Origin of the sequence: Halomonas lysinitropha, assembly GCF_902500215.1 — a bacterium.
GTDB lineage: Bacteria > Pseudomonadota > Gammaproteobacteria > Pseudomonadales > Halomonadaceae > Halomonas > Halomonas lysinitropha.
Map to the genome: position 1 here is coordinate 1 of NZ_CABVOU010000022.1, position 56,527 is coordinate 56,527.

Genomic DNA, 56,527 nt, shown 5'->3' on the forward strand with positions numbered 1-56,527 from the left:
TGAGGCGAATAGCCCGCTATTTAACGAATCAGATCGAATGAAGTTGGCCGAAAGACCGGCTTTCGCAGTAGATCAGCGTTAAGTCCGACAGGCTCCTAGAAGCCATCGATGCCGGCTTCACCCAGTTGCCGCGCCAGCGCCTGCACAAAAGGATCCCCGAAGAAGTCGACCTGTGCCGCGGCGCGAACGGGTCCCACCCCAGGCAGCGCCGCCCAGTCGCGGTGGTCATATTGGCTCAGGGTCGCCCAGTCCGCCGGCAGGGTGGCCTCGACACCTGGCGGCACACCCAGCGCCTGAAGCCAGCGGGGAAACGCTGCCGCTCGCGCCGTCTCGAAAGCGGCCACCAGGTCGCCGGCTCGAATTTCGCCGATGCCGTGGGCGCGGCGCAACGCCCGTTCGTCCAGGGCCAGCCAGTCGAGCAGGCCAGTGACCAGTCCCGCCTCGACCAGGGCCTGCCAGGTGCCAGGCCCCACGCCGGGCAGGTCGAGCCCGTTCGGCCCACCCAGCCAGACGAGACGCTCGAGAAACTGCGCCTCACAGCCCGGTCGCAGTCGGAGGCAGCTCAGGGCGTGGTAGTCCGCCGCATCGGGCGGAGCGATTGCCGGGCGCTCGACGGCTCGCCAGGCCACCCCTTCCAGCCGGGGAATCGTCAGGCCGGCCAGGGCGATCACTATCTGGTCACCGGGGCGGATATCGAACTCGTGCCAGCGGGCCAGCGACCCCAGGCCCACCCGGCGGATCGTCCGGCCTTCCAGTTCCACGGGGTGCAGGTGCAGCAGCGGGGTAATGCGTCCGGTACGGCCGATGCGGAACTCGACGCCACGCACCTCGGTGAGCGCTTCCCTGGGCGGATGCTTCCAGGCCGCCGCCCATGTCGGCGGCTCGGCCCGCCACGCCTGTAAGGGCGGGCGATTACCCTGGCGCAGCACCACGCCATCGGTGGCAAAGGGCAGCGGGCCGCGGTACCAGCGCTCCCGCCACCGCGCCACCTCCTCCAGGCGCTCTACCGGTTGTGTCAAGGCGACGGTCTCGCCGAACCCCAGGCGTCCAAGCGCCTCGAGTCGGTCGCGCATCGTCGCCGGGCCACCCGGCCAGTCCCACACGAAGAGACCGATGCGGCCTGCTGCGTCGTCTTCCAGCACATCGCGAGCCATCAGCCCGGCCACCTCGCTGCGTGCCCCGGCCGTGCCCGCCTCGGCCTGGACATGATCCGTCAGTCGCCGATGGAGCTCACCCTGCAGGATGGCATCAATCGCCTCCGGCAGCCGCGCGGGGACCGACGGTATGCGGCGTGCGGCTGCTGTCCAGTCCTGGCCATGATGACCGTCCCCGCGGCTGATCGCTCTCGTCAGGCGCCCCTGCTCATAGACCAGAGTCACCGCTACGCCGTCCACCTTGGGCTGCACCCAGACATCGTCACGGCGCACCAGCCAGCGGCGCACTGCGGCCTGGTCGGCAAGCTTGGCGAGCCCGGTCTGAACCACGGGATGGCGAACCGGGCCGGCCGGACGAGCGTCCTCGGGCGTGCCGCCCGCAAGCGCCGCGGGAAAGCAACGCTGCCAGGCGAAGAGGCGCTCACGGGCCTGGTCATAGACGTCATCGGAGACCCGCGACTCGCCCCGACGGTAATAGGCATCGTCCCAGCCAGCCAGTCGCTCGGCCAGGGCGGTGATCTCGCGCTCGGCACGTTCGCCGGACCAGTCGGGACAAGCCACGGCAAGGGAGGGGGTCAGTGCGATGGAGGCGGCCAGCAGCCAACTGGCCAGATAGCGGGACATCAGGGCAGCTCCCACCCAGGGACTCCCCTGACCATAGCAGCAGGCCCCGCATGGCGCTGCCAGCGGGGCCTGTCATTGCCTGTAGGCGATTTCCTACAAGCCGGCGGCCTGGCGAAGCGCGTGGGCGCGGTCGGTCCTCTCCCAGGGGAAGGCCGTGAAGGTTTCGGTATGTTCCTCGCCCCGGGTGTCGGTCCAGGTATAGGAGGTTTCGAAGGGCTCACGACCGAAGTGACCATAGGCCGCGGTCAGCTGATACATGGGATGCAGCAGGTCAAGCATGCGGGTGATGGCATTGGGCCGCAGATCGAAGTGCTCGCGCACCAGTTCGATGATTCGCGCGTCGTTCACCCGACCGGTACCGAAGGTGTTGATGGAAACCGACGTCGGCTCGGCCACGCCGATGGCGTAGGAGACCTGGATCTCGCACTTGTCGGCGAGACCGGCAGCGACCAGGTTCTTGGCCACGTAGCGGCCGGCATAAGCCGCGCTGCGATCGACCTTGGAGGGGTCCTTGCCGGAAAAGGCCCCCCCACCATGACGGGCCGTGCCGCCGTAGGTGTCGACGATGATCTTGCGCCCGGTCAGGCCGCAGTCACCCACGGGGCCGCCGATCACGAACTTGCCGGTGGGGTTGATATGGTACTTGGTGGTCGCGGTCAGCCACTCGGCGGGGATTACCTGCTCGATGATCTCGCTGCGCACCATCCTGCGCAGCTCCTCCTGATCGATCTCCGGGTCATGCTGGGTGGAGAGGACGATGGCATCCACAGCGCACGGCTTGCCGTGTTCATCATAACGGAAGGTGATCTGGCTCTTGGCGTCGGGACGCAGCCAGGGCAGCAGGCCGTGCTTGCGCAGTTCGGCCTGACGCTCCACCAGCCGATGGGCGTAATGGATCGGCGCCGGCATGTAGGAGTCGGTCTCGTTGGTGGCGTAGCCGAACATCAGGCCCTGATCACCGGCGCCCTGATCTTCGGGCTTGCTGCGATCGACGCCCTGGGCGATATCCACGCTCTGCTTGCCGATCAGGTTGAGCACACCGCAGGTCTCGCCGTCGAAGCCGACGTCAGAGGAGACGTAGCCGATGCCGGTGATCACCTCGCGCACCAGCGCCTCGAGGTCGACCCAGGCCGAGGTGGTGATCTCGCCGGCAACGATGGCCACGCCGGTCTTGACCAGGGTCTCGCAAGCCACCCGGGCGTGCTTGTCACGGGCGATGATGGCGTCGAGCACCGCATCGGAGATCTGGTCGGCGATCTTGTCCGGATGCCCTTCGGACACGGACTCGGAGGTGAACAGGGAGTATTCGCTCATGGCGTCCTCGGCCCTCTCTCTATCAGCAATAGGCAGTCGCGAAGTCTACACGCTGCGGCCCCCCCGGGCATCCACGATTTGATGCAGGGCCGCAAGTCGGCGACAATAGCGGCCCTGATTCGACCACGCCGCCCGTCCCGCGGCGTCACCCAGCCAGAAGTCACGTCCGGCCACGTCCCCCTGGCCCGTCCGTGTCGTTGCCACCATTCTGCCGCAGGCGAGGAGCACACCATGCCGTCACGTTTCGAACTGGCCAACGCTATACGCGCCCTGTCCATGGACGCCGTCCAGAAGGCCAACTCCGGCCATCCCGGTGCGCCCATGGGCATGGCCGACATCGCCGAGGTGCTGTGGAACGACTACCTCGTCCACAACCCGGCCGATCCGCACTGGCCCGATCGTGACCGCTTCGTGCTCTCCAACGGCCACGGCTCCATGCTGCTCTATTCGCTGCTGCACTTGACCGGCTACGAGCTCAGTCTCGAGGAGCTGCAGAACTTCCGCCAGCTACATTCGAAGACTGCCGGCCACCCCGAGTTCGGCTACGCACCGGGCATCGAGACCACTACCGGCCCGCTAGGCCAGGGGCTGGCCAACGCCGTGGGCATGGCCCTGGCCGAGCGCACCCTGGCGGCCCAGTTCAACCGCCCCGGTCATACCGTCGTCGACCATCACACCTGGTGCTTCGTCGGCGACGGCTGCCTGATGGAAGGCATCTCTCACGAAGTCGCCTCGCTGGCCGGCACCCAGCAGCTCGGCAAGCTGATCACCTTCTACGATGACAACGGCATCTCCATCGACGGTGAGGTCGAGGGCTGGTTCACCGACGACACCGCCAAGCGCTTCGAGGCCTACGGCTGGCACGTGGTGCCCAACGTCGACGGTCACAAGCCGGAGGAGATCAAGGCCGCCATCGAGCTGGCCCGCAGCCACGACGACCGTCCGAGCCTGATCATCTGCAAGACCATCATCGGCTTCGGCGCGCCCAACAAGCAGGGCAAGGAGGAGTGCCATGGCGCCGCGCTCGGCGAGGAGGAAGTCGCCGCCGCCCGCAAGCGGCTCGACTGGCCGCATGCCCCCTTTAACGTGCCCGAGGAGATCTACCAGGGCTGGGACGCCACCGAGGCCGGTCAGGCTCGCCAGGATGCCTGGCAGGAGCGCCTGGCGCGCTATGCCGAGGCCTACCCGGAACTGGCCCAGGAACTCCAGCGTCGACTCAAGGGCAACCTGCCGACCAGCATCACCAGCGAAGCGATGATCGAGGCCGCCCAGGCCAAGGGCGACAGCGTCGCCAGCCGCAAGGCATCGCTGGCCTGCCTCGACGAGCTGGGTCCGCAGATGCCCGAGCTGCTCGGCGGCAGTGCCGACCTGGCCCCCTCCAACCTCACCTTCTGGAAGGGCGCCCAGGCGATCAGCCCCGCCACGCCGGAGGGCAACTACCTGCATTACGGCGTGCGCGAGTTCGGCATGGGCGCCATTATGAACGGTATCGGACTGCACGGCGGCTTCGTGCCCTACGGCGCCACCTTCCTGATCTTCATGGAGTACATGCGCAACAGCGTGCGCATGGCATCGCTGATGGGCCAGCAGGCCATCTACGTCTTCACCCACGACTCCATCGGCCTGGGCGAGGACGGACCCACGCACCAGCCCATCGAGCAGCTGACCACCCTGCGCTCCACGCCGAACCTGGCCACCTGGCGCCCCTGCGACAGCGTGGAGACCGCCGCCGCCTGGGATGCCGCCATCAAGCGCCGTTCCGGCCCCACTGCCCTGGTCTTCTCCCGCCAGAGCCTGCCGCACCAGGCGCGCAGCCAGCAGCAGCTGGCCGATATCCATCGCGGTGGCTATGTACTGAAAGAGAGTGCCGCCAAGGAGAGCAAGGGTACGCCGGAGCTGATCCTGATCGCCACCGGCTCCGAGGTCGGCCTGGCCATGGATGCCGCCGTGCAGCTCGAGGAGCAGGGGCGCACGGTGCGCGTGGTCTCCATGCCCTCCACCGACCTCTTCGACCGCCAGGACGCCGAGTACCGCGAGAGCGTACTGCCACGCGCGGTGACCAAACGGCTCGCCATCGAGGCCGGCCATCGCGACTTCTGGTACAAGTACGTCGGGCTGAACGGTGCCATCGTCGGCATGACCACCTTCGGTGAGTCCGCCCCGGCCGGCGACCTGTTCAAGCACTTCGGCTTTACCGTGGACAAGGTGGTCGCCGAGGCTTCGGCCCTGCTGAGCTAGGTTCACAAGGCAAACCCTCGTCCAACGCAAGCGGGCCCCGCAAATGCGGGCCCCGCTTGCGTTGCCAACCATGATCCGTTCAGGCGAGGGTCACCTCCGGCGAGAGGTAGACGTCCTGAATGGCGTTGAGCAGCTCGACACCTTCGGCCGTGGGCTTCTGGAACGCCTTGCGCCCCGAGATCAGCCCCATGCCACCGGCACGCTTGTTGATCACCGCCGTGCGTACCGCCTCGGCGAGGTCGGAAGCACCCTTGGAGCCGCCGCCCGAGTTGATCAGCCCGGCGCGCCCCAGGTAGCAGTTAGCTACCTGGTAGCGTGCCAGGTCGATGGGGTTATCCGAGGTCAGCTCGTCGTAGACCCTGGCATGGGTGTGGCCGAAGCCGATGTCACGATAGCCGCCATTGGTCTCGGGCAGTTTCTGCTTGACGATGTCGGCCTTGAGCGTGGCTGCCAGATGGTTGGCCTGGCCGGTCAGGTCGGCGGCCACATGGTAGTCGGTGCCGTCCTGCTTGAAGTCCGGGTTGCGCAGATAGGCCCAGAGTACCGTGACCATGCCCAGCTCATGGGCGCGCTCGAAGGCCTCGCTGATCTCCATGATCTGGCGACGACTCTCGTGGGAGCCGAAGTAGATGGTCGCCCCCACCGCCGCGCAGCCCATCTCGAAGGCCTGCTCGACCTGGGCAAACAGCGTCTGGTCATAGATCGCAGGGTAACTCAACGTCTCGTTATGGTTGAGCTTGAGAATCATGGGGATCCGGTGAGCATAGCGGCGCGCCACGGCAGCCAGCCCCCCGAGAGTGGAGGCCACGGCATTGCAGCCCCCCTCGATGGCCAGCTCGACGATGTTGGCCGGGTCAAAGTAGCGGGGGTTCGGCGCAAACGACGCCCCCGCCGAGTGCTCGATGCCCTGGTCCACCGGCAGGATGCTGAGGTAGCCGGTGCCGGCCAGGCGACCGTGGTCGAACAGCGCCTGCATGTTGCGCAGCACGTTCGGGCGGCGGTCACTCTGGGCCATCACCCGGTCGACGAAATCCGCGCCGGGCGGATGGATCGTGTCGACGGGTACGCCTCGGCAGACGTGACCCAGCAGGGTGTCGGCCTCGCTGCCCAGCAGTTTGGTGATATCGCTCATGTCGCTCCTCTCCTTGGTACCGATCAACGCACTGAACCCAGCATAGGGAAAAACCGTACCGAGAGGACGGGGCACATGCAATGCAGGCGCCTACCCGCACCGGGCAGGCGCCTGTGGGTCAGCGTCCGCTCAGGCCGCCTTGACTTCGATGCGCCGCCGGCGGTGGGTCTCCTTGCGGGGCAGCACCAGCTCTACCACGCCCTTGTCGATGCGCGCCTGAATGGCCTCGGCATCGATCTCGTGGCTGAGGGTAAAGCGCCGCGCATAGCGCTGGGCACGAACCTCAGCATAGATCGCGGCCAGCCCATCGGGCATATCGAGTCGTAACTCGCCTTCCAGGCTCAGCACGTTGTTGTCCACCTCGATGTGCAGCGATTCGCGGGTGACGCCGGGCATGTCGGCAATAAGATGCAACGCGCTACCGTCCTCGAAGATATCCACCGGCGGTAGCAGGGTCTCCATCTCCCGCTCGCGGTCGTCCGGCGCCTGGAGAGCATCGTGTCGGGTTACATCGTTCATGTCACTCACCTCCTCGGAAGTACTCGAACACACGACCTGTCTCATGCCGCCTGGATCTCGATGCGCCGCGGCTTGAGCTCCTCACGCTTGGGCAGCACCACCTCGCACACCCCGTCGCGGAAGCGTGCCTCGGCCCGCTCGACATCCAGGCCATCCGGCAGCGCCAGCGTGCGGCTGAATTCGCCATGGAAGCGCTCGCGACGGAAGTCGGTACGCGCTGCCTCGGGCGCAGCCGCGACCTCACGTCTGCCCGACACGGTGAGCACGTTATCCTGGAGGCTGACTTCCAGGTCCTCGGCCGACAGGCCGGCGGCGAACACATAGACCCGCACCGCATCGTCGGTGCGCCCCACATTGATCATCGGGAAGCTGCCGTGGGGCACCGAGCGGATATCCGCAGCACCGGCCTCGGGCAGCATCTCGTCCATCAGTTGCCGGAACCAGTCCCGACCCTGGGTCCGGCCGGTATCGAAACGCCTGAGATCTCCGAACATCACGAACACCTCCTACGCTGATTGACCTTATGAGATGGCCGGGAGATCGCAACGCGCGGCTGACATCGCCCCGGCAATCTGCACAATAGGAGCGCTTCGACGTTTTTCAAGGGGTCTGCGTGCCCCGCCACTCTGCTCACGAAAATGCTTCCAATAAGGACTTTCCATGCCGGCATTGCGCGGCTTTCTCTGGCTGCTGGGCTTCCTGCTGATCGGCGAGATCCTGGTCACGCTCACCGGTCTGCCCGTTTCCGCCGGGGTGGTCGGCATGCTGCTGCTGACGGCCTGGCTGCTGCTCCACGGCGGCGGCTTCGGCGACATCGCCAGCGCCGCACAGCCGTTGATCGCCATGCTGGCAATGCTGATCATGCCGGGCGTAGTGGGTGTCTTCTTCCTCATCGACGAACTCGCCGGCCAGTGGGCGGCGATCCTCGCGGCGCTGGTCGGCGGCACCCTGCTCAGCGTGCTGACCACCCTGTGGCTGATGCGCCGGCTGATGGGAGAGGCGCACCCCGACCCCGCGGATCCCGGCCATGAATGAGCTGCTCGACCACCTGCTGGCCACCCCTATCCTGGCCATCGCCCTGACCCTGGCGGCCAATGTCGCCGGTATTCGGCTGCTCAAGGCCGTTGGCACTCCCGCCTGGTGTCCTCCGGTCCTGGTGGCCTCGCTGCTGCTGGCCGGCGTACTGGCCCTGCTCTCCATCGATTACGCGGACTATCGCCGGGGAGCGGCCTGGCTGATGCTACTGCTGGGCCCCGCCACGGTGGCGCTGGGGTTGCCACTGCACGAGCAGATGCCGCAGATCCGAGCGCTGTGGCGGCCACTGCTGGCCTGTCTGCCGCTGGCAGCACTACTCGCCGCCGCCTATGCAGTGGGCATCGCCTGGCTGCTCGGCGCCCCGCCGGAGACACTCGCCTCGCTGGCCGCCAAGTCGGTCACGGCTCCCATCGCCATCGGCATCACCGAGCAGATCGGCGGTTCGGTTTCCCTGATGATGGGCGGACTGCTGATCACCGGTGTGGCGGCGATCGGCTTCGTCGGCCTGGGTGCACGCCTGCTGGGCATCCATGACGAACGCATCATCGGCTTCGCGCTGGGTCTCAACGGCCACGCCCTGGGCACGGTACACGCCTTCGAGATTGGCCCCGTCGCCGGCGCCTTCGCCTCGCTGGGCATGAGCCTGACCGGCATCGTCAGCGCCCTGCTGCTGCCGCTCGCCTGGCGACTGGTAGGGGCGTAGAGCAGACGCTCGGGGCACAGATGCGCTAGAATTGCCGCCTTGCGCTTCTTGAGCTCGGAGTCTCTGTTACCCCCATGGCCCTTCGCATCGCCATCAACGGTTACGGCCGCATCGGCCAGTGCGTGCTGCGCGCGCTCGTCGAGGCAGAGGCGTCACGCCAGCTCGCGGCCGGTGAGCCGCCCCTGGAGATCGTGGCGATCAACGAGCTCTCGGACCTCGCCACCATCGCCTACCTGACCCGCTACGACACCACTCATGGCCGCTTTCCCGGCAGCGTGGAGATAGCCGGCGATCAGCTGATCGTCAACGGCCGGGACATCCGGGTACTCTGCGAACCCGACCCCACGAAGCTGCCCTGGGCCGAGCTCGGCATCGACCTGGTGCTGGAGTGCTCCGGCAGCTTTCGCGATCGCGCCACCGCCGGGCGTCATCTCGCCTCCGGCGCCGGTCGGCTGCTGTTCTCCCAACCCGCGGAGAGCGACGTGGACGCCACCATCGTCAGCGGCGTCAACGACCATACCCTGGCCGCCCACCACCGCATCGTCTCCGCTGCGTCCTGCACCACCAACTGCCTGGTGCCGGTGCTTACCGTGCTCGACGAGGCGCTTCAGATCGAGCACGGCGTGACCACCACCATTCATTCGGCAATGAACGACCAGCCGGTGATCGACGCCTACCATCAGACCGACCTGCGCCTGACCCGCTCGGCAATGCACTCCATCGTGCCGGTGGACACCGGGCTGGCACGCGGCATCAACCGCCTGATGCCCCATCTGGCCGGGCGCTTCGAGTGCCTGCACGTGAGGGTACCGACCATCAACGTCTCGACCATGGACCTGTCGATCTGCGTGCGCCACGACACCTCGGCTGAAGACGTCAATGCGCTGCTGCGCGAGGCCAGCCGCGGCCGACTCTCAGGACTTCTAGGCTATACCGAAGAGCCGGTGGCCTCGATCGACTTCAACCACGATCCACGCTCGGGTATCGTGGATGCCACCCAGACCCGGGTGGCCGGTGGCCGCCTGGTCAAACTGCTGTGCTGGTTCGACAACGAGTGGGGCTTCGCCAACCGAATGCTCGATGTCGCCCGGCACCTGGCCGCCCTGCCCCCGGCACCGCTCGACACCCCCGAAAGATAACGCCGCCTTCCGCTTTCCCAGACGAGGAACCTGCTTCCATGAACGTGCACAAGATGACCGACCTCGACCTCAGCGGCCAGCGAGTGCTGATCCGTGAGGACCTGAACGTGCCCGTCAAGCACGGCCAGGTAACCAGTGACGCTCGCCTGCGGGCCAGCCTGCCGACCATCCAGTCTGCTCTGGAAGCCGGCGCCCGGGTGATGTTGATGAGCCACCTGGGCCGTCCTACCGAAGGTGAACCGGCCGAGGAGTTCTCCCTGGCGCCGGTGGCTGAACACCTCGGCGAGCTTCTGGGTCGCCCGGTCCGCCTGGTCCGCGACTACCTCGATGGCGCCGTCGACCTCGCCGACGGCGAGGTCGTGCTGCTCGAGAACGTGCGCTTCAATCGCGGCGAGAAGAAGGACGACGAGGCGCTGTCCCAGCAGTACGCTGCCCTCTGCGACGTCTTCGTGATGGATGCCTTCGGCACCGCCCACCGCGCCCAGGCCTCCACCCACGGCGTGGCGCGCTGCGCCCCCACCGCCTGTGCCGGCCCACTGCTGGCCGCCGAGCTCGACGCCCTGGAGAAGGCCCTCGCCACCCCGGCACGTCCCATGGTCGCCATCGTCGGCGGCTCCAAGGTCTCCACCAAGCTCGAGGTGCTCAATGCCCTCTCCGAGAAGTGCGACCAGCTGATCGTCGGCGGCGGCATCGCCAATACCTTCATCGCCGCAGCCGGTTATAACGTGGGCAAGTCGCTGCATGAGGCCGACCTCGTCGATCAGGCCAAGGCGCTGATGGACAGGGTCGAGATTCCGCTGCCCTCTGATGTGGTGGTGGCCACCGAGTTCTCCGAGTCCGCCGAAGCCGTGGTCAAGCCGGTAGACCAAGTAACGGACGACGAGATGATCCTCGATATCGGCCCGGAAACCGCCGGTCGCCTGGGGGGCCTGCTCAAGAATGCCGGCACCATCCTGTGGAACGGCCCGGTGGGCGTGTTCGAGATCGACCAGTTCGGCAAGGGCACCGAGGCATTGTCGCTGGCCATCGCCGAGAGCAACGGCTTCTCCATCGCCGGCGGTGGCGACACCCTGGCCGCCATCGACAAGTACGCCATCGAGGAGCGCGTCTCCTACATCTCCACCGGTGGCGGCGCCTTCCTGGAATACGTGGAAGGCAAGACCCTGCCGGCGGTGAAAGCCCTGGAAGACGCCGCCGCTCGCTGAGGCACCCGCATCCTCATATCCACTATCCGGCGTGGCCGCCACGGCTGCGCCGTCATGACGTCCCATACAGAACAGGTGAATCCATGGCTCTGATCAGCATGCGCCAGCTGCTGGACCACGCCGCCGAGCATGGCTACGGCGTGCCGGCCTTCAACGTCAACAACCTCGAGCAGATGCGCGCCATCATGGAGGCCGCCGACGAGACCGACTCGCCGGTAATCGTTCAGGCGTCCGCCGGAGCCCGCAAGTATGCCGGCGCGCCCTTCCTGCGCCACCTGATCCTGGCCGCCGTGGAAGAGTTCCCGCACATCCCCGTGGTCATGCACCAGGACCACGGCACCAGCCCCGCCGTCTGCCAGCGTTCCATCCAGCTCGGCTTCTCCTCGGTGATGATGGATGGCTCGCTGGGCGAGGATGGCAAGACCCCGATGGACTACGACTACAACGTCGACGTTACTCGCCGCACCGTGGAGATGGCCCATGCCTGTGGCGTCTCGGTGGAGGGCGAGCTGGGCTGCCTGGGCAGCCTGGAGACCGGCATGGCCGGTGAGGAGGACGGCATCGGCGCCGAGGGCAAGCTGGGCCACGACCAGCTGCTCACTGACCCGGAAGAGGCCGCCGATTTCGTCAAGGCCACCGGCGTGGACGCTCTGGCCATTGCCATCGGTACCAGCCACGGCGCCTACAAGTTCACCAAGCCACCCACCGGCGACACCCTCTCTATCCAGCGCATCAAGGAGATCCATGCCCGCATCCCGGAGACCCACCTGGTGATGCACGGCTCCTCTTCGGTGCCCCAGGAGTGGCTGGCGGTGATCAACGAGTTCGGTGGCGCCATCCCCGAGACCTACGGCGTGCCCGTGGAGGAGATCGTCGAGGGCATCCGCCACGGCGTGCGCAAGGTCAACGTCGACACCGACCTGCGCCTGGCCTCCACCGGCGCGGTGCGCCGCTTCCTGGCCGAGAACCCCGCCGAGTTCGATCCGCGCAAGTTCCTCAAGGCCTCCACGGCGGCCATGAAGGAAATCTGCAAGGCGCGTTACGAGGCCTTCGGTACCGCCGGCAACGCAAGCAAGATCACGCCCATCAACCTGGAAGAGATGTTCCTGCGCTACGAGCGCGGCGAGCTCGATCCCCGGGTCAAGTGATCACGACGCGTTGAGCCCCAGGGGCGGCCGCGGGCCGCCTCTCTCGTGTCCGGCGCATGCCTCCCTCAGCGGATCCGGCCGACCACGTCAAGGCCCTCGGCACTCGGCCTGACCACGACGATCTCACCGGACCCGACGCCACCGCCCACCAGAGCAGTGATATTGACCTGATGGGTGACCAGCACCATTGCGCCCTCTCGATCCCAGCCGCGAATCAGGGCGCGAACGGCCCGGGTGCGGTCATCGGCCAGGCCGCGATCGCGAAAGAAGGAGTCCAGCGACGGGGTCGGTACCACCTCGCCGAGCCCAAGCAACCGGGCGGTCTCCAGGCAGCGGCACCAGCGGCTGGAACGCACCCCCGCCACCTCGATGCCCCGCTCACGGAAGCGTTCACCGATCCGTCGTGCCTGCTCACGCCCATCCGCGGAGAGGTTGCGCTGGGTCTCGCACGCCTCGAGACGAAAGCCCGAGGGATCACCGATGCCGGGCGCCAGGGCATGACGCATCAGCGCCACATGCCCACCATCTAACAGCGCCTGCCAGGCCGCGGCCTCACCTTCCGACTCGGCGGCCATGAGCTGACCGGCGAGGAGCATCGACCACAGACAGAGACACCACCCAGCGATGCGGCGACGCCCCCCGAGACTCGGTCCACCCTCGCCAGCAGGTCGGTAGCCCCCGCGCTTGGCGAGAAACACGTCTGGCATCATCTTCATACCTCCATCGAATCGTGGACTGACAACCCGGGAAGGCCACTCGTCGTCGGGTCCACCGCCATCCCTGCCAAGGCGGGGCATAACGGGCTACGCTGGTCGCGATACTGCCAGCCTCCAGGATTCCCCATGGACCGCACACCGATCTTGGCACGCCCGGAGACAAGGGACATCAACGCCAGAGAAGAGAAGAAGACCTCATGATCCCGTTGCTGGGCGAACTGTCCCTCGGCATGGCCTTGCTGCTGTTCGGTGGCTGCACTCTCGTGATCGCCGTTACGGGGACCCGCCTGACCGGTATCGTCGATGACCTCGCCGACCGTACCGGGCTGGGGGAAGCGATCGCCGGCGCGGTGCTGCTGGGCATGTCCACCTCGCTGTCAGGCATGGTGGTGTCGGTCTCGGCGGCGTTCGCCGATCGCCCGACCCTGGCCATGAGCAACGCCCTGGGCGGCATCGCCGTGCAGACGCTGTTCCTGACTGTCGCCGACCTCCTCCACCGGCGCGCCAACCTGGAGCACGCCGCCGCCTCCCTGGGCAACCTGATGCAGGCCGGCCTGCTGCTGTGCCTGTTGTCGCTGGTGCTGGTGGGACGCTTCGCCCCGGAGTGGACCCTTTGGCAGGTGCACCCCGTGACGCCGCTGCTGCTGATCGTCTACCTGTTCGGCTTGCGCCTCGTGGATCGCAGCCGCGACAACCCCATGTGGCACCCCGCCCAGACCCGGGAAACCCAGCCCGACGTGCCCGACGACCGGGCCATGGGGAGCTCGGCAGCACGGCTTTGGCTCTCCTTCGTGGCCCTGGCGGCCATGCTCGGTGTAAGCGGATGGCTGCTGGAGCGCTGTGCTGCAGTGATCGCCGAGCAGACCGTCCTGGGGCAGTCGGTGGTGGGGGCACTGATGACGGCGGTGGTGACGTCGCTGCCGGAGCTGGTCACCTCGGTGGCAGCGGTGCGGCGCGGCGCCCTGACCCTCGCCGTGGCCGGCATCATCGGCGGCAACGCCTTCGACACCCTGTTCGTCGCGGCCTCGGATATCGCCTATCGAGGCGGCTCTATCTATCACGCCATACCCGATACGGTCGCGCTGTGGGTCGCCCTGTCGCTGCTGATGACAGGCATCCTGCTGGTCGGCATGCTCCACCGACAGCGCCAGGGGCCAGCTCATATTGGCTTCGAGAGCGTCGGCATCATCGCTTGCTATCTGGTCGGGGTTTTCGCTCTGGTGCTGGCGCCCTGAGACTAGGGCTATTGCGAGTACCCTGCCCCGGAGGCGTCGGAGTTTGCCCGATGGACCGATCGCAATTAGGATGGGAACGATCCCATGACAACGGCGCTATCATGCCCCGCCCCCCACACCAGCGCACCACCATCATCGAGGTCGCCCGACAGGCCGGCGCTTCCAAGACCAGCGTCTCCCGCTACTTCAGTGGCGAACGCGAGCGGCTCTCCCCCGATCTTCAGGGCCGCGTCGCCGAGGCCGCCCGTCGCCTGGGCTACCGCCCCAATCGGATGGCCAGCGGCCTCAAGGGAGGGCGTTCGCGGCTGATCGGGATGCTGGTGGCGGACATCCGCAACCCCTTCTCGGTGGCGGTGATGCACGGTGTCGAACAGGCCTGCCGCGAGCGTGGCCTGTCACTGATGGTCTGCAACACCGACAATGACCCGGCCCAGGAGCGCGAGCACCTCGCCCTGCTCGCCTCCTACCGGGTCGAGGGCCTGGTGATCAACGCCGTCGGCAGTCCGGACCGCGAGCTGCAGGCGCTGGTCGACCAGGGCACGCCCCTGGTGCTGCTCGAGCGTGAACTGGGCGAGGTGGAGGCCGAAGTGGTGGGCCTCGACAACGCCCGGGCCCTCGACCTGGCCCTGGACCATCTCCAGACCAGGGGGTATGGCGAACTGCTCTACCTGAGCGAGCCCCCGGAGCAGGCCAGCCCCCGCCAGGCACGCCTGATGCGCTTCCTCCAGGGGATCGCGGCACGCGACCTGGTCGGCGAAGTCCATTGCCGTCCCCTCGGCGAGCGCGAGGCCCTGCACCGCGCCATCGGCGACTTCCTGGCCGGCCCCGGCACGGCACCCCGGGCGCTGCTGTGCGCCAACGGCAACGCCACCCTGGCGGCCACCCGGGCCCTGCAGGAACTCGGCGCTCGCCTGGGCGAGACCGGGCTACTGGGCATCGACGAACTCGACTGGTGCGCGCTGGTCGGCCCCGGCATCACCACCCTGGCCCAACCCACCGAGGCGATCGGTCGCGCCGCGGTGGAGTGCCTGATGCGTCGCCGCGAGGCCGGTGAATGCACGACGCCATCACGCCGGGTGCAGTTCCAGGCCAGCCTGATCTCGCGCGGTTCGACCCGCCGCTGATCCACCCCCCTCAGGAGTCCCCATGGTCGTTCCCTCCCGCTTCCAAATGGCACCGTTCCCATCGTTATTGTCCGGCGCGGCGGATGCTCCCGCCGCCCTTATCGCCACCTCCGCCTATGGCCAGGACCTCATCGCCGAGCTCGGCCAGGCCGCAGTACTACCGTGGCTCGCCGCGGCCGGGGCCGACGGCGTGGAGATCCGCCGCGAACTGCTGCCGGTAGGCTTCGCGGACTTCAGCGGCCTGGGCCGGGCCTGCGCCGAGCAGGGCCTGGCGGTCATCTACTCCGCCCCCGAGGGGCTCTGGCAGGCCGGCCGGCTCGCGGAGGACCTTGACGAACGCCTGGGCGAGGCCGCCGGCCTGGGCGCGCTAGCGATCAAGGTCTCCCTGGGTCACTACCCCGTCGGGAACCGAACCGACTGGGTGGCGCTGCGCGAGCGCCTCACGGCCGCACCGCCGCTATTGGTAGAGAACGACCAGACCCTCGAAGGCGGTACCCAGGAGCCCCTGGCCGCCTGCCTGGAGGATGCCGCGGCGGCGGGCTGCCCGCTGGGCATGACCTTCGACATCGGCAACTGGCACTGGACCGGCAGTGACCCACTGGCCGCGGCGCGGCGCCTGGGCCCCTTCGTGCGCTATCTACACTGCAAGGGAGTCGTGCGCCATGGAGGACGCCTCAAGGCCAGCGTGCCCGATGACGAGGAGCTCTCTGCCTGGCGGGAGTTGCTGGACCACCTGCCGGCCCAGCTCCCGCGCGCCATCGAATATCCCCTGCAGGGCCAGGATTTGGCGGCCCTGACCGCCGACGAACTGGCGCGACTGCGCCGCCTCTGACACCCCGACCACGACACAGGAGACTGCCATGAACCCAGCTTCCGCCCCTCCCGAGATCCTCGCCTTCGGCGAGGCCATGACGATGTTCGTCGCCGAGGATCCCGGCGAGCTGGCTGGCGTCGAGCACTTCCAGCGCCGCATCGCCGGCGCCGACACCAATGTGGCCATCGGCCTGGCCCGCCTGGGCTTCCATGTAGGCTGGCTGAGCCGGGTCGGCGACGATAGCTTCGGCACCTTCATTCGCCGCGCCCTGGAGGCCGAGGGACTGGACTGCCGCCACCTGGGCACCGACCCCGAGCATCCCACCGGCCTGGTGTTCAAGGAGCTTGCGCAGGACGGTGCCGATCCCCGCGTGGAATACGTCCGCCGCGGCAGTGCCGCCAGCCACCTCGCGCCGACCGACGCCGACGGCGTCGACTTCTCGGCGCTGCGCCACCTGCATGCCACCGGCATCCCCCCGGCGCTCTCGGCGAGTTCCCGAGAGCTCGCCGAGACCATGCTCGTACGAGCCCGGGACGCTGGCGCCAGCCTCTCCTTCGACCCCAACCTGCGCCCCAGCCTGTGGAACAGCGAGGCCGAGATGCGCGATACCCTCAACGCCCTGGCGGCACGCACTGACTGGGTGCTGCCCGGCCTGGCCGAGGGCCGCCTGCTGACCGGCCGCGACAACCCCGAGGCGATCGCCGACTTCTATCTGGAGCGCGGCGCCCGGGCGGTAATCATCAAGCTGGGCCCCCAGGGCAGCTACTATCGGGGTAGCCTGGGGGGCGAGCAGATCGATTTCACCGTCCCCGGCGTACCGGTGGCCGAGGTCGTCGACACCGTGGGCGCCGGCGACGGCTTCGCGGTGGGCGTGATCAGCGCCCTGCTCGACGGCCTCCCGCCCCGTGAGGCACTGCAGCGCGGCAACCTGATCGGCGCCCTGGCAGTGCAGGTGCGCGGCGACATGGAAGGCCTACCCGACCGCGAACGCCTCGAACGACTGGCATCCACCCCGCAATAAGGAGTCCGACATGAAAAAGCGCATCTTGTCCTACGGCCGCCTGAGCGAGGCCCAATTGGCCCAGCTGTCCCGCGAGTTCGAGGTCCAGCAGTTTCACGGCCTCGCCTCGGCAGACGACCCCGAGTTCCGCGCCGCGCTGCCCGAGGCCCACGGCCTGATCGGCTCCAGCGTGGCAATCCCCGCCAAGCTGCTGGACGAGGCCCCCCACCTGGAGGCCATCGCCAGCATCTCGGTGGGCTATGACAACTACCCGGTGGAGGCACTGACCCGGCACGGCATCCTGCTCTGCAACACTCCGGACGTCCTCACCGAGACCACCGCCGACACCGGCTTCGCGCTGATCATGGCCACTGCCCGCCGGGTCGTGGAGCTGGCCGACCTCGTCAGGCGCGGCGACTGGCAGAAGAGCATCAGCCCTGAGCACTTCGGCAGCGACGTACACGGCAAGACCCTCGGCCTGGTGGGCTTCGGTCGCATCGGCGCCGCCGTGGCCCGGCGGGGCGCCCTGGGCTTCGGCATGCGAGTGCGCTACGCCATGGCCTCGCCCAAGCCGAGCCTGGAAGCGGAGCTGGGTGCCGAGCGTCGCGAGCTCGGCGAGCTGCTCGACGAGTCCGACTTCGTGTGCGTCACCGTGCCCCTCTCCGAGGCCACCCGCCACCTGATCGGCGCCAATGAGCTTGCGCGAATGAAGCCCTCGGCCATCCTGGTCAACATCGCCCGTGGTCCAGTGGTGGACGAGGCGGCACTGATCAAGGCGCTGGAGATGGGGCACATCCGCGCCGCCGGCCTCGACGTCTACGAGCAGGAACCCTTGTCGGTGGAGTCACCGCTACCGCACATGACCAACGTGGTAGCCCTGCCGCACATTGGCTCGGCGACCCATGAAACCCGCGACGCCATGGCCCAGCGAGCGGTGGATAACCTCATCCTGGCGCTCTCCGGGGAACATCCCGTCAGCCTGGTCAACGAGGATGCCTGGGCGACGCGCCACGACGCTTGATGGGGCGGTCTTAGACTAAAGACGATTGGTCGAAGCCCCTTGTCTCAGCTAGTTTTTAGACCAATCCAAAAACGCCATATCGGAGACGCCATGCGCCAGGATGCCTCGCCCCGCCAGGGCCAGCGCGACACCGCCAGCGTGACCCTGCAGGACATCGCCGCCCACGCAGGCGTGTCCCGCTCCACGGTGTCTCTGGTGCTGCGCGAGAGCCCGCTGGTGGCCGAGCGCACGCGGCTGAAGGTGCAGCGTTCGATCAAGGCCCTGGGCTACGTCTACAACCGCGGCGCAGCCGCCCTGCGCGGCAGCCGAACCTCGACCCTGGGGGTAGTGGTCTACGACATCGCCAACCCCTTCTTTGGCGCCATGGTGGCCGGCATCGACGCCGCCCTGAACCGCGAGGGCTACGTCTCCTTCCTGGCCAACAGCGAGGACTCGCCGGCACGTCAGCAACGCTTCCTGGAGCGCATGCGCGAACACCGTGTCGACGGCATCCTGCTGTGCCCCGCGGAGGGCACCGACCCGACACTGATCGACACCCTCGACGGCTGGGGCATGCCCTGCGTGCAGGTGCTGCGCCACGTGGGCGAGCCACCCTTCGACTATGCCGGCGCCGACTTCCACCAGGGGGTCTGCCAGGCCATGGACCACCTGGTGGCCCTCGGCCACCGGCGCATCGCTTTTCTCGGCGGCCACAGCGAGCACTCGGCGACCCGCGAGCGCTGGCAGGGTTACCGGGAATCGCTGGAGCGCCATCGGCTCACCTACCAGCGCCTGCTGCGCTCCACGGTGACCCGCCGAGATGGCGTCGCCATGATCCAGCAGCTGATGGCCGAGTCACCGGCGCCCAGTGCCGTGGTCTGCCACAACGATCTGGTGGCCTTTGGCGCCATGCTCGGCCTGAAGCACCTGGGACGGGTGCCAGGCGTCGACTGCGCGGTGATCGGCACCGACGACGTCGAAGAGGCCACCCTGGGTGACCCGGCGCTGACCAGTGTCGCTACTCACCCCCATGCCATCGGCGAGGAGGCCGCGCGCCTGGCGCTGCGGCGCATCGCCACTCCGGAGGGCGCAAGGGAGCAGGTCGTGCTGGCGCCCCGGCTGCAGGTTCGCGACTCCTGCGGGGCCACCAGGCCCCCGTCAGGCGCGACAGAACTCAACCCTGCTGCCGGGGAGCACGCCTAGCGTCCTGCCCCACGCCAGCCACTTACCGCCGCCTCGAGCGGCGACAACAACAAGGTGTCATCATGACTCAACAATGGATCGATCCAAAAACCATTCTCCACAGCCCCCGTGCCCTGCTCGGCACCGCCCTGCTGGCTGCCAGCCTGGGGGTTGCCGGCACCGCCCAGGCCGTGGACCTGCGCTTCGGCCACGGCGGCACCGAAGACACCGCCTACCACCTGGGGGCCGAGCGCTTCAAGGAGCTGCTCGCCGAGGCCAGCGACGGCGAGATCGGCGTGGAGATTCTGGGCAACTCGGTGCTCGGCCACGAGACCGAAATGTTCGAACAGCAGATGGCCGGCGCCCTGGACGTGTCGATCATCAATCCCGGCCTGATTACCGATTTCTCGCCCACCGCCAACGTCTTCTCGATCCCCTTCCTGTACCGCGATGAGGACCACTGGCGCCAGGTGCTCGACGGCGAGGTGGGCCGCGCGATCGCCGATCAGATCACGGCAGAGACCGACGTGCGCGTGCTGGCTTTCTACGGTGGCGGCAAGCGTCAGGTCGTCAGCACCGAGCCGTTGGAAAGCCTCGACGATCTCGAAGGCTTGAAGATCCGCACCAACCCCACCCGGCCGCTGATCACCGCCTGGGAGGCACTGGGCGCCGACCCCACCGTCATGGAGTGGAGCGAGATCTATACCGGCCTGCAACTGGGTGCCATCGACGGCCTGCTCAATGAGGCGGAGTGGATCCACCGCATGCGTTTCCATGAAGTCGCGCCGCATATCGGCCTTTCCGAGCACGACATCACGGTACGACTGCTGACACTCTCCCAGTCGACCTGGGACCGCCTCGACGAGGCCCAGCAAGGACAGGTCATGGAGGCCGCCGCGGAGTCTGCCAGCTACGCTCGTCAGGTGCAGCTCGAACAGGACGCCGAGGCGCTCGACCTGCTGGTCGAAGAGGGCGCCACCCTTCACGAGATGGACCGCGAGACCATGATGGAGACCGTCGCGGGACCGCTCGAGAGCGTGATCGACGACATGGGTCTGACCGAGTACCACCAGATGATCGTCAACGCGGAATAACCCACCCGGCGCCCGCCCGCCGGGGCGGGCGCCTCGCTTGCCACAGGTAATCGTCATGTCCCGACTGCTCGCTGGCCTGGCACAGCTCAACCGGGTCCTGGAGCGTGTGCTTCACTGGATCCTGCTGTCGCTGGTGCTGGGCTTCGTCCTGCTGGTCATCTACCAGGTGATCAGCCGAAACCTGGCCTTCATGCCGAGCCTCTACTGGACCGAGGAGTTCAGCCGCTTCGCCTTCCAATGGATGGTCATGCTGGGTGCCGCAGTGGGGGTGCTCCACGCCGACCACTTCGTGCTCGAGGCCTTCCCTCGCGGTTCATGGGCCGATCTCGCCACCCGGGTGATCCGCGACCTGGCTTGTCTGGCCATCGGCATCATCTTCGTCTTCCACGGCCACGAGTTCGCCCTCTCCGGGCTGCGCCGCAACGCCACCGCCTCGGGGCTATCAATGATCTACGTCTACTCCGCCTTCATGGTCAGCGGGGCGTTCATCCTGCTGTTCAGTGTACAGCGCCTGCTGCATACCCTGCTCCACGGCCTGGACGACATGGAAGCGGCGCTCAACACTCCAAGCGAGATCGAGGCGCTGGAGGTCAGCGCGTCTGGCCACAGCGTGGAAGGGCTCGAGCCGCCCCCCGGGAGTAGCGGACAATCCGAACGGGGAGGGCCACGCCCATGATGCCCGCCGACTGGATATTCCTGCTGCCCTGGCTGCTATTCGGCCTGCTCGCCCTGCTCATCGTGGTGGGGGTGCCCATCGCCATGGCGCTGATCCTCACCTCCTTCAGCCTGATCCTGCTCGACCCGCGGCTGACCACCTGGGTAATGTTCCAGCGCATGTACAACGGCATGGACTCCTTCGTGCTGCTGGCCGTCCCGCTCTTCCTGCTGGCCGGCAACCTGATGAACGCCGCGCGCATCACCGATCGCCTGATCACGATGTGCATGCTGCTGGTCGGCCACCTCAAGGGCGCCCTGGCCCATGTCAACGTCATGGTGAGCATGCTGTTCGCCGGCGTCTCGGGTTCTTCCACCGCCGACAGCGCCGGCGTCGGCACGGTGCTGATCCCCGCCATGAAGCGCGAAGGCTACCCGACGCACTTCGCCGTGGCGGTCACCGCCGCCTCGTCGGTGATGGGCATCATCATCCCGCCCTCGATCAACATGATCGTATGGGGCGCCCTGACCAACACCTCCATCGCCGGCCTCTTTCTGGGCGGCATCCTGCCCGGGATCATGATCGGCGTCGCTCAGCTGGCGCTCAACCTGGGCTATGTGCGCCGCTACAACGTCCCTGTCAGGAAGCGCGCCTCGTTCAGGGAAGTGCTGCGCTCGGGCAAGGACGGCCTGATGGCCGCGGGCATTCCGGTGGTGATCATCGGCGGCATCACGCTGGGCATCGTTACCCCCACCGAGGCGGCAATGATCGCCGTGCTCTACGCCCTGGCCCTGGGTTTTCTGGTCTATCGCGAGCTGACCTTCCGCGATGTCCTGGACTCCTCCACGGCGACCGTTCGGCTCTGCTCGCTGTCGCTGTTCAGCCTGGTGGGAGCGGCGATCTTCGGCTACCTGATCAGCTTCTACCAGATACCCCCCAAGCTGATGGCCGGCGTCAACATCACCGACCCCATCACGTTACTGCTGATCATGACCGCCGTGATGCTGGTGATCGGCACCTTCATGGATTCGCTGCCGGCCATGGCGATCATGGCACCCATCTTCATGCCGCTGGCCATGCAGGCAGGCATCCACCCGGTGCAGTTCGGGGTGATCGGCGTAATGGCGCTGGGCCTGGGGCTCATCACGCCGCCCTACGGGCTGTGCCTGATGATCTCGGCCAAGATCGGCGGCATCCCGCTGCTCAAGGCGCTGGGCACCACCCTGCTCTACCTGGCGGTGATGCTTGCGGTGATCCTGCTGCTGATCGTCTACCCCCAGCTGATCCTGGCGATTCCCCGCGCCCTGGTGCCGGACTTCGTCTGACCCACCCCGGCGGGTGCATCGGCATCCGCCGAATATTTTCATGGCCTGGGCCGATGACCCTTCGAATCATGAGTGCTGCGACGACGCCATAGCCTCTCTTCGAGCCATGCGAACACGTACCCGCGCGGCTCATCGACTCCCGTTACGACATACCGAAGCGTATAGGGATTATGGAGTGTCGCCTGCAGCAACGGCTCCACCCGATGTACGCTGCAGAAGAGGAGCTCGTCGCCGACTTCGAGCGGAAAATTCTCATCCGGCAACATGATTGGCTGCCCTGCCCGGCGCACGGCAAGCGCTTCGCATGGGAGCCCTTCCGGGAACGAGCGCGCATCGCGGCACAGCGCACCCAGCACCACCTCCCCTCCGGCACCAAGGTACTCGGTCACCGCCGGCGCTTCGTCGGGAACCAGCCTTACCGACCACAGATGCGGGGGTTCCTCGCCTACGGCTGTCTGCAGACGAGTCACCAGCTCTTCCGTCCGGGCCCGGTCACGTTGCGCGAGCCACTCGATCAGTTCCTGGATGAGCGGCGAGATCAGCAGTTTCAGGATGCGGCGCGCCGTGGTCAGGCTGTGCTGGAGGACCAGGTCGGCCCGAGCGGCATCGAACGCAACCTGATTCTCGTGACTGTTCTGGCGCACGATGCGGAACGCATCCGGATTGAGCTCGGTAACCGATAACAGCGTACTGAGATTGTCGGCATCACGGTTCGTGGCGGCAACGATCCCGGCCACGTCGTCGATCCCCGCGGTCACCAAGGCCGAATGATCGGCGTGAGCACGGACCATGACCGCCCCTTCTTCGGCCATTTCGGGGTCCACTTCCGGATCGATAATCCGTAAGCCGACGCCATGGGCCTTGAGGCAGCGTTCGATCCAATGTCCCATGCGTCCGTACCCGCTCAGAATCCAGTCGCCCCGCGGCACCGTTACCGGGACCCCGAGTTCGACGCCATGTGCGCCCACCAACCACGCATTAAGGTTGTGCAGTTCAGGGCGTGCGATCGCCCAGTAGACGAGTTGGGCGAAGATCTCGAACGGGTCGATGACCCTTACATTGTCCAACGCCCGCAGACTCGCCTCGTGGCGAGCCGAGGTCGAACGGCAGATGACCCGGAGCCGGGGATTCAGATGCCGTGCCATCACCGCGATCTTCAGATTGACGTCGTCGTCGTTCGTCAGCGCGATGACCGCGCGGCAGGCATCATGACCCACGCCCGCGGCGAGAAGGTGTTTCGGCGCGCTGGCATCCGCATGGAGCCCCGGCATTGACACCGTGTAATCGCGCACACCCAGTGCCTTGATGCGCTCGGGGTCGAAATCGAGTATCACCGCACGCATTTGATGGTCGCTCAGGCCACGGGCAAGCAGACTACCGGTATCGCCGAAACCGCAGAGGATGATGAAAGGTTCCACGTTGCCCTCGACCTTGCGGGCGAACCGGAACCGGTCCATGGCCTGGATGAAATGCGGGTGCTGGAGCAGGCTGATCAGGGACCCGAGCGCGTAGAACCACGCGAAAACACCGGTATAGAGGCAGAAGACCGTCCACAGGCGTTGCTCGTCACTGAAACCGTTCGGCAGTTCACCGAAACCGGTCGTGGTGGCCGTGTAAGTGAAGAAATAGAACGCATGGAAGAGATTCATGTAGGTCGTCTCGCCATCGACGACCTGGCCTGGCATCAAGGCCATACCGATGATGCCGATCGAATAGACGGCCAGCAGGGCGAACAGCGGCCGGCGCATGTAGCGCAGGACGATCATCGCCACCCGGTCGAGATCGGAGGTCTGCGTCACGCCTTCAACCCTCCCTCTGCCTGTTGCGGATCGCGGTTGCCATGCTGAACCGAGCCGCGCACCTTGCTAGCGCCGCGAAAGCAGCGTATCGCCGACCAGAATCACTGTCGCGATGATATTCGCGACCAGCGCTCCCGTTGCGATCGAGACGATATCGGCCATTCCTGCAGGACCCGGCCCGCCACCGCCAGCGGGTTCCGCGACGATCCAGACGACGCGCGCCGTGATCAGCAGGAGGCCGGCAACCAGTCCAGACGCCAACAGCAACGCACCGGTCTGGGAGCGATCCCCCAATTTCAGGCCGATGGCGACCAGGTTGACGATGATGGCGAACGTGAGAATCCAGAGATTGTGATGTGCGGCCGTCTCGAGACCACCCGCGACGAACGCGACATTGAGACTAAGGGTGAGGATGATGAAAAAACCGAATACGACACGTTCGAAATTCATGGACCTGCTCCTGGCCGGGGCGCGCCGTCAGTATAAGCATGAGCCTGCGGTGACAGCGAACGCCACCCCATGCCGGACTCGCTCGGCGACCGACCTCTCGACATTCAAGAACAGTGTTCAAAAAATAGGGAAACTGGGCTTTAATATTGGGCAGGAAGACTCGATCTCTGTAACAATGAGTTTATAACATTTTGATTAAACGTGAGGCCCGGCGATGGCACGTCCCCTCTGCCTGCTCTTCGATTGCGACGGCACCCTGGTCGACAGCGAGCCACTGCTCGCCGACGAGATGTCGTCCAGCCTCACTGATGCTGGCCTGCCCTTCCAGGCCAGCGACTACATGGGGGAGTTCCGCGGGGCCCGCTTTCGTCATATCGTGGCCGAGCTGGAGCGTCGCCACGGCAGCGTGGACCCCGAGCAGCTCGATCCTCTCGAATGCCGCATGCGCGCCAACCTCAACCAGCGCCTGGCCACCGAGCTCGTCCCCATCGATGGCGCCACCGAGGCCCTGGCCGCTCTCGCCGGCCATGCCATGGGGGTGGTTTCCAATGGTCCGGAGAACAAGATTCGCACCTCACTCGTGGCCACAGGGCTCGCCGAGGTGTTCGGTAATCGCCTGTTCAGCGCCTACACGGCCAACTGCTGGAAGCCTGACCCCTGCTTGTTCCATCATGCTGCCAACCGGATGGGCTTTGCCCCCGAGGAGTGCGTGGTCATCGACGATGCCCTGGTGGGCGTCAGGGGCGCCCTGGCCGCCGGCATGACGGTAATCCACCTCAACCGCTTCCCTGATGTCGAGGAGACGCCTGAGGGGGCCATCATGATCAGCAACATGTTCCAGTTGCCCACGGTGATCGGCCACCTGGAACGTGCTCGCGCCCTGGCCGCCCACGCCTGATCCCCCCCTCTATCGCCGCTTCACACCCCCTGAACGGCTGCCATGGATGCAGGTTGCCCATGGCGCGATTATCATCGTTCGAACACTCTCGAACGCGAGGAGGCCGACATGGCATCCCTGAAGGAGCAGCTCGGCGGCCTGGTCTACTCCACCGAACATGGCAACACCTGTCCGGACTGCCGCCGCCCCCTGGCCGAGTGCGAGTGTGCCGAACAGGTCGAACAGGCCCGCCTGGCTGAACTGGACGGCATCGTGCGCATTCGCCGCGAAACCAGCGGCCGCAAGGGCAAGGGGGTCACCACCATCGAGGGGATTCCGGTACCCGCTAACGAGTTAAAGGCCCTGGCCAAGGCCCTCAAGAAGCGCTGTGGTACCGGCGGGGCGGTCAAGGAGGGCGTCGTCGAGATTCAGGGCGACCACCGTGAAATGCTCAAGGGCGAGCTCGAGAAGCGCGGCTTCCGCGTCAGGCTGGCCGGCGGCTGACGCCTCGGGACGAACCGCTTTCCAGCATCTCGCACAGGGATTCCAGGACCTCAGCCGGGGCCTGCACCTTCAGTGCATAGAACTCGTCGGCGCGGGTACGTCCCAGGTTGAGACAGGCAATGGGCTGGCCTTGGCGAGCCGCCTCTCGGGCGAAGCGAAAGCCGGAAAAGACCATCAGCGAGGAGCCCACTATCAGCAGGGCATCGCTCTCGGCCAGCAGGCCGTAGGCAGCCTCCACCGTGGTGCGCGGCACGCTATCGCCGAAGAAGACCACGTCGGGTTTCCAGATGCCATCACCGCAGCGCGTGCAGTCGGGAACCCGGAAGCCCGAGAAGTCGGCCTCCAGATCGGCGTCGCCGTCCGGGCCCGCCCGGGCACCGGCTTCAAGCCAGTGCGGGTTGCGGTCAGCCAACTCAGCATGCAGATCGTAGCGCATACGACGCGCACCACAGCCCATGCAGCGCACCCTATCGGCACGGCCATGCAGGTCGATTACTCGCCGTGAGCCGGCCCGCTGGTGCAGGCCATCGACGTTCTGGGTGATCACGCCGTTGACATGGCCCCGGGATTCGAGACGGGCCAGGGCCGCGTGAGCCGCATTGGGCCTGGCCTGCTGCAGGGTTTGGAAACCCACCAGGGCACGTGCCCAGTAGCGCTGGCGTGCCGCATGGCTGGCCATGAAAAGCTGGTGCTGCATGGGTGGCGGGCGCTTCCAGTCGCCGCGGTCGTCACGATAGTCGGGGATGCCGCTGGCGGTACTGACGCCGGCGCCGGTGATCACCGCCAGGCGCGGGTACCGCGCGACAAAGGCCGCGAGCGCCTCGAGATTACCGACGTTACCACTCAGAACCTGATCCACACTCGTACCCTCATCTCCCACTCCTCACGCCGAAAGAGCATGGCCCTGCAAGGGGGAGCTTGTCTAGAATGGACGCTCCCCCTCAGGGCAAGGAATCCCGATGGCCTGGCTGGAATACCTGCTCCCGCTGATCTTCCTGTTTCCGCTGGCGGCCACTGCGGTGATCGTGGTGGCGCTGCGCAACCTGCACGACGCGCGGGTGCGCTCGCCCTTCGACGCCCACCCGCTGCGCGAGCCCGGACAGGCCCTGCGCGACCGCCTCGACCGCGCCTTCGCCGGCCTTTTCCTCGACGGCGCCCTGGGTCCCATCGTCACCATGGCGCCGCTGGTCTACGGCATGGGCCGCATGCTCTTTTCCAGCGAGCAGAACTGGATCGAATGGGCGCTCTACGGGGCGCTCTGCACCCTGCTGGCGCTGGCATTCTGCTTTCTGCTGATCCGCGACTTTCAACGCATTCGCCGGCTCAAGCTGGGCCTGGCCTGCGAACTCGCCGTGGGGCAGGAACTCGAGCGGCTGATTCGTCCCGAGGCGCACCCCTACTTTGTCTTCCACGACGTCCCCGGCGACGGCTATACCATCGACCATGTGGCCGTCACTCCCCACGGCATCTTCGTGGTCGAGACCCGCGCCCGTACGCCCGCCATCACCCCCGGCGGCCGGGAGGTCAACCTGGTCGCCGTGGAGGCCGACCGCCTGTGTTTTCCAGGCTGGAACGAGCACCGGCCGCTGCACAAGACCCGCCAGGCAACTCACTGGCTGAGAAGGTGGCTCGAGCAACAGATCGGGGGGCCGGTACCGGTCAAGGGCGTACTGGCCCTGCCGGGCTGGGAAATCGACATCAGCCAGGCACCGGACGACCTGCTGGTGGTCGGTGGTGGCGACCTGGCCAGGCGGCTTACCGCGACCCGGCTGGGCGAGGTCGACGATGCCACCCACGACGCCGTGATCGCGGTCCTGCACCATCGCGCCAGCCTGCTGGACCTGCCGAACCTGGAAGCCCCGTCGGTCTGATCAGTCGAGGGTGGCGATGCGCACCCGCGTCGCGCAGCGACCACGGTCCTGATGCACCAGGCTATCGCCTGTCGGAAAGTCCGCCAGGCGCTCGGCATCGATGCCGATGCGCACCTCGGTGAGCAGACGATTGCCGCGCCCATGGCACTCCAGCCGCAGTGCCCGGCCAGTTCCCTGGCCGAACGCCGCCTCGAAGGCGTTGATCAACGCGTTGCGTTCCACTTCTCCCCCCTGATTGAGGGTCACGAAGGCACCGAAGGCACTGTCGTTGACCGCCTCCACCAGGGCCACCGAGGCCGCGAAGTACGCCGCCTCGGGCAGCGCCAGGCAGGCGGCGTGCTTGGCATACTGATAGCGACCCAGGCAACTGGCGCGCCCGGGCATGGCGATATCCAGCGCTTGTCCCAGCGCCGCCGGCAGGTCGAGGGGCGGATGGGCGCGGCAGAAGCTGCCGTCGGGCCGTGGCGTCTCGAGGAAACAGCCCTCCCGCCACCAGCGGCGCCGGTCGACCCCTCGCTCGGCAAAGCGGGCGGGCAGCGAGGGCCACAGACCGTGGAGCACGAAGCCCCGGTCGGCTCCCTCGTGCAGGGTCGGGTCACGGCACTCCCGGGGCGGACGCGAGCGGCTCTCGCAGAAGCCGGGGTGCCAGGTCAGCGCCAGAGTGTAGTGGTCGAAGCCTTCCCCCTCGAGACGCTCGAGGGGCTCTGCGGCCAGGGACGACAAGGCCGCCAGCAGTATCACCAGCCCGAGCAGTGCCCCGCGTCGACCCGTCGCTTTTACGCTCAGCCTTGCCACCTCAGTCGCCCCGCAGCCGGCCGCCCATCTCCTGGGCCAGGTCCACGGCGTAGTGGTCGGTCATGCCGCCGATGAAATCGAGCATTCGCCGGTAGCTGTCATAGAGGCTCCAGGATGGGCGCGGAGTGTTCTCGCCGATCAGCGTCAGCACCCGCTGATGCTTGAAGTTGGAGCGACCATGGTGGTGCAGTTCATGGGCCGCCCCGATAAAGGCCTCCAGGAGAATACCCAAGGTCGTATAAGCACCGATCTCCAGCTTGGCCTTGCGCTCGTTCTGAAAGATCCGCTCCCGGGCCAACTGCTTGGCCGCCTTCACCCCCCAACCCAGGTCCGGGTGGCAGAGCTCCAGCAGGTCGTCCTTGAGTCTCCCGCCCAGCAGTTCGGCCTCATGCTGCACGAACACCGCGCCCACGTCGTTCACCGCTCGTTCCATGGCCGCCCCGCGCAGGGCAGCGATGCGACGCCGCTGGGAGACCCCGTGGCGCTGCATGGTGGCATAGTCGGCGGGTTCGCCACCGGCAATCTGAATCAGGATCTCGGCCACCTCTTCATAGCGCAGGATCCCCATCTCCAGGCCATCCTCCAGGTCGAGCAGTGCGTAGCAGATGTCGTCGGCGGCCTCCACCAGCCAGGCCAGCGGGTGGCGACACCAGCGTCCCTCGCCGCGAGGCAGCAAGCCCAGCCGATCCGCCACTTCGGCCAGCAGCTCGCGCTCGCTCTGGTAGCAGCCGAACTTGCCGGCCACCCCGCCGTGCTCCACGGTCCAGGGATACTTGAGCAGGGTACCCAGGGTTGCCGTGGTCAGGCGCATGCCGCCGCGGAACTGGTTGTACTCCACCTGGGTGACGATGCGAAAGCCCTGGGCGTTGCCCTCATAGGTGAGCAGGTCCTGGCGCTCGGTCGCCGAGAGCCCTTCCAGCAAACCCTTGCCGTCGACCGCAGCGCGGGCGAACCAGTCACGGATGGCATACTCCCCGGCATGGCCGAAGGGCGGGTTGCCGATATCGTGGCCGAGGCAGGCGGCCTGGACGATCACCCCCAGATCCGCCGGGGTGATCCAGCCGGGCAGTCGGCCACTCAGCCGCTCACCGACGATCATGCCCAGCGAGCGTCCCACGCAGCCGACCTCCAGGGAGTGGGTCAGCCTTGTGTGGATATGGTCGTTATCGGTCAGCGGGTGGACCTGGGTCTTGCGCCCCAGACGCCGGAAGGAGCCGGCGAAGACGATGCGGTCGTGGTCCTTGTGAAAGGGGCTGCGGCCAATCTCGTCGCGCTCGCCGCCGGGGCGCTCACCGCGCCGGTCGTGCAGGCGGCTCGGGTCGAGCAACCGCTCCCAGCTCATCTGCGTCATGGGCATTCTCTCCTTGGATGCCCCATTCTGGCAGCCCCCGCCGTCGCCGCCCAGCCCAGTCGGCCTAACGCAGTCGACCCCGAACCACCCAGGAGTAGACCAGCCCGGCAACAATCAAGGTAACGGCAAACAGGTAGATGCCCACCGAGATGCCACTACTCCAGAGAATGCTCCACTCGCCGCCCGATATCGACATGGCCCGGCGCAGATTGAACTCCATCTGCCCGCCCAGTAGCAGGCCCAGCACCACCGGCACCGTGGGAATCTCCAGCTTGCGCAGCACATAGCCCAGCACCCCGAAACCCAGCATCATGTAGAGGTCAAAGGCGCTGTTGTTGAGCGAGTAGACGCCGACGAAGGCCACCATTACCACCATGGGCATCAGGAACCAGCCCGGCGCCTGCAGCACCTTGGCGAACAGGCTCACCAGCGGCACGTTGAGCACCAGCAGCACGAAGTTGCCGATCACCAGCGCCGCCACCAGCCCCCACACCATTTCCGGCTGCTGCTCGAAGAGTAGCGGCCCCGGGGTGATGTTCATCGACAGCAGCAGTGCCAGCAGAATCGCCGTGGTTCCGCTGCCGGGAATGCCCAGCGACAGCATGGGAATCAGAGCCCCGCCGGCGGCGGCATTGTTACCCGCCTCGGGGGCGGCCACGCCGCGCGGGTCACCCTGGCCGAAGCGGCCGTCGCGGCCCACCCAGCGCTTCTCGAGCATATAGGCGAGGAAGCTGCCCAGTGCCGCCCCGGCTCCCGGCAGCACCCCGGCGACGAAACCGATCAGCGAGCCACGGGCGATGGTCGGTGCGCAGCGTCCCGCAGAGCGCACGCCGGGAATCGCCGAGCCGAGCTTCAGGGTCGGGCGGCTGGTGCCGCGGATGTCTTCCAGGTAGATCAGGCACTCGGAGATGGCGAACAGTCCCACCAGGGCGACGATGAAGTCGATGCCGTCATAGAGCTCGTAGAGCCCGAAGGTGTAGCGTGGCACCCCGCTGACCGCATCGATGCCGACGCTGCCCAGCAGCAGCCCCAGGAAGGCGGCGAGAAAACTCTTGATCAGGCTGCCGCCGGTCACCCCACCGATGGTGGCGAAGGCCAGCACGAAGAGCGCGAAGTACTCCGCCGGGCCGAACCGGATGGCGAACTGGACCAGCAGCGGCGCGAACAGGGCCAGCCCCAGGGTAGCGACCCCGGCACCCACGAAGGAAGCCACGGCAGAGACGCCCAGCGCCTCGCCCCCGCGCCCCTGCAGGGCCATCGGATAGCCATCCAGGGTGGTCATCATGGCCGGCTCATCGCCGGGAATGTTGAGCACGATGGAGCTGATACGCCCACCGTACATGCAGCCGTAGTAGACGCTGACCAGCAGGATCAGCGCCCCGGTGGCCGGCAGGCCGAAGTTGAAGGAGAGAGGGATCATCAGCGCCACGCCGTTGACCGGCCCCAGCCCCGGCAGGGCCCCGATCAGGGTGCCGATGACGCAGCCGATGAGCGCCAGGAAGAGGTTCTGAGGCTCCAGCGCCACGGCGAAGCCCTGGGCGAGAAAGGCGAGGATTTCCATGTCGCGGGGTTACCAATCCAGGCCGGGAATGTTCGGCAGCGGCATGCCGAGGACGAATTCGAACAGGACATAGAGGGCCAGAGTGAGCACGACGCCACTGATCAGCGCAGACTTCCAGGCCGCCCCGAACAGCCGGATGAGCAGTATCACCGCGGCCAGGGAAGCGGGCAGGAACCCGAGCGGCTTGACCAGCCCCGCATAGCAGGCCAGCACCAGCAGGGTCTGCGCCTGGCGCACCAGCGCGGCGCGTCCCGGCCAGCGCTGGTTGAAGCCCGGCTTCAGGATCAGCAGCAGCGACAGCGCCGCCAAGGGCAAGCTGATCAGGCGCGGATACTCGCCTGGCCCGATGGGCTGCATGAAGCCCGACTCCAGGTCGTGTGAGAGCCACCAGGCGCCCACCGCCAGCGCCAGCAACAGGGCGCCAGCGATGCGATCACCGATAACGCCGGGCACTCGCCCGGCGTTATCCTGGCTGGCGTCGCTCACTGAATGACTCCGATCTCCCGCGAGATGGTCTCGACCTCATCGATGGACTGGCGAACGAAGGCGTCGAACTCTTCGCCGCCGCGCCACAGCGGCACCAGACCGTTCTGCTGGGCGACCTCCTTCCACTCGTCGCTGTCATAGAGTGTCTGGAGGTCTTCCACCATGGCGGCATAGTCCGCGTCGGAGACCTCGCCGCCGGTGTAGAAGCCACGCCAGTTGTAGCCCGCCACGTCATAGCCCTGGGAGGCGGCAGTAGGCAGCTCGGCGAAGGGCTCGGGGAGCGGATCCTCGGAGAGCACCGCCAGCACGCGCACGTCGCCGGACTCGATAAAACCGGCGATCTCGCCCAGATCCGTCGAGACCACGTCCACGTGCCCCCCCATCATCTGGGTCACGGCCGGGCCGCCGCCGTCAAACTGCACCCAGCGCAGGCTGCCGATCTGGTCATCCGGCATGCCCGCCTCCTTGGCCAGCATCAGCGCGCGAATGTGATCCCAGCCACCGGCACCGCTGGAGCCGGCAACGGCCAGGGCACCGGGATCCTCGACCACGGTCTCGAGCAGCTGCTCGAGACTCTCGTACTCGCTGTCGTCATCCACCAGGATGACGCCCACATCGGTACCCAACATGCCCAGCCAGCGCATGGTATCGGCGCCGCCGGGGTACCTGCCCTGGGCGATCTGGGTCACCCCCACGGTGCTGGTGGCGACGATCAGGTCGCTGTCGTCGGCGCGATTGCTCTCGACGTTGGCAAACGCCACGGCGCCCACCCCACCCGGCATGTTGGTGACCTGCACCGGGCTATCCACCAGCTCGAGGTCGAGCAGCAGCTTGCCCACCGAGCGGCAGGTGAAGTCCCAGCCGCCGCCGGGGTCCGCCGGTGCGATGCACTCACTGATGGGCAGCGCCTGGCTGGGCGTGCTGACGGCCAGGCCGGCGCCCAGCAGGGCCGTGGCAGCGACTCCGGAGAGGTTCTTGATGACCGACTTCATTGGCGTATTCCTCCTGATTGTTGTTGTGGCGAGCGGAGCGGGCCTCGCCCTGGCGACTCCCCGCCGTGTGGCGGCCTCATTCAGGGTAGCTCATATAACGCCACGAGCCTGCAGCGCCTCCAGCTCATCCCCTGTCATGCCCAGTTCCCCGAGCAGCTCGTGGGTGTGCTCGCCGAGCCGCGGTACCCGATGGTAGAGAGTCGCCGGGGCCTCGCGCATCTTGACGGGAAAGCCGGTCACGGGAACCGTGCCGGAGGCCTGCTCCAGCGCCAGGCGCATCTCCTGAGCCTGCACCTGGGGGTCGGCGAAGGTCTCGCGCAAGTCGTGCACTCTCCCGCACGGCACTCCGGCCCGGTTAAGATGCTCGATCCATTCGTCTACCCCGCGTGTTTCGGTGACGTCGTTGAGGATCTCGCGCAGCGCGTCGCGGTTGGCCATGCGCCTTGCATTGTCGGCGAAGCGCTCGTCGTCGAGCAGGTGCAGCTTGTCGAGGGCACCAAGGAAGCGCTCCACCATGGTGTCGTTGCTGGGGGCGATGGCCACTTCACCGTCGCTGGCCTTGAACAGGCCATAGGGATAGAGCATGGGATGGTCGTTGCCGGTGCGCGCCGGCACATGATCGGTGGCGAAGAACTCGGCGGCCAGGTAGCCCATCATGGCGATCAGGCCGTTGGTCAGTGCCGTCTCGACGATCTCCCCCTGACCGGTGGTGGCGCGTCGCACCAAGGCGGCGCAGATACCGAAGGCCAGGTTCTGACTGGCCACCATGTCGCTGATCGGCGGTGCCGCCCGCATGGGGTCGCCGTCGGCCGGGCCATTCACGCCCATGAAGCCGCTCATGGCCTGGGCGATGAAGTCATAGGCGGGACGGTCGCGATAGGGGCCGGAGGAGCCGAAGCCGTTGATGCGACCCACCACCAGCCGCGGGAAACGCTCGCGCAGGGTATCGTCATCCAGCCCAATCTTGCCCAGCACCCCCGGTCGGAAATTCTCCACCAGGACGTCGGCCCCTTCCAGCAGCCGATGCAGGATCCGCTTGCCGTCGTTGCTGCGCAGGTCGAGGGTGAGCGAACGCTTGTTGCGATTGAACTGGGCGAAGTACCAGCTCTCGCCGTTGACCATATTGCCCTGGCTGCGCACCACGTCGCCCTTGCCCGGCGGCTCGATCTTGACCACGTCGGCGCCATGGTCGCCGAGGATCTGGGTGCAGAAGGGGCCGGAGATGACACGGGTCAGGTCAATGACGCGAATGCCGGCCAGTGAACCCGGTGCCTGGGAAGCGATGGGTGTCATGTTCCTCGACCCTCCGCCGTGGGCACCGAATCGCCATCGCTCAGCGCCAGGCGCGGCCCGGCCCTTGAGACCTGGGCCGGCAGGGAACGTCCCATCAGCTCGCTGGCCAGCCGCGAAGCGTCGATAAGGCGTTCCAGCTCGAGGCCGGTGTCGATGCCCATCTCCCCGAGCAGGTAGGCCAGGTCCTCGCTGGCGATGTTGCCCGAGGCACCGGGGGCGAACGGACAGCCTCCCAGTCCGCCGATGGAGCTCTCGTAGCGATCCACGCCCAGCGCCAGCCCCTGCATGACGTTGGCCAGGCCGATGCCGCGAGTGTTGTGGAAATGCAGAGTCAGTGCCAGTTCGGGCGCCGCCTGGTGCAGATGGCGGACCCGCTCGGTCACCAGCGGCGGCGTGGCCATGCCGGTGGTATCGCCCAGGGAGAGATGGGTAGCACCCAGACCGGCGAAGCGCCGGGCGATGTCCTCCACCGCCTGGACCGGCACATTGCCCTCGAAGGGACAACCGAAGGCGGTAGCAATAGCACCGCGCAGCGCCACGCCGCTGCCCTCGAGCCGACGGGCGACCTGCTCGAAGCCGGCCAGGGATGCCTCGACGCTGCGGTTGACGTTCTTGGCGTTGTGGCTCTCCGAGGCGGAGACGAACAGCACCACCGAATCCACCCCCGCCTCGAGGGCCCGCTCGGCCCCACGCAGATTGGGCACCAGGGCCGAGAGATGCAATCCGGGCGTATCACGCAGCGCCGCCACCAGCTCCGCGGCATCGGACAGCGCCGGCACCGCCCTGGGGCTGACGAAGGAGGTGACCTCGAACTCGCGCACCCCTGCCGCGATCAGCGCGCGGGCCAGGGCCAGTTTCTGCTCGGTGGCGAGTACGACGGGTTCGTTCTGCAGGCCGTCTCGCAAGCCCACCTCAGTGATGTGGACGCGACGCGGCGGGGCTTCGGGGGCAACGAGCATCGGGGCTGTCCTATTGCATGATAGGTTGCTGATACGGCGACGCTACGGCAGCCCCTCCCACGCAACAATGCGCCTTTCGTTGTAGCCCTGCTCCCCCTCCAACAGCGCCGGCAGCAGCGTCTTCAGCTTACCGGCCCGTCAAGAGAGAGTGTTGCGCCCCTGCATCCTCACTCCCCCTCAGCCAGTGCCGGCAGCAGCGTCTTCAGCTTGCGCGTGAGCGTGTTGCGTCCCCAGCCCAGCAGCTCGGCGGCCTCACCCTTGCGCCCACCGGTGTGCTTGAGTGCCGTCTCGATCAGGATGCGTTCGAAGTCCGGTACCGCCTCCTCAAGCAAGTGGGTATGGCCGGCTGCCAGCGCCCGGTCGGCCCAATCACGGAAGGCGGTGCGCCAGTCGCCGGTGTTGCCCACGTTGGCCCCGGGCTCGCGCAGCTCCTGCGGCAGATCCTCGACGAGCACCTCACGCCCGGAGGCCATCACCGTCAACCAGCGACAGGTATTCTCCAGCTGGCGAACATTGCCCGGCCAGGGCAGCCGGGTGAAGTGCGCCTCGGCCTCGGGGGTCAGCACCTTGACGTCGGTGGCGAGCTCCTTGGCCGCTTCCGCCAGAAAATGGCGCGCCAGCCGCGGAATGTCTTCGCGGCGCTCGGCCAGATTCGGCAGATGAACGCGGATCACGTTGAGACGATGGAAGAGGTCCTCACGGAAGCGTCCGTCTCCTACCAGGGCCTCCAGGTTCTGGTGGGTGGCGGCAATGATCCTCACATCCACCTTCACGGAGGTGTGGCCACCCACCCGATAGAACTCGCCGTCGGCCAACACCCGCAGCAGGCGAGTCTGGGTCTCGGCCGGCATGTCGCCGATCTCGTCGAGGAACAGCGTGCCACCATTGGCCTGCTCGAAACGCCCCTGGCGCTGGGCGGTTGCACCGGTGAAGGCGCCCTTCTCGTGGCCGAACAGCTCCGACTCGATCAGGTCCTTGGGGATCGCCGCCATGTTCAAGGCAATGAACGGCTTGCCGGCCCGCGGGCTGTGCTGGTGCAGCGCCTGAGCGACGCGCTCCTTACCGGTCCCGGATTCGCCGTTGATCAGCACGGTGATATGCGAGTGCGACAGCCGGCCGATGGCGCGGAATACCTCCTGCATGGCCGGCGCCTCACCGATGATCTCGGCATCCAGCCCCTCGGGCACGCTCACCGGGCGCTGCCGCTCTCGAACGTGGGCCACGGCACGGCGAACCAGGGCCAGGGCCTCGTCGACATCGAAGGGTTTAGGCAGGTAGTCGAAGGCGCCACCCTGATAGGAGGCGACGGCACTGTCGAGGTCGGAATGCGCCGTCATCACGATCACCGGCAGCTCTGGATGAACCTCGCGCACCTTGGCCATCAGGTCCAGGCCGTCGATCCCCGGCATGCGGATATCGGTGACCAGCACGTCCGGCGGCGAGTCGAGCAGTCGCTCCAGGGCACGGTCGGCCCGATCAAGGGTCTCGACTTCCAGGTCAGGCTGGGCCAGGGCACGCTCCAGTACCCAGCGAATGGCGCGATCGTCGTCGACGACCACTACGCGTGCGACATCAGTCATGGCGCTTCTCCAGCGGAATCAGCAGTCGGAATCGGGTATGGCCGGGCTGGGACTCGCACTCGATCAGCCCATGATGCTGGTGCAGGATCGACTGTGCGATGGAAAGCCCCAGGCCACTGCCCTCGGCACGCCCGGAGACCATGGGGTAGAAGAGGGTCTCGCGCAGCGACGTGGGAATGCCCGGGCCGTTGTCGATGATCGCCACCTCGCAGACCAATCGATGGCACTCGGCCCCCAGGGTGAACTGGCGGCGGGCCCGGGTGCACAGCGTGAGCCTTGGCGAGGGAGTGCCGGCCTCCGTCATGGCCTCCACCGCATTGCGTGCCACGTTGAGCACGGCCTGGATAAGCTGCGACTCGTCACCGGACAGATCCGGCAGGCTGGGATCATAGTCGCGCTCGATCCACACGCTCGGATGCTCGACGATCAGCAGTGCACGGACCCGCTCCAGCACCTTGTGGATATTGAGCGGTTCGTGGCGTATCACCCGATTGGGCCCCAGCATGGAGTCGACCAGGTCTCGCAAGCGATCGACCTCCTCGATGATGATGCGGGTGAACTCCTGCAGGCCGGGGTCATCGAGGTCGCGCTCCAGCAGCTGAGCCGCGCCTCGGATACCGCCCAGGGGGTTCTTGACCTCGTGGGCCAGGCCCCGGGCCAGCACCTTGATGGTCTCCTGTCGCGTCTGAAGCGCCTCCTCTCGTGAGATGCGCAGCAGCCGGTCGCGAGGCTCCACCTCCAGAAGCAGCTCATTGGCAGACAGCGGCGACACCGTGTAATCCACCGTCAGCGTCTCGCCGGTGCCCAGGGTCAGCCGCGCTTCTCGTTGGGTGAAAGGGTGGAACTCTTCACATGCCTTGGTCAGCAACTCGCCGAGCTCCTTCCCGCCATCTACCAGGGATGGCAGGGGCAGCCCCTTGAGGCGACTCAGACTTATCGCCAGCAGCGCTTCGGCAGCCGGGTTCATCCAGCGCAACCGCAGCTCGCCATCGAGCAGCAGCACTGCCGTGGTGAGATGTTCCATCACGCGTTGATACATGGGGAGGTCCTACCCGGTTCGGTTTTCGCCTCCGTCGGGAGGCGCTCTCGAGACTTGTCTTTCAAGACATGTGCAAGAAGCGCGCCACTCTATGGCGCGCGTCATGGCGCCTTATCGGGCAGGGGCGCACCCGCATTGCGCACCATTTTAGTGCAGGATGTCACGAACTGCTGATTGTCGTGCAGCGGGGACGCCAGAAGAGCCGGGAGATCAGCGCGACTCCGCAGAAGGGACGTCGCGGGAACGATGACGATGGTGCCGGTATGGCGGCGCCTCTCGTTCGGCACCGGGATGTTGCGGGGTCTCACCGTCGCGCAATCGCTCCAGGTGTTCGAAGGCACTGCCCTCACCCACCCGGTCGGCATGATCGAAAGCATCGAAGCTGCCCTGTTCGCGAGGCGGAGGCTCGCGACAGGGCCTATGGCTGCCGTCCGGACACAACGGCCGGTGTGGCCGGCGATGGGGCAGCTAATTGTTGGGGTTCTGGGGCAGGTTGACGCTGGCCCGCTGCACGTAAAGCGTCACTGACGACGTGCGATGTCGCACCGCCCCACTGGCATCCAGCAGTTCGGCCTGCAGCACGTGTTCTCCGCGATTCAGGTTGTTGAGCATGAAGGTATCGGTGTGCATGGCCGTCTGGCTGATCTGGCCGTCCACCAGCAAGCGCACCCGATGGTCCTCACGCAGGTTCGGCTGTATGCCCAGGGCCACCTGAACATTGCCGGCGGCCCCGGTGGGCAGGGTCTCCTCCTGACCCGGCGAGAGGATGGTAAAACTGTCGTAGGGCATGAAGGGCTGTCCCGAGCCGGCAGCGCTTCCGTCACTTCTTTCGCTGCCGCCATTATCGATCACAGCCGGTGTCTCCCCCTCCGTGACCTCCCCGCGGCTGGGTACCACGGTGAGAGGCTCGAGGTCGACCTCCTCGCCGCCGCGCTCCGGATTGTCGGTGAACACCACGTTGCCCTGTGCATCGGTGCTGCGGTAAATGTTCTGAGCCTGGGCCAAGAGGCTTACCGAGAGCCCCAGCACCAGAATCACGAGTACCTTGTTCATGCCTACCCCCTGCGTCGTTGCCGCCACCTGACGGCAACGGCCATGAGATTGCATCTTCACGTTATTGGATATTGTACGAAAGCAAGGGGTTCCGCCATGGCGGAACCCCTTTACTCGCTCAACACGCGAGACGACAAGCTACAGCAGACCGCAAGGACCGCGCTGTCAGCTATCCGTCATCAACAGCTGTAGTACATGTCGAACTCGACCGGGTGCGTGGTCATGCGGATGCGCTCCACATCCTCGCTGAGCAGCTCGATGTAGGCATCGATCATCTCGTCGGTGAAGACGCCACCCTCGGTCAGGAAGTCGCGATCCGCATCCAGTGCCTCCAGGGCCTGATCGAGGCTGTGCGCCACGGTCGGCACGGACTTGCCCTCTTCCGGCGGCAGGTCATAGAGATTCTTGTCCATGGCGTCGCCGGGATGGATCTTGTTCTTAATCCCGTCGATGCCGGCCATCAGCATCGCCGCGAAGCACAGATAAGGGTTGGCCGTCGGATCCGGGAAGCGCAGCTCGACACGCTTGCCCTTGGGGCTGGCGGTGTAGGGAATGCGCAGCGACGCGGAACGGTTGCGGGCGCTATAGGCCAGCATGACCGGCGCCTCGAAACCCGGTACAAGGCGCTTGTAGGAGTTCGTCGAGGCATTGGCAAAGGCGTTAAGGGCCCGAGCGTGCTTGATGACGCCACCGATGTAGTAGAGCGCCATCTCGGAGAGACCGGCGTACTCGTCACCGGCAAACTGGTTGACGCCCTCCTTCCAGAAGGACTGGTGGACGTGCATGCCACTGCCGTTGTCGCCGACCAGCGGCTTGGGCATGAAGGTGGCGGTCTTGCCGAAGGCGTGAGCCACGTTGTGTACCACGTACTTCATTTCCTGAAGCTCGTCGGCCTTCTTGACCAGGGTGTTGAACTTGACGCCGATCTCGTTCTGACCGGCATTCGACACCTCGTGGTGATGCACCTCCACGGTCTGGCCGATGGCCTCCAGGGTGTTGCACATGGCACCACGGATATCGTGGAAGCTATCCACCGGCGGGACCGGGAAGTAGCCACCCTTGACGCGCGGACGGTGGCCCAGATTGCCGCCTTCGACTTGACGGTCGGTGGACCAGGCACCCTCTTCGGAGGTGATCTTGTACATGGAGCCCTCGATGTCGGACTTCCAGTGTACCTCGTCGAAGATGAAGAACTCGGGCTCGGGCCCGAAGAAGGCGGTATCACCCAGGCCGGAGGATTGAAGGTAGGCCTCGGCGCGCTTGGCGATGGAGCGCGGATCACGCTCGTAACCCTGCATGGTGGCGGGCTCGATGATGTCGCAGCGCAGTACCAGGGTCGAGTCTTCGGTGAAGGGGTCGAGGAAGGCAGTGCCATCTTCGGGGCGCAGGATCATGTCCGACTCGTTGATGCCCTTCCAGCCGGAGATGGAAGAGCCATCGAACATCTGGCCGTTCTCGAAAAATTCCTCGTCGATGTCACGCGCCGGAATGGTGACATGCTGCTCCTTACCGCGGGTATCGGTGAAGCGTAGATCGACCCACTTGACGTCGTGTTCTTCAATCAGGGCGAGAGTCTTGGCAGACATGATGTCCTCCGCTGTGAGCTAGGCTAGAAAGGTTGGGCTTGTGTATCGCATTGGCGCTGGCGAATCCAGCAGGTGTTGTAGCATGCCGCAGCAGCGCTGCCCACGGCTGCCATGCACGAACACGGCACTGCCCACCACAATGCAGGCAGCGTGCCAATCTTGCACCGTTTCATTCCAGACGTTTCGTATCCATCTGATTTCAAAAACTTTAGCGCCTCGATGCCGGACACCCTCTGCACCAGCATCATCAGGCCAATGCGTAAATTCGGGATGTCGCGCAGCCAATTGCACCGTCAAGGTGCACCGAGATGCCCTTGCGCACTATATTGGAACATTCCGCCGCCCCCTTGCCCGTTGATGGCGCGCCTCATGCCCGGGGCAGCCAGACCGCCCCCCAAGTCACAGATACTTGGTGATCTGCTTGAACTCATCGAGCGAGACCGACTGGCCCTGGGCGATCGCCTTCGCGGCGGCCGGCTATGGCGAGCGGAGACGATAGCGGCAAGTAAATGAGGGGCCGCTAAAGAGCCAGCGAGGTCAGCAGCGGGAAGGCACCGAACTTGCTACTCCTGGGCGCCGCTAGTCTGTACAATGCGCGGCCTACATTCCCTGCCCCGCGCCTAGGGTACTTAATAAAACGTGTACATAGGTGCGTACATATCAGCGAGTCACACCCTATGAGCACGACCGTAACTCCTTCACATATCGATAGTCTCAGGAACATTGCCATCATCGCCCACGTCGACCACGGCAAGACCACCCTGGTCGACAAGCTCCTCAGCCAGTCCGGCACGCTGGACCGCAAGGCGGAAGGGCAAGAACGCATCATGGACTCCAACGACCAGGAAAAAGAGCGCGGCATCACCATCCTGTCCAAGAACACCGCCATCCGCTGGCAGGCGCCCGACGGCGAACACTTCCACATCAATATCGTTGACACGCCCGGACACGCCGACTTCGGCGGCGAAGTCGAGCGCGTCATGTCCATGGTCGACTCTGTGCTACTCCTGGTGGACGCGGTAGATGGTCCCATGCCGCAGACCCGATTCGTCACCCAGAAGGCCTTCGACCAGGGCCTCAAGCCCATCGTGGTGGTCAACAAGATCGACCGCCCCGGCGCCCGCCCGGACTGGGTCATCGACCAGATCTTCGACCTGTTCGACAACCTGGGGGCCAGCGACGACCAGCTCGACTTCCCGATCATCTACTGCTCGGCGCTCAACGGCATCGCCGGACCGGATCCCGATGAGCTGGCCGAGGACATGTCGCCCATGTTCCAGTCCATCGTCGATATCGTCGAGCCGCCCAAGGTCGAGCTCAATGGCCCCTTCCAGATGCAGATCTCCGCGCTGGACTACAACAGCTATGTCGGGGTCATCGGCCTGGGCCGCATCAAGCGCGGTTCGGTGAAGCCCAACCAGCAGGTCACCATCGTCACCAAGGAGGGCAACACCCGCAAGGGCAAGATCGGCCAGGTGATGACCCACATGGGTCTGGAGCGCGTGCAGACCGACGAAGCCACCGCCGGCGACATCATCTGCATCACCGGCATCGACAACCTGGCAATCTCCGACACCCTGTGTGATCCGGCTGCCGTCGAGGCACTGCCGCCGCTCTCCGTGGACGAGCCCACCGTCTCCATGAGCTTCCAGGTCAACGACTCGCCGTTCGCCGGCAAGGATGGCAAGTTCGTCACCAGCCGCAACATCAAGGATCGACTCGACCAGGAGCTGATCCATAACGTGGCGCTGCGTGTCGAACAGGGCGAGACCCCGGAGAGGTTCAAGGTCTCCGGTCGCGGCGAGCTGCACCTCTCGGTGCTGATCGAGAGCATGCGTCGCGAGGGCTTCGAACTCGCCGTGGGGCGTCCCGAGGTGATCATCCGCGAGATCGACGGGGAGAAGCAGGAGCCCTACGAAGAAGTGATCATCGACTGCGAGGAGCAGCACCAGGGCGCCATCATGGAGGAGCTCGGCTATCGCAAGGGCGAGCTGCTCAACATGAACCCGGACGGCAAGGGTCGCGTGCGCCTGGACTTCATGATCCCCGCCCGCGGGCTGATCGGCTTCCGTGGCCAGTTCCTGACCCTGACCTCGGGCACTGGCATCCTCACCAGCCGCTTCGACCACTACGGCCCGCTCAAGCCCGATGCCTCCATCGAGCGTCGCAACGGCGTACTGGTCTCCATGGTCTCCGGCAAGGCCCTGGCCTATGCCCTCTATGCCCTGCAGGAGCGCGGCAAGCTGATCATCGATCACGGCACCGAGGTCTACGAGGGCATGCTGATCGGCATCAACAACCGCGCCAACGACATGGTGGTCAACCCCACCAAGGGCAAGAAGCTCGACAACATGCGCGCCTCGGGCAACGACGAGAACATCGTGCTCACCCCGCCCGTCAGATTCAGCCTCGAGCAGGCCATCGAGTTCCTCGATGACGACGAACTGGTGGAGATCACCCCGCACCACATCCGCCTGCGCAAGAAACATCTGACCGAGAACGATCGCAAGCGCGCCGGCAAGAAGTAACGCCCGCTGTACATGCCATACCGGAGCCCGCCAACTGGCGGGCTCTTTCGTTTCGCCTCTCTCATTTCCGGCCGCAGCATGCTGTCCTTGCCGGCGCCGGCGGCTATGCTGGAGGCTGAATTCCCCTACCGAAGGAGAACCGCCATGCACAAGCACGTGGAGTGGGACGACCCCGGCCGCGACAGCGTGCTGGAGCATTTCGCCAGCAATCCCGAACAGCTTGTCGAGCCCCGGCCCGGTGACATCCTCTCGGCCCGCTACGAGGGCACTATCGTCCGGGTGAAGGTGGAGGCCTGGGTCGAGGGCACCAGCATCGGCGAGGTGGCGGCAATCATCGCCCTGGACAACGGTCGACGCCTCAAGTCCCACGGCAAGCTCGCCCTGGGCGACACCGTGCGCCTGCCGGACGACAGGCGAGCCCTGGAGCCCGAACCCGGCGCGCCCGAGAACGACGAGGATTGATCCAGCGCTTGGATACCATCCTCACCACCAACGCCCCCTAAACGCAGACCGACTAGCCAGGAAGGGGGCTTGTGCCGCAAAGTCGCGTAGCAGGCCCACAAGGCCACCAAGACAATCCTGGATCCCCATGAGCACGCACAACGTCTGGACTCACAAGGGCACCTTCCTGCTCGCCGCCGTCGGCTCGGCCGTCGGGCTCGGCAACCTCTGGCGCTTTCCCTACCTGACCGGCGAGAACGGCGGTGGCGCCTTCATCCTGGTCTATGCCATTACCATCTTCGCGGTGGGCATTCCCATCCTGATCGCCGAGATCATGCTGGGACGCAACAGCCGTCGCAGCCCGATCATGGGCATGCGCTTCCTGACCCGTACCCACCAGACGTCGCGAAGCTGGGAATCGATCGGCTGGCTGGGCGCCGCTTCGGCCTTCCTGATCCTGAGCTTCTACTCGGTCATCGCCGGCTGGGCGATCCACTACACCGGCTTGATGTTCACCGGTGCCATGATCGACGTGGATGCCGGCAGCGTAGGGCAGAGCTTCGATGCCCTGCTCGCCTCGCCTTCGCTGCTGACGCTCTACCACACCCTGTTCATCGCCGCCTCGGCGCTGATCGTGGGACTCGGCATCCACAGGGGCATCGAGGCCGGGCTGCGCGTGCTGATGCCCTCGCTGTTCGTGATCCTGCTGGTAGTGCTGAGCTACGGCGCCATCATCGGCGACTTCGGTGCCGCTGCCAGCTTCCTGTTCACTTTCAACCTGGCCGATCTCAGCCTGGAAGGCTGGCTGCAGGCGATGGGTCAGTCCTTCTTCACGTTGAGCCTGGGCATGGGCGCGATCATGGCCTACGGCGCCTACATGCCCGGCGAGGCCTCGTTGACCCGTACGGCTTTTTCCATCGCCGTGGTCGACACTGCCGTGGCCATGGTCGCCGGCCTGGCGATCTTCTCGCTGGTCTTCGGTGCCGGGCTTGACCCCGGCGAGGGCCCGGGACTGATGTTCGTCACCCTGCCGCTGGCCTTCGCCGAGATGCCCGGCGGGGCCTTGGTCGGCGGCGCCTTCTTCATCCTGGTGCTGGGCGCGGCCATCAGCTCCTCGATCTCGCTGATCGAGCCGGTGGCGGCCTTCCTGGTCGAACGCTTCGACCTGACCCGGCCCCAGGCCGTGGCGGTCATGGTCATCGCCAGCTGGGCGCTGGGACTGCTCACCGTGCTCAGTTTCAACCTCTGGGCCGAAGGCACGCTCTTGCACGTCATCTTCGGACGTAGCGCCTTTGAGCTCATCGAGCTGCTGACCAATATCTTCATGCCACTGGGTGGCCTCTTGATCGCGCTCTTCGCCGGCTGGACGCTGACCCACTCCGAGGTGATGAAGGAGATGCGCACCAACGAGCGCTGGTTCCGCATCTGGCGCTTCCTGGTGCGCTTCGTAGCGCCTGCTGCGGTTGCCTTCGTCTTCCTGCGCAGCATTCCGCAGGTGGAGGGCTACCTGATACCGGCCACCGGCGCCGTAGTGATCATCGGCGCCTTCGCCGCCGGCCGAACCTTCCTGGCCGATCACCGCCAGGAACTGTAAGAACAACAACCGACGAGATCCGACATGGCAGCCATCATCGACGTCCAGCACGTCAACAAGGCCTTCGGCGGCCTCAAGGTCATCAATGACTGCTCGATCCAGGTGGAGCAGGGATCGATCACCGGCCTGATCGGGCCCAACGGCGCCGGCAAGTCGACGCTGTTCAACATCATCGCCGGCTCCCTGCCGCTGGACAGCGGCCAGGTGCTGCTCGACGGCGAAGACATCACCAACCGACCCGCCAACGAGCTGTTCCACAAGGGGCTATTGCGCACCTTCCAGATCGCCCACGAGTTCTCCCACATGACGGCCCTGGAAAACCTGATGATGGTGCCGCCGGCCCAGGCCGGCGAGACCCTCTTCAATGCCTGGCTCAAGCCCTCCCTGGTCAGCCGGCAGGAGGACGAGGTCCGCCGCCGCGCCCTGGAGGTGATCGACTTCATCGGTCTGCACCACGTCCGCAACGAGCTGGCCGGCAACCTCTCCGGCGGCCAGAAAAAGCTCCTGGAACTCGGCCGTACCATGATGACCGACGCCCGGGTGGTGCTGCTCGACGAGATCGCCGCCGGGGTCAACCGCACCCTGCTCGGCGACCTGGTGACCAACATCGAGCGGCTCAACCGCGAGATGGGCTACACCTTCCTGGTCATCGAGCACGACATGGACATGATCGCCCGGCTCTGTGACCCGGTGATCGTGCTCGCCCAGGGCAGCGTCATGGTGGAGGGCAGTATCGAGGAGATCCAGAACAACCCCCAGGTCATCGAGGCCTACTTCGGCGCCGCCTCCTGACGGGAGAGCCACCATCCGAGGGCAGGCACCCGGCCAGCGCTTTCCAGCGCTTTCCAGCGCTTCCCAACAACGAGAACGAACGCAGAGAACATCTGACAATGCCATTACTCGACGCACGCGACGTGCACGGTGGCTACGGCGGCATGAACATCCTCAACGGGGTGGACATGACCATCGAGGCCGACGAGATCGGCGTGATCGTCGGCCCCAACGGCGCCGGCAAGTCCACCATGCTCAAGGCCATCTTCGGTCTGCTCCACGTCAGCCAGGGCGAGATCCTGCTGCGTGGCGAGCCGATCCATAATCTCCCCCCCAACAAGCTGGTGCAGAAGGGGATGGGCTTCGTTCCCCAGGAGCACAATGTCTTCCCGAGCCTCACGGTGAAGGAAAACCTGGAGATGGGCGCCTTCCTCAAGCCCGACAACGTCAAGCGCATGTTGAAGCAGGTCTACGAGTTCTTCCCGCCGCTCCATGACAAGCGGCACCAGCCGGCCGGTGAGCTCTCCGGCGGCCAGCGCCAGATGGTGGCCATGGGCCGGGCGCTGATGGCGGAACCCAGCCTGCTGCTGCTCGACGAACCCACCGCCGGCCTCTCGCCGCTCTTCATGAACGAGATATTCGAGCAGGTAAAGCTGGTCAACTCGGCCGGCGTGGGCATCCTGATGGTCGAGCAGAACGCCAAGCAGGCCCTGGCCATTGCCGATCGAGGCTTCGTGCTGGCCGCCGGCCAGAACCGTTTCACCGATACCGGCGCCGCCCTGCTGGCCGATCCGGAAGTCGCCAAGAGCTTCCTGGGCGGCTAGCCCAGAAGGTCCGAGAAGGTGGGAGAGTACCGACGTGAATGAACTTGTCTTTTTTATCAACAACGTGGTGATCGCTGGCAGCGTGAGCGGCTCGATCTATGCCATCGGCGCGGTGGGCGTGACGCTGATCTTCAGTATCATGCGCTTCGCCCACTTCGCCCATGGCGACATGATGACCTTCGGTGCCTTCATGGTGCTGTTGCTGACCACCGCCTTCCCCGGCGCGGGCGCCGCCTTCGGTGTACCCTCGGCGCTGATCCTGCTGCCGCTGGCCATGGCGCTCACCGCCCTGCTCGCGGTGGGCATCGACAAGGCGTTCTACAAGCCGCTGCGCGCCCACGGCGTCAAGCCGATCGTGCTGGTGATCGGCTCGCTGGGGGTAACGCTGATGCTCCAGGGCCTGATCCGGCTGTTTGCCGGTACCAGCGGACAGAGCCTCTACGTGGATGACCGCAAGGAGATCTTCCGCCTCGCCCTGCCCTTCGAGGGCGCGCGGGCCCCGGTAGTGATCACCGAACCGCAGCTCTACCTCTTCGTGATCACTCTCGTCGCGGTGATCGGCCTGCACCTCTTTCTCAACCGCTCGCGGCTGGGCAAGGCGATGCGCGCCATGTCCGACAACCCCGACCTGGCCCAGGCCTCGGGTATCAACACCAATACCATCGTCGCCGTCACCTGGGTGATCGCCGGGGGACTGGCCGCCATCGCCGGCACCCTGCTGTCGCTGGACGTGACCTTCAAGCCCGACCTCAGCTTCTTCCTGCTGCTGCCGATCTTTGCCGCAGCCATCGTCGGCGGCGTGGGCCACCCCTACGGCGCCGTGGCCGGTGGCTTCGTGGTCGGCTTCGCCGAGACCCTCGCGGTCTTCAACTGGAGCGTAATGCTGCGACCCTTCCGCGACAGCCTGCCGGAGTGGCTGACCCAGTCCGGCAACCTGGCCTTCGTCGGCACCGAATACAAGATCGTGGTGCCCTTCTTCATCCTGGTCGTCATTCTGGTGTGGCGCCCCACCGGCATCTTCAAGGGCAAGGTGATCTGATGGAAACCAAACGAGCCGATACTGTCGCCGCGCCGCGCCGCTTCCCGCTGCGCGAGGTCATTCTCTTCGCTGCCGTACTGGTGGCCGTGCTGGGCGTCTATGCCGTCATGGGCCCGGCCTACAGCACCCGCATGCTGGTCGAGGCCTCCTGCTACGCCATCCTGGCCCTGGGCCTGACCATTCAGTGGGGCTATGCCGGCCAGTTCAACGCCGGGGTAATGGGCTTCGTCGCCCTGGGCGGCTTCTGTGCCATGATCTTCAGCTTTCCGGTCAATCCAGACTTCTGGGAGAGCGAGCTGCCCGGTGAGCTGGGCCTGGCATTGCTCTATATGATCGCCGCCGTAGTGGTGGTATTCGGCGCCACCCGGCTCAATCGCCTCGGCGTGCCGAAAAAACTGCGTACCGTCATCGCCATCGTTCTTGGGGTGGTGCTCTACCTGGTGGTGGTCAATGCCTTCCGCGGCGTGACCGACCAGATCGAATCCCGCGCCGGCTTCATCGGCGGCCTGGGCCTGCCGGTCGGCGTCGGCTGGATTTTCGGTGGGGCGCTCGCCGGAGGCGTCGGCTACTTCATTGGCCGCGTCTGCCTGGGGCTGCGCAGCGACTACCTGGCCATCGCCACCCTGGGCATTGCCGAGATCATCAAGGCCTTCCTCAAGAACTCCGACTGGCTGACCCGCGGCACGGCCACCGTCTCGCCACTACCCTGGCCGGTGCCGGGTCCGGCCGAGGTCGGGTTCACCCTGGCCCGGGCCCTCTACCTCTCGGTCACCGCCGTGGTGATCGCGGTGATCTTCTTCCTGCTGAGCCGGGCCTATCACGCCCCCTGGGGCCGGATGATCCGCGCCATCCGCGACAACGAGGTCTCTGCTGCTGCCATGGGCAAGGATATCAACAAGCGTCGGCTGGAGATCTTTGTTCTGGGCTGCATCCTGATGGGGATCGGCGGGGCGGCCATGGCCAGCTTCAACACCATGTTCGATCCCCAGGGTTACCTGCCGCTCAATCACACCTTCCTGGTGCTGGTGATGGTGATCCTGGGCGGGCCCGGCAACAACCTGGGCACCATCTTCGGCGCCGTGGCGGTCTACATCATCTGGATCATGTCAGCACCCTTGGCACTGTTCCTGATGGACATGGCCGTCGCCTTCGGTGAGGGCGCCTTCGGCTGGGAGGCGCCCACCAACCTGGACAGCCGGGCCCTCCAGGCGCGCGTCTTCGTGATCGGCCTGCTGATCACCCTGGTACTTCGCTATGCGCCCAAGGGGCTGTTGCCGGAGAAGGTCCGCCACCACGGCTGATTAAAGCCGTAAGCAACACAAGGTGCAGCAAGCCCAAAGAAAAGGTTCATCGCATTTCGGCGTGAAGACACCGACAGCACCCTGTAGGAGCGCAATTCATTGCGCGAATGGCGCCGACAGGCGCCCGGAACAACCCCACCGTCGCTTCGCGCCGGATCGCGCAGCAAGCTGCGCTCCCACAGGACAGAATCACGCCAGTCTGCGATGCACCAAAGCAAAGGCCCCGGCGGTTGCCGGGGCCTCGTGCTGACGGAGTCGATGTTTTAGAGGTCGTCGGCCCCGAGTTCGCCGACCTGCACGAACTCGCCGTCCTCGACGGTCATCTCGACCACGATGCCGGGGACGTCACCGTTCGCGTCGAACTCGTGAGTGCCGGAGGCGCCCTCGTAGTTGATCTCGGTACCGGCGGCGATCAGCTCCACCGCCTTCTCCCACTCGCCGGGCAGGATCACCTCGCCGGGCGCCATGGCGACGCTGCGCAGCGCCTCGGAGAGCCCCTCACGCTCGGCGTTGCCGTTCTGCTCGATGGCGAGTGCCAGCAGGAAGGCCGCATCATAGGCCTGAGCCGCGAACACCGCATCCGGGTCAACATCCGCCGCTTCGGCGGCCTCGCTGAACATGGCGGTACCCGGCAGGTCCGGGCTGCCCGGCCGAGTGGCGATCATGCCCTCGAGCACATCGGCGCCCACGGCATCCACCAGGCTGTTGCCGACCATGCCGTCGGCGCCCACGTACTGGGTGAACATGCCGCTCTCGTAGGCCTGGCGCAACACGGTCTGGCCGGAAGTATCGGCATAGGCCAGCACGACCAGAGTCGGCACACCGCTGGACGAGAGGGTACCCAGCTCCGAGCGGTAGTCGGCACGGTTATCCTCGTGGGCCAGGTTCGCGGCCACCGTGCCACCCTCGGCCTCGAAGGTCATAGCGAAGGCATCGGAAAGGCCCTGACCGTAGTCGTTGTTGACGTAGGTGACCGCCACCTCGTCGATGCCCTTCTCGAGCAGCAGCTTGGCCAGCATCTCACCCTGGAAGGCGTCCGAAGGCACGGTGCGGAACACCAGATCGTTGTCGTCCAGCTCGCTGACCGCCGGGGCCGTGGAGGCCGGCGAAACCATTACCACGCCGCCGGGAATGGCCGCATTGTTGGCCGCCGCGATGGTGGCGCCGGTGCACAGGGCACCGACAATGGCCGTGACCTGCTCGGTGTTGACCATGCGATCGGCCGAGTTGGAGGCGGCCGAGGCATCGGAACAGGTGGTATCCCCGGTGGGCATCTCGATCATCTGACCATCGAGGAGACCGCCTTGCTCGTTGATCTGGTTCACCGCCAGCTGGGCGCCATCGAAGATCGGCGGGGTCAGACTCTCGATCCCGCCGGTGAAGCCCCCCAGGAAACCGATCTTGACTTCGGCCTGGGCCATGCCCGAAAAGGCTACGGTAGACGCGGCAACTGCCATTGCCAGTACGTGTTTTTTCATGATTGTCGTCTCGCTCTGGTTGCTCGGGTAACTCACCATCACAATCTGGAACCCTTCCTGCCAGAACACAAGTCCGCCCCGCCAACGCTCGCGGCAACGGCGCCTATACTGACAGGCGTCCATCAATCCCTGGAGGCACAACATGAACTACCCGCTTTACGCCACCATTACCCTAGCCACTGCATTGGGCCTTGCCGCGGGCAGCGCGCTCGCGTTCGAGCCCAGCGGTCAGGACGTGACCTATGACGTCGCCGGCGAAGCCTTCGAGGGCTACCTCGCCACCGCCGAGGGGGAGGCCCGCGGCAGCGTGCTGATCATCCACGACTGGGACGGCCTCGATGACTACGAGCGCCAGCGCGCCGACATGCTCGCCAAGCAGGGCTATGACGCCTTCGCCGTCGACCTCTACGGCCAGGGCAACCGCCCGGAGGAGGTCGATGCCAAGAAGGCCGAGACGGCCCGACTCTACGAGGACCGCGAACGCATGCGTACCCTGACCCTGGCCGGCCTGGCCGAGGCACGGGACCAGGGAGCCGCAACACCCACCGTGGTGATGGGCTACTGCTTCGGCGGCGCCGTGGTGCTGGAGCTCGCCCGCTCCGGCGAGGCGGAGGAAGTGGCCGGCTACGCCACCTTCCATGGCGGCCTGGCGACCCCCGAGGGCCAGTCCTACGCCGGGGATACTCCCCCGATCCTGGTCGCCCACGGCGGCGCCGACCAGTCGATCTCCCTGGACGACGTCGCCACCCTGGGCAAGGAGCTCGAGGCCGCTGGCGCCACCTACGAGATCCAGATCTACTCCGGCGCCCCCCACGCCTTTTCCGTATTCGGCAGCGACCGCTATCAGCAGCGCGCCGACGAGAAGTCCTGGGAGGCGTTCCACGAACTGCTCGACGAGGTGCTGTGACCATGCACATCACCCCCCTCTCAGGCAGCCGCACCGAGATCGGCGAGGCTCACGGTCGCGCCCATGCCGAGCTGATCACTCACAGCCTCGAGGTCTATGACCGGCTGTTTCAGGACTTCGTGGGCCTCGACTGGGCCAGCGCACGCCAGACGGCCGGGCGCTTCCTGCCGATGATCGAGCGCGGCTTCCCGGCCATCCTCGAGGAGATGGACGGCATCGCACGGGGGGCCGGGCTCGACTTCGAGGACATCCTTACCCTCAACTGCCGCAGCGAGATCTCGCTGACCCAGGCCAGCGGTGGCTGCTCGGCCTTCGCCCTGAACCGCAACGGCACCCAATGGCTGGCCCAGAACTGGGACTGGCGGACCGACCAGCTGCACAACGTGGTGGCCCTGGAGATCAGCGGCCACGACGCCCCCGCCCTGATCAGCATCGGCGAGGCGGGCATGGTGGCCAAGATCGGCATGAACGAGCGCGGCATCGGAGTCTGCCTCAACGCCATCCGCTCGCGTACCTGCGGTGAGGGGCTTCCCATTCACGTCGCCCTGCGCAAGATCCTCGAGAGCGCCGACATGGACAGCACCGTGGCCGTGGCCAGCCACGATCGGGTCTGCTCGCCCGCCCACTTTCTGATCGGCAGTGCCGACGGCCAGGCGGCCGGCCTGGAGGTCCATCCCGGCGAGCCCGGCCAGCTGGCCCCCGAGGCCGGCACGGTCACCCACACCAACCACCTCTATGCCCGTACCGCCAACTGCCAGGTCGAAGATTTCCCGCGCCCCGACTCCCGCCAGCGCCTGGCGCGCCTGGATAACCTGCTGCGCGAGCGGTTGCCCGCCGAGGGGGAGATCGGCGAGAGCGAGCTGTTCGAGATCCTCAGCGACCATCACGGTGAACCGCTCTCGATCTGCCGCCACTTCAACCCCGACCAGCCCCCCGAAGAGCGCATGGAGACACTGTTCTCGGTCGTCATGAACCTGACCCAACGCCGCCTGACGCTGCGCCACGGCAAGCCCTGCGAGAGTGACGAGAGCCTGACCGTGCAGTTCGGTGCTGACCTCGGGGCGGCCAGTACGCTGGCTCCCTGACCCACTACCGGCGGGCCAAGGCTCGCCGGGCTCACCATCACGTCGGCGGAACAGGGCAAGGACGCCAACAACACGCTATGATGGGGCTGTATTTGCTGCATCGCAGTAACCACCATCGGAGCTGACCCCATGGATGCCCCCAACGACGACCGCTATATCGAGAATCGCACCTACGACGAGATCCAGGTAGGCGACAAGGCCTACCTCGAAAAGCGCCTGACCCTGGATGACATCAAGCTGTTCGCCATCATGTCCGGGGACGTCAACCCTTCCCATGTGGACGACGATTTCGCGCGCAGTTCCCGCTTTCAGGAAGTCATTGCCCACGGCATGTGGGGCGGTGCGCTGATTTCCACGGTGCTGGGCACCCAGCTTCCCGGTCCCGGCACCCTCTACCTGGGGCAGACGCTGAGCTTCCGGGCACCGGTCAACCTCGGCGATGTGCTCAAGGTCAGCGTGCGCGTCACCGCCAAGGACGACGCCCGCTCCCAGTTGACCCTGGACTGCCGCTGCGAAAACCAGAAAGGCAAGGTGGTCATCGAGGGCGAGGCCCGGGTGCTCGCGCCCAAGGAGAAGGTACGCCGGCCACGTACCGTGCTGCCCACGGTGCGCCTGGCCGAGCGCGGACGCCTGCACGAGATCCTGTCCGCCGCCGACCATCCGCCCGCCATTCCCGTGGCCGTGGTGCACCCGGTGGATGATGTATCGCTGACCGGTGCCGTGGCCGCCGCCCATCAGGGCCTGATCACCCCTCTGCTGGTCGGCCCGGAAGCGAAGATCCGCGCCGCGGCCGATACCGCCGAGATCGACATCAGCGAGTTCGAGATGCTCGACGCACCTCATAGCCATGCTGCTGCGGAGCGCGCCGTGGCCCTGGTGCGAGAGGGTCGCGCCGAGGCCCTCATGAAGGGCGCTCTGCACACCGACGAGCTGATGCACGAGGTACTCAAGCGCGAGGGCGGCCTGCGTACCGAGCGCTGCATCAGCCACGTCATGGCCTTCGATGTCCCGACCTACCCGCGACCGCTGTTCATCACCGACGCCGCCATCAATATCACCCCCAGCCTCGACCAGAAACGCGACATCATCTGCAACGCCATCGAGCTGGCCCACGCCCTGGGCAATGCCGACCCCAAGGTCGCCATTCTTGCCGCGGTGGAAACGGTCAACTCCAGGATGCCCTCGACGCTGGATGCCGCCGCCCTGTGCAAGATGGCCGACCGCGGCCAGATCAAGGGCGGCACCCTGGACGGCCCGCTGGCCTTCGACAACGCCATCTCCGAGAGCGCCGCGCGCACCAAGGGCATCGAATCACCGGTCGCCGGCCGGGCCGACATTCTGGTCGCGCCGGACCTGGAGGCGGCCAACATGCTGATGAAACAGCTGAACTACCTGGCCGACGCCACCGGTGCCGGCCTGGTGCTGGGCGCCCGGGTGCCCATCATCCTGACCAGCCGCGCCGACGAGGCCATCACCCGCATGGCCTCCTGCGCCCTGGCCCTGCTCGTGGCGGATCATCAGAAACGCCAGGGTCTGCCCAGCCAGAGTACTTGAGATGAGGAGCCTGAAATGAGCCATATCCTGACCCTCAACAGCGGCTCTTCCAGCCTGAAGTTTGCCCTCTACCCGTTGGCGGGTGCCGATTCACTCGACACCCTGACACCCCGCTATCGCGGCATGTTCTCCGGGCTGAACGGCGGCACCCCCAGGCTGAAGCTGCAGGACAGCGAGGGCCGTCCCGTGGCGGTGGACATGGGCGAACTACCCTCGAGGCTCGAGCTGCCCGACGCCATGGCGCATCTGTTGAGCTGGCTCGAAGACCTCCCCGATCTGTCGCTTGCCGCGGTGGGACACCGGGTGGTGCACGGTGGCCGCGACTACCAACAGCCAGTGGCAGTCACGCCCGAGATCACCGCCGCGCTGGGCGAGCTCGAGTCGCTGGCACCGCTTCATCAGCCCTTCTGCCTGGCGCCCGTGGCACCGCTCGCCGAGCGCCACCCGGACATGCCCCAGGTGGCCTGCTTCGACACCGCCTTCCACGCCAACCAGCCCGAGGTGGCCCGCCAGTTCGCCCTGCCCCGCGAGATGACTCAGCGCGGTCTGGTCCGCTACGGCTTCCACGGCCTCTCGTATGACTACATCAACCGCGTGCTGCCCCGACACCTGGGCGATGCTCGCCGCGAACGGGTAATCGTCGCCCACCTGGGCAACGGGGCCAGCCTGTGCGCCATTCGCAACGGTACCAGTGTGGCTACCACCATGGGCTTTACCGCCATTGAGGGCATGCCCATGGGCACCCGCAGCGGCAGCCTCGACCCCGGGCTGGTGCTGCACCTGATACAGCAGGAAGGCATGAGCGCCGAGGCGCTCACCGAGACACTCTACAAGCGCTCCGGCCTGCTGGGCGTTTCCGGCATCAGCAGCGACATGCGCGAGCTGCTGGCCAGCCCCGCCCCTGAAGCCCGCGAGGCGGTGGACCTCTATGCCTACCGCGCCGTGTGCGAGATCGGCAGCCTGGCCGCCGCCCTGGGGGGGCTCGACCAGCTCGTCTTCACCGCCGGCATCGGCGAACACGCCGCCCCGGTGCGCGAGGCCATCTGCCGAGGCTGCGAGTGGCTGGGACTGGAACTCGATAGCGACGCCAACCAGCGCGACACTGACCAGATCAGCACCGCCGACAGCCGCGTCGGCGCCTGGGTGATTCCCACCGACGAGGAGCGCATGATCGCCTGGTACACCGCCCAGGTGGCAGGCCTGGTATAAGCCCATTGTCGGGGCGAAAGACCGACCTGCCCGTGCCTGCTCGTCGGAGGCGCTGACGCTATCCCGCCAGCGCCTCTTCCACCAGGCCTCGCGCCTCATCGCTCATGGGCAGGCCCAGCGCCAGTTGATGAGCCTGTGGCGACATCTTCTTCCAGGTCATCTGCACGATGCGGATCAAATGGTCGTGGTCGATCTGCTTCGAGAAGTCGCCGAAGTAGTTCTCCAGAAACACCAGGCAAGCGCAATCCTCCACGGCCTGGGCGCCAGGGTCGCGCCCCAGGCCCTGCTTGCGGATCATCCGCTCCACCCGCTCGGCCTGCTCGGCGGGGTAGCCCGCCTCCTGCATGAGCCGAGCGGTGGTCTCGCCGGCGCGCTGGCCCTGATCACGCCGCCAGGTCAGGTAACCTACCCGTCCCTCGGGATAGTCGCTCCGCGGCACCTGCCAGCGCTGCAGGTGCTGGCCGCGCACCGCCAGCTGCACCAGCTCGTCGGGGTGCTCATGCAGCCGCTCCAGCCAGGCGCTCATGCGCCCGGCATGCCACAGCTCCTTGGGTACCGGCTCGCCGTCCACCTCCACACTGCGCGGGTCCTCCGCATGCAGGGCATCCAGCGCGACCAGGGTCTTAGCGTAAGGGGTATCAGACATGCTCACTCCTTGTGATCGATAGCGGGGCGCATCGCCTCACAGCATATCAGCGGACGTGCCGATCGGGGCGAACGCACGCCCGTGGCGAGATACACTGATTTGTGGAACCGACAAGGAAGAAAACCGACGAGGAGTCGCCCCATGAAATACATCTTCGAGGTGCACATCCGCGAGGGCTACCGGGCCGAGGACTACGCGGAGGCCTGGGTTCGCGCCAGCGAGCGGATCCAGCAGGCGCCGGGGGCGCGGGGCACCGAACTGCATCGCAAGATCGGCGACCCGACCACCCTGATCGCCATCGCCCACTGGGACAGCAAGGCCAGCCGCGACGCCATGGAGGCGCAGCACGACCCGGTGGTCAAGGAGATCATCCGAAGCGCGGCCCCGTGCTGCGAGATCCGCCCGCTCGGCGAGTTCGAGGAGCCCGAGTGGGTGGTGATGCCGCCCGACACCGGACCATGAGAACCCGATAAACAGGCGATAACGCCGCCATCGAAGGCGCGGGCTGAACGTCGGATACCGGCCAGATTCGTTCTTGCCCGGTTGCGCCTCACCCAGCCCCTACGATACTGGAATGAAAGGTTGCGGCAGTTCGGGG

Annotated in this window: 52 protein-coding genes; 30 read left to right on the forward strand and 22 right to left on the reverse strand. The window is 66.3% G+C overall.

Going from position 1 to position 56,527, the window contains the following annotated elements:
- Positions 1-95 precede the first annotated feature (95 nt).
- Both ligB and metK read right to left on the reverse strand, forming a co-directional pair.
- The gene (ligB, locus tag HALO32_RS03915) at positions 96-1,778 is read right to left on the reverse strand and encodes an NAD-dependent DNA ligase LigB (RefSeq protein WP_151442482.1); all 1,683 of its coding nucleotides are present in this window, start codon (positions 1,776-1,778) and stop codon (positions 96-98) included.
- 93 nt (positions 1,779-1,871) lie between these two features.
- Positions 1,872-3,092: a methionine adenosyltransferase gene (gene metK / locus HALO32_RS03920; RefSeq protein WP_151442483.1), complete on the reverse strand. Its 1,221-nt coding sequence runs from the start codon at positions 3,090-3,092 to the stop codon at positions 1,872-1,874.
- Positions 3,093-3,323: 231 nt separating this feature from the next.
- Between metK and tkt the strand changes: the two genes are divergently transcribed.
- Positions 3,324-5,330 carry a transketolase gene (gene tkt / locus HALO32_RS03925; protein WP_151442484.1) on the forward strand — a complete coding sequence of 669 codons (2,007 nt, stop codon included), beginning with the start codon at positions 3,324-3,326 and terminating at the stop codon, positions 5,328-5,330.
- A 79-nt stretch (positions 5,331-5,409) separates the two neighbouring features.
- On the opposite strand, the gene HALO32_RS03930 is transcribed toward tkt, so the two are convergent.
- From HALO32_RS03930 to HALO32_RS03940, 3 genes are all read right to left on the reverse strand, one after another.
- A complete protein-coding gene (locus HALO32_RS03930) occupies positions 5,410-6,462 on the reverse strand; it encodes a class I fructose-bisphosphate aldolase (protein WP_151442485.1) in 1,053 nt (350 codons plus the stop codon).
- 129 nt (positions 6,463-6,591) lie between these two features.
- Positions 6,592-6,981 (reverse strand): Hsp20/alpha crystallin family protein, encoded by a 390-nt coding sequence (locus tag HALO32_RS03935; RefSeq protein WP_151442486.1) that lies wholly within the window; start codon positions 6,979-6,981, stop codon positions 6,592-6,594.
- Positions 6,982-7,022: 41 nt separating this feature from the next.
- Complete coding sequence (locus HALO32_RS03940) at positions 7,023-7,475, reverse strand: Hsp20/alpha crystallin family protein (protein ID WP_151442535.1); 453 nt, start codon at positions 7,473-7,475, stop codon at positions 7,023-7,025.
- Positions 7,476-7,641: 166 nt separating this feature from the next.
- On the opposite strand from HALO32_RS03940, the gene HALO32_RS03945 reads away from it, so the two are divergent.
- The 5 genes from HALO32_RS03945 to fba all read left to right on the forward strand — a co-directional run bounded on the left by HALO32_RS03945 (position 7,642) and on the right by fba (position 12,211).
- Complete coding sequence (locus HALO32_RS03945) at positions 7,642-8,016, forward strand: CidA/LrgA family protein (RefSeq protein WP_151442487.1); 375 nt, start codon at positions 7,642-7,644, stop codon at positions 8,014-8,016.
- Positions 8,009-8,719: an LrgB family protein gene (locus HALO32_RS03950; RefSeq protein WP_151442488.1), complete on the forward strand. Its 711-nt coding sequence runs from the start codon at positions 8,009-8,011 to the stop codon at positions 8,717-8,719. The genes HALO32_RS03945 and HALO32_RS03950 overlap by 8 nt, the downstream gene beginning before the upstream one ends.
- Positions 8,720-8,793: 74 nt before the next feature.
- Positions 8,794-9,858: a type I glyceraldehyde-3-phosphate dehydrogenase gene (locus HALO32_RS03955; RefSeq protein ID WP_151442489.1), complete on the forward strand. Its 1,065-nt coding sequence runs from the start codon at positions 8,794-8,796 to the stop codon at positions 9,856-9,858.
- A gap of 38 nt (positions 9,859-9,896) precedes the next feature.
- Positions 9,897-11,063 (forward strand): phosphoglycerate kinase, encoded by a 1,167-nt coding sequence (locus HALO32_RS03960; RefSeq protein WP_151442490.1) that lies wholly within the window; start codon positions 9,897-9,899, stop codon positions 11,061-11,063.
- Positions 11,064-11,146: 83 nt separating this feature from the next.
- On the forward strand, positions 11,147-12,211 hold the full coding sequence (gene fba / locus HALO32_RS03965; protein WP_151442491.1) for a class II fructose-bisphosphate aldolase: 1,065 nt from the start codon (positions 11,147-11,149) through the stop codon (positions 12,209-12,211).
- Between the two features lie 65 nt (positions 12,212-12,276).
- On the opposite strand, the gene HALO32_RS03970 is transcribed toward fba, so the two are convergent.
- Positions 12,277-12,921, reverse strand: coding sequence for a histidine phosphatase family protein (locus HALO32_RS03970; RefSeq protein ID WP_225809731.1), 645 nt, complete (start codon positions 12,919-12,921; stop codon positions 12,277-12,279).
- Between the two features lie 203 nt (positions 12,922-13,124).
- Here HALO32_RS03970 and HALO32_RS03975 point away from each other — a divergent pair, with 203 nt between their 5' ends.
- The 9 genes from HALO32_RS03975 (at position 13,125) to HALO32_RS04015 (ending at position 22,356) form a co-directional block, all read left to right on the forward strand.
- Positions 13,125-14,162: a sodium:calcium antiporter gene (locus HALO32_RS03975; RefSeq protein ID WP_151442492.1), complete on the forward strand. Its 1,038-nt coding sequence runs from the start codon at positions 13,125-13,127 to the stop codon at positions 14,160-14,162.
- A gap of 101 nt (positions 14,163-14,263) precedes the next feature.
- On the forward strand, positions 14,264-15,286 hold the full coding sequence (locus HALO32_RS03980; protein ID WP_151442493.1) for a LacI family DNA-binding transcriptional regulator: 1,023 nt from the start codon (positions 14,264-14,266) through the stop codon (positions 15,284-15,286).
- 22 nt (positions 15,287-15,308) lie between these two features.
- Complete coding sequence (locus tag HALO32_RS03985; RefSeq protein WP_225809732.1) at positions 15,309-16,118, forward strand: sugar phosphate isomerase/epimerase family protein; 810 nt, start codon at positions 15,309-15,311, stop codon at positions 16,116-16,118.
- Positions 16,119-16,146: 28 nt separating this feature from the next.
- Complete coding sequence (locus HALO32_RS03990) at positions 16,147-17,121, forward strand: sugar kinase (RefSeq protein WP_151442494.1); 975 nt, start codon at positions 16,147-16,149, stop codon at positions 17,119-17,121.
- A gap of 10 nt (positions 17,122-17,131) precedes the next feature.
- Positions 17,132-18,121 carry a 2-hydroxyacid dehydrogenase gene (locus HALO32_RS03995; RefSeq protein WP_151442495.1) on the forward strand — a complete coding sequence of 330 codons (990 nt, stop codon included), beginning with the start codon at positions 17,132-17,134 and terminating at the stop codon, positions 18,119-18,121.
- A 90-nt stretch (positions 18,122-18,211) separates the two neighbouring features.
- Positions 18,212-19,303, forward strand: a complete 1,092-nt coding sequence (locus HALO32_RS04000) for a LacI family DNA-binding transcriptional regulator (protein ID WP_151442496.1) — start codon at positions 18,212-18,214, stop codon at positions 19,301-19,303.
- A 62-nt stretch (positions 19,304-19,365) separates the two neighbouring features.
- Entirely contained in the window at positions 19,366-20,376 is a 1,011-nt protein-coding gene (locus HALO32_RS04005) for a TRAP transporter substrate-binding protein (protein WP_151442497.1), read from the forward strand.
- A 55-nt stretch (positions 20,377-20,431) separates the two neighbouring features.
- Entirely contained in the window at positions 20,432-21,052 is a 621-nt protein-coding gene (locus HALO32_RS04010) for a TRAP transporter small permease (protein ID WP_151442498.1), read from the forward strand.
- Positions 21,049-22,356 carry a TRAP transporter large permease gene (locus HALO32_RS04015; protein ID WP_151442499.1) on the forward strand — a complete coding sequence of 436 codons (1,308 nt, stop codon included), beginning with the start codon at positions 21,049-21,051 and terminating at the stop codon, positions 22,354-22,356. The genes HALO32_RS04010 and HALO32_RS04015 overlap by 4 nt, the downstream gene beginning before the upstream one ends.
- A 38-nt stretch (positions 22,357-22,394) precedes the next feature.
- Here the strand turns inward: HALO32_RS04015 and HALO32_RS04020 are convergent, their stop codons facing one another.
- Both HALO32_RS04020 and HALO32_RS04025 read right to left on the reverse strand, forming a co-directional pair.
- Complete coding sequence (locus HALO32_RS04020) at positions 22,395-24,155, reverse strand: potassium channel family protein (RefSeq protein ID WP_151442500.1); 1,761 nt, start codon at positions 24,153-24,155, stop codon at positions 22,395-22,397.
- A 66-nt stretch (positions 24,156-24,221) separates the two neighbouring features.
- The gene (locus HALO32_RS04025) at positions 24,222-24,605 is read right to left on the reverse strand and encodes a DUF6394 family protein (protein WP_151442501.1); all 384 of its coding nucleotides are present in this window, start codon (positions 24,603-24,605) and stop codon (positions 24,222-24,224) included.
- Positions 24,606-24,819: 214 nt separating this feature from the next.
- Between HALO32_RS04025 and HALO32_RS04030 the strand changes: the two genes are divergently transcribed.
- Complete coding sequence (locus tag HALO32_RS04030) at positions 24,820-25,503, forward strand: HAD family hydrolase (RefSeq protein ID WP_151442502.1); 684 nt, start codon at positions 24,820-24,822, stop codon at positions 25,501-25,503.
- A 108-nt stretch (positions 25,504-25,611) separates the two neighbouring features.
- Positions 25,612-25,986, forward strand: a complete 375-nt coding sequence (locus tag HALO32_RS04035; protein ID WP_151442503.1) for a translation initiation factor Sui1 — start codon at positions 25,612-25,614, stop codon at positions 25,984-25,986.
- On the opposite strand, the gene HALO32_RS04040 is transcribed toward HALO32_RS04035, so the two are convergent.
- Complete coding sequence (locus HALO32_RS04040; RefSeq protein WP_151442504.1) at positions 25,967-26,845, reverse strand: NAD-dependent protein deacetylase; 879 nt, start codon at positions 26,843-26,845, stop codon at positions 25,967-25,969. The genes HALO32_RS04035 and HALO32_RS04040 overlap by 20 nt on opposite strands.
- Before the next feature lie 100 nt (positions 26,846-26,945).
- Here HALO32_RS04040 and HALO32_RS04045 point away from each other — a divergent pair, with 100 nt between their 5' ends.
- Positions 26,946-27,857 carry a nuclease-related domain-containing protein gene (locus tag HALO32_RS04045; RefSeq protein WP_151442505.1) on the forward strand — a complete coding sequence of 304 codons (912 nt, stop codon included), beginning with the start codon at positions 26,946-26,948 and terminating at the stop codon, positions 27,855-27,857.
- Here HALO32_RS04045 and HALO32_RS04050 read toward each other — a convergent pair whose 3' ends face one another.
- The 11 genes from HALO32_RS04050 to glnA all read right to left on the reverse strand — a co-directional run bounded on the left by HALO32_RS04050 (position 27,858) and on the right by glnA (position 40,552).
- On the reverse strand, positions 27,858-28,652 hold the full coding sequence (locus HALO32_RS04050; protein WP_225809734.1) for a ribonuclease T2 family protein: 795 nt from the start codon (positions 28,650-28,652) through the stop codon (positions 27,858-27,860).
- Between the two features lies 1 nt (position 28,653).
- On the reverse strand, positions 28,654-30,003 hold the full coding sequence (locus HALO32_RS04055) for a deoxyguanosinetriphosphate triphosphohydrolase (protein ID WP_151442506.1): 1,350 nt from the start codon (positions 30,001-30,003) through the stop codon (positions 28,654-28,656).
- A 64-nt stretch (positions 30,004-30,067) separates the two neighbouring features.
- Complete coding sequence (locus HALO32_RS04060; RefSeq protein WP_151442507.1) at positions 30,068-31,564, reverse strand: tripartite tricarboxylate transporter permease; 1,497 nt, start codon at positions 31,562-31,564, stop codon at positions 30,068-30,070.
- Positions 31,565-31,573: 9 nt separating this feature from the next.
- Complete coding sequence (locus HALO32_RS04065; protein WP_151442508.1) at positions 31,574-32,050, reverse strand: tripartite tricarboxylate transporter TctB family protein; 477 nt, start codon at positions 32,048-32,050, stop codon at positions 31,574-31,576.
- Complete coding sequence (locus tag HALO32_RS04070; RefSeq protein WP_151442509.1) at positions 32,047-33,042, reverse strand: Bug family tripartite tricarboxylate transporter substrate binding protein; 996 nt, start codon at positions 33,040-33,042, stop codon at positions 32,047-32,049. Before HALO32_RS04070 ends, HALO32_RS04065 begins: the two co-directional genes overlap by 4 nt.
- Before the next feature lie 90 nt (positions 33,043-33,132).
- Positions 33,133-34,335 carry a CaiB/BaiF CoA transferase family protein gene (locus tag HALO32_RS04075; RefSeq protein WP_151442510.1) on the reverse strand — a complete coding sequence of 401 codons (1,203 nt, stop codon included), beginning with the start codon at positions 34,333-34,335 and terminating at the stop codon, positions 33,133-33,135.
- Positions 34,332-35,294, reverse strand: a complete 963-nt coding sequence (locus HALO32_RS04080; RefSeq protein ID WP_151442511.1) for a hydroxymethylglutaryl-CoA lyase — start codon at positions 35,292-35,294, stop codon at positions 34,332-34,334. Before HALO32_RS04080 ends, HALO32_RS04075 begins: the two co-directional genes overlap by 4 nt.
- 167 nt (positions 35,295-35,461) lie before the next feature.
- Complete coding sequence (gene glnG / locus HALO32_RS04085) at positions 35,462-36,874, reverse strand: nitrogen regulation protein NR(I) (RefSeq protein ID WP_151442512.1); 1,413 nt, start codon at positions 36,872-36,874, stop codon at positions 35,462-35,464.
- Complete coding sequence (gene glnL / locus HALO32_RS04090) at positions 36,867-37,913, reverse strand: nitrogen regulation protein NR(II) (protein WP_151442513.1); 1,047 nt, start codon at positions 37,911-37,913, stop codon at positions 36,867-36,869. Before glnL ends, glnG begins: the two co-directional genes overlap by 8 nt.
- Positions 37,914-38,381: 468 nt before the next feature.
- Positions 38,382-38,966: a DUF4124 domain-containing protein gene (locus HALO32_RS04095; RefSeq protein WP_151442514.1), complete on the reverse strand. Its 585-nt coding sequence runs from the start codon at positions 38,964-38,966 to the stop codon at positions 38,382-38,384.
- Positions 38,967-39,145: 179 nt separating this feature from the next.
- Positions 39,146-40,552 carry a glutamate--ammonia ligase gene (gene glnA / locus HALO32_RS04100; protein WP_151442515.1) on the reverse strand — a complete coding sequence of 469 codons (1,407 nt, stop codon included), beginning with the start codon at positions 40,550-40,552 and terminating at the stop codon, positions 39,146-39,148.
- Positions 40,553-41,229: 677 nt separating this feature from the next.
- Here glnA and typA point away from each other — a divergent pair.
- The 7 genes from typA (at position 41,230) to HALO32_RS04135 (ending at position 49,050) form a co-directional block, all read left to right on the forward strand.
- Entirely contained in the window at positions 41,230-43,080 is a 1,851-nt protein-coding gene (gene typA, locus HALO32_RS04105) for a translational GTPase TypA (RefSeq protein ID WP_151442516.1), read from the forward strand.
- Positions 43,081-43,224: 144 nt separating this feature from the next.
- Positions 43,225-43,542, forward strand: a complete 318-nt coding sequence (locus HALO32_RS04110) for a hypothetical protein (RefSeq protein ID WP_151442517.1) — start codon at positions 43,225-43,227, stop codon at positions 43,540-43,542.
- 127 nt (positions 43,543-43,669) lie between these two features.
- Positions 43,670-45,115, forward strand: a complete 1,446-nt coding sequence (locus HALO32_RS04115) for a sodium-dependent transporter (protein WP_151442518.1) — start codon at positions 43,670-43,672, stop codon at positions 45,113-45,115.
- 24 nt (positions 45,116-45,139) lie between these two features.
- Positions 45,140-45,907 carry an ABC transporter ATP-binding protein gene (locus tag HALO32_RS04120; protein WP_151442519.1) on the forward strand — a complete coding sequence of 256 codons (768 nt, stop codon included), beginning with the start codon at positions 45,140-45,142 and terminating at the stop codon, positions 45,905-45,907.
- 98 nt (positions 45,908-46,005) lie between these two features.
- On the forward strand, positions 46,006-46,710 hold the full coding sequence (locus HALO32_RS04125; RefSeq protein WP_151442520.1) for an ABC transporter ATP-binding protein: 705 nt from the start codon (positions 46,006-46,008) through the stop codon (positions 46,708-46,710).
- A 34-nt stretch (positions 46,711-46,744) separates the two neighbouring features.
- Positions 46,745-47,749, forward strand: a complete 1,005-nt coding sequence (locus HALO32_RS04130; protein ID WP_151442521.1) for a branched-chain amino acid ABC transporter permease — start codon at positions 46,745-46,747, stop codon at positions 47,747-47,749.
- Entirely contained in the window at positions 47,749-49,050 is a 1,302-nt protein-coding gene (locus HALO32_RS04135) for a branched-chain amino acid ABC transporter permease (RefSeq protein WP_151442522.1), read from the forward strand. Before HALO32_RS04130 ends, HALO32_RS04135 begins: the two co-directional genes overlap by 1 nt.
- Before the next feature lie 263 nt (positions 49,051-49,313).
- On the opposite strand, the gene HALO32_RS04140 is transcribed toward HALO32_RS04135, so the two are convergent.
- On the reverse strand, positions 49,314-50,528 hold the full coding sequence (locus HALO32_RS04140; protein WP_407646822.1) for an ABC transporter substrate-binding protein: 1,215 nt from the start codon (positions 50,526-50,528) through the stop codon (positions 49,314-49,316).
- Positions 50,529-50,670: 142 nt separating this feature from the next.
- Between HALO32_RS04140 and HALO32_RS04145 the strand changes: the two genes are divergently transcribed.
- From HALO32_RS04145 to HALO32_RS04160, 4 genes are all read left to right on the forward strand, one after another.
- Positions 50,671-51,435 carry a dienelactone hydrolase family protein gene (locus HALO32_RS04145; protein WP_151442523.1) on the forward strand — a complete coding sequence of 255 codons (765 nt, stop codon included), beginning with the start codon at positions 50,671-50,673 and terminating at the stop codon, positions 51,433-51,435.
- A 2-nt stretch (positions 51,436-51,437) separates the two neighbouring features.
- Positions 51,438-52,520 carry a C45 family autoproteolytic acyltransferase/hydolase gene (locus HALO32_RS04150; protein WP_151442524.1) on the forward strand — a complete coding sequence of 361 codons (1,083 nt, stop codon included), beginning with the start codon at positions 51,438-51,440 and terminating at the stop codon, positions 52,518-52,520.
- Positions 52,521-52,649: 129 nt separating this feature from the next.
- A complete protein-coding gene (locus tag HALO32_RS04155; protein ID WP_151442525.1) occupies positions 52,650-54,074 on the forward strand; it encodes a bifunctional enoyl-CoA hydratase/phosphate acetyltransferase in 1,425 nt (474 codons plus the stop codon).
- A 15-nt stretch (positions 54,075-54,089) separates the two neighbouring features.
- On the forward strand, positions 54,090-55,283 hold the full coding sequence (locus HALO32_RS04160; RefSeq protein WP_151442526.1) for an acetate/propionate family kinase: 1,194 nt from the start codon (positions 54,090-54,092) through the stop codon (positions 55,281-55,283).
- A 58-nt stretch (positions 55,284-55,341) separates the two neighbouring features.
- Here HALO32_RS04160 and HALO32_RS04165 read toward each other — a convergent pair whose 3' ends face one another.
- On the reverse strand, positions 55,342-55,929 hold the full coding sequence (locus HALO32_RS04165; RefSeq protein WP_151442527.1) for a DUF4202 domain-containing protein: 588 nt from the start codon (positions 55,927-55,929) through the stop codon (positions 55,342-55,344).
- A gap of 141 nt (positions 55,930-56,070) precedes the next feature.
- Here HALO32_RS04165 and HALO32_RS04170 point away from each other — a divergent pair, with 141 nt between their 5' ends.
- The gene (locus HALO32_RS04170) at positions 56,071-56,391 is read left to right on the forward strand and encodes an antibiotic biosynthesis monooxygenase family protein (protein ID WP_151442528.1); all 321 of its coding nucleotides are present in this window, start codon (positions 56,071-56,073) and stop codon (positions 56,389-56,391) included.
- Positions 56,392-56,527: the final 136 nt, after the last annotated feature.

What these genes read in the sequence shown, in the direction of transcription:
- HALO32_RS03975 (WP_151442492.1), top strand. Translation starts at nt 13,125, where the DNA reads ATGATCCCGTTGCTGGGCGAACTGTCCCTCGGCATGGCCTTGCTGCTG.
- HALO32_RS04110 (WP_151442517.1), top strand. Translation starts at nt 43,225, where the DNA reads ATGCACAAGCACGTGGAGTGGGACGACCCCGGCCGCGACAGCGTGCTG.
- HALO32_RS03960 (WP_151442490.1), top strand. Translation starts at nt 9,897, where the DNA reads ATGAACGTGCACAAGATGACCGACCTCGACCTCAGCGGCCAGCGAGTG.
- HALO32_RS04035 (WP_151442503.1), top strand. Translation starts at nt 25,612, where the DNA reads ATGGCATCCCTGAAGGAGCAGCTCGGCGGCCTGGTCTACTCCACCGAA.
- HALO32_RS03935 (WP_151442486.1), bottom strand. Translation starts at nt 6,981, where the DNA reads ATGAACGATGTAACCCGACACGATGCTCTCCAGGCGCCGGACGACCGC.
- HALO32_RS04030 (WP_151442502.1), top strand. Translation starts at nt 24,820, where the DNA reads ATGGCACGTCCCCTCTGCCTGCTCTTCGATTGCGACGGCACCCTGGTC.
- HALO32_RS04005 (WP_151442497.1), top strand. Translation starts at nt 19,366, where the DNA reads ATGACTCAACAATGGATCGATCCAAAAACCATTCTCCACAGCCCCCGT.
- glnA (WP_151442515.1), bottom strand. Translation starts at nt 40,552, where the DNA reads ATGTCTGCCAAGACTCTCGCCCTGATTGAAGAACACGACGTCAAGTGG.
- HALO32_RS04160 (WP_151442526.1), top strand. Translation starts at nt 54,090, where the DNA reads ATGAGCCATATCCTGACCCTCAACAGCGGCTCTTCCAGCCTGAAGTTT.
- HALO32_RS04000 (WP_151442496.1), top strand. Translation starts at nt 18,212, where the DNA reads ATGCGCCAGGATGCCTCGCCCCGCCAGGGCCAGCGCGACACCGCCAGC.
- HALO32_RS04125 (WP_151442520.1), top strand. Translation starts at nt 46,006, where the DNA reads ATGCCATTACTCGACGCACGCGACGTGCACGGTGGCTACGGCGGCATG.
- HALO32_RS03940 (WP_151442535.1), bottom strand. Translation starts at nt 7,475, where the DNA reads ATGTTCGGAGATCTCAGGCGTTTCGATACCGGCCGGACCCAGGGTCGG.
- HALO32_RS04025 (WP_151442501.1), bottom strand. Translation starts at nt 24,605, where the DNA reads ATGAATTTCGAACGTGTCGTATTCGGTTTTTTCATCATCCTCACCCTT.
- typA (WP_151442516.1), top strand. Translation starts at nt 41,230, where the DNA reads ATGAGCACGACCGTAACTCCTTCACATATCGATAGTCTCAGGAACATT.
- HALO32_RS04070 (WP_151442509.1), bottom strand. Translation starts at nt 33,042, where the DNA reads ATGAAGTCGGTCATCAAGAACCTCTCCGGAGTCGCTGCCACGGCCCTG.
- HALO32_RS04055 (WP_151442506.1), bottom strand. Translation starts at nt 30,003, where the DNA reads ATGACGCAGATGAGCTGGGAGCGGTTGCTCGACCCGAGCCGCCTGCAC.
- HALO32_RS04010 (WP_151442498.1), top strand. Translation starts at nt 20,432, where the DNA reads ATGTCCCGACTGCTCGCTGGCCTGGCACAGCTCAACCGGGTCCTGGAG.
- HALO32_RS04075 (WP_151442510.1), bottom strand. Translation starts at nt 34,335, where the DNA reads ATGACACCCATCGCTTCCCAGGCACCGGGTTCACTGGCCGGCATTCGC.
- HALO32_RS03955 (WP_151442489.1), top strand. Translation starts at nt 8,794, where the DNA reads ATGGCCCTTCGCATCGCCATCAACGGTTACGGCCGCATCGGCCAGTGC.
- glnL (WP_151442513.1), bottom strand. Translation starts at nt 37,913, where the DNA reads ATGTATCAACGCGTGATGGAACATCTCACCACGGCAGTGCTGCTGCTC.
- HALO32_RS04095 (WP_151442514.1), bottom strand. Translation starts at nt 38,966, where the DNA reads ATGAACAAGGTACTCGTGATTCTGGTGCTGGGGCTCTCGGTAAGCCTC.
- fba (WP_151442491.1), top strand. Translation starts at nt 11,147, where the DNA reads ATGGCTCTGATCAGCATGCGCCAGCTGCTGGACCACGCCGCCGAGCAT.
- ligB (WP_151442482.1), bottom strand. Translation starts at nt 1,778, where the DNA reads ATGTCCCGCTATCTGGCCAGTTGGCTGCTGGCCGCCTCCATCGCACTG.
- HALO32_RS03945 (WP_151442487.1), top strand. Translation starts at nt 7,642, where the DNA reads ATGCCGGCATTGCGCGGCTTTCTCTGGCTGCTGGGCTTCCTGCTGATC.
- HALO32_RS04120 (WP_151442519.1), top strand. Translation starts at nt 45,140, where the DNA reads ATGGCAGCCATCATCGACGTCCAGCACGTCAACAAGGCCTTCGGCGGC.
- HALO32_RS04150 (WP_151442524.1), top strand. Translation starts at nt 51,438, where the DNA reads ATGCACATCACCCCCCTCTCAGGCAGCCGCACCGAGATCGGCGAGGCT.
- glnG (WP_151442512.1), bottom strand. Translation starts at nt 36,874, where the DNA reads ATGACTGATGTCGCACGCGTAGTGGTCGTCGACGACGATCGCGCCATT.
- metK (WP_151442483.1), bottom strand. Translation starts at nt 3,092, where the DNA reads ATGAGCGAATACTCCCTGTTCACCTCCGAGTCCGTGTCCGAAGGGCAT.
- HALO32_RS03930 (WP_151442485.1), bottom strand. Translation starts at nt 6,462, where the DNA reads ATGAGCGATATCACCAAACTGCTGGGCAGCGAGGCCGACACCCTGCTG.
- HALO32_RS04115 (WP_151442518.1), top strand. Translation starts at nt 43,670, where the DNA reads ATGAGCACGCACAACGTCTGGACTCACAAGGGCACCTTCCTGCTCGCC.
- HALO32_RS04165 (WP_151442527.1), bottom strand. Translation starts at nt 55,929, where the DNA reads ATGTCTGATACCCCTTACGCTAAGACCCTGGTCGCGCTGGATGCCCTG.
- HALO32_RS03985 (WP_225809732.1), top strand. Translation starts at nt 15,309, where the DNA reads ATGGTCGTTCCCTCCCGCTTCCAAATGGCACCGTTCCCATCGTTATTG.
- HALO32_RS03995 (WP_151442495.1), top strand. Translation starts at nt 17,132, where the DNA reads ATGAAAAAGCGCATCTTGTCCTACGGCCGCCTGAGCGAGGCCCAATTG.
- HALO32_RS04135 (WP_151442522.1), top strand. Translation starts at nt 47,749, where the DNA reads ATGGAAACCAAACGAGCCGATACTGTCGCCGCGCCGCGCCGCTTCCCG.
- HALO32_RS03990 (WP_151442494.1), top strand. Translation starts at nt 16,147, where the DNA reads ATGAACCCAGCTTCCGCCCCTCCCGAGATCCTCGCCTTCGGCGAGGCC.
- HALO32_RS04145 (WP_151442523.1), top strand. Translation starts at nt 50,671, where the DNA reads ATGAACTACCCGCTTTACGCCACCATTACCCTAGCCACTGCATTGGGC.
- HALO32_RS03980 (WP_151442493.1), top strand. Translation starts at nt 14,264, where the DNA reads ATGCCCCGCCCCCCACACCAGCGCACCACCATCATCGAGGTCGCCCGA.
- tkt (WP_151442484.1), top strand. Translation starts at nt 3,324, where the DNA reads ATGCCGTCACGTTTCGAACTGGCCAACGCTATACGCGCCCTGTCCATG.
- HALO32_RS04140 (WP_407646822.1), bottom strand. Translation starts at nt 50,528, where the DNA reads ATGAAAAAACACGTACTGGCAATGGCAGTTGCCGCGTCTACCGTAGCC.
- HALO32_RS03950 (WP_151442488.1), top strand. Translation starts at nt 8,009, where the DNA reads ATGAATGAGCTGCTCGACCACCTGCTGGCCACCCCTATCCTGGCCATC.
- HALO32_RS04045 (WP_151442505.1), top strand. Translation starts at nt 26,946, where the DNA reads ATGGCCTGGCTGGAATACCTGCTCCCGCTGATCTTCCTGTTTCCGCTG.
- HALO32_RS03970 (WP_225809731.1), bottom strand. Translation starts at nt 12,921, where the DNA reads ATGATGCCAGACGTGTTTCTCGCCAAGCGCGGGGGCTACCGACCTGCT.
- HALO32_RS04060 (WP_151442507.1), bottom strand. Translation starts at nt 31,564, where the DNA reads ATGGAAATCCTCGCCTTTCTCGCCCAGGGCTTCGCCGTGGCGCTGGAG.
- HALO32_RS04015 (WP_151442499.1), top strand. Translation starts at nt 21,049, where the DNA reads ATGATGCCCGCCGACTGGATATTCCTGCTGCCCTGGCTGCTATTCGGC.
- HALO32_RS04155 (WP_151442525.1), top strand. Translation starts at nt 52,650, where the DNA reads ATGGATGCCCCCAACGACGACCGCTATATCGAGAATCGCACCTACGAC.
- HALO32_RS04170 (WP_151442528.1), top strand. Translation starts at nt 56,071, where the DNA reads ATGAAATACATCTTCGAGGTGCACATCCGCGAGGGCTACCGGGCCGAG.
- HALO32_RS04080 (WP_151442511.1), bottom strand. Translation starts at nt 35,294, where the DNA reads ATGCTCGTTGCCCCCGAAGCCCCGCCGCGTCGCGTCCACATCACTGAG.